Below are 45880 nucleotides of genomic sequence, written 5' to 3' on the forward strand. Positions count from 1 at the left end.
CCATGATGTAGACGTCGGGCACGACGTTCTCATGGTCGCAGGCGAAGGTCTTGCCGGTGCGGCCGAGGCCCGACTGGATCTCGTCGGCGATCATCAGCACGTTCTCCGCCGTGCAGATCTCGCGCACCTGGCGCAGGTAGCCGTCCGGCGGCACCAGCACGCCCGCCTCGCCCTGGATGGGCTCGACGAGCACGGCGACGGTGTCGGCGTCGATGGCCTCGCGGATCGCCTCGGCCGAGCCGTACTTCACGATCTTGAAGCCGGGGGTGTACGGGCCGAAGTCGTCGTGCGCGTCCGGGTCGGTGGAGAAGCTGATGATCGTGGTGGTGCGGCCGTGGAAGTTGTCCTCCATCACGATGATGTTGGCCCGGTCGGGGGCGACGCCCTTGACCTGGTAGCCCCACTTGCGGGCGACCTTGATCGCGGTCTCGACGGCCTCGGCGCCGGTGTTCATCGGCAGGATCATGTCCTTGCCGGTCAGGTCGCCGAGTCCGGCGCAGAACTGCGCGAACTGGTCGTGGTAGAAGGCGCGGCTGGTGAGCGTGAGGTTCTGGAGCTGCTTCTGCGCGGCCTCGATGATCTTCTCGTTGCCGTGCCCGAAGTTCAGGCTGGAGTAGCCGGACAGGAAGTCCAGGTAGCGGTTGCCCTCGACGTCGGTGACCCAGGCCCCGTGCGCTTCGTGGATCACCACGGGCAGCGGGTGGTAGTTGTGGGCGCTGCGCCGCTCGCTGATGTCGATCAGCTCTTGTGTCCTGGTCATTTTCTCCCCCTATATGGTTTCATGCCCGAATTTCGAGCGTGCAGCACTTGGGACCACCGCCGGCCTTGCGCAGCTCGGACAGGTCGACCGGGATCACCGTGTAGCCCCGGCGCTTGAGTTCGAGCGACAGTTCGGCCGCCTCGGCGTTGATCACGACGTGCTCGCCGTCGCTGACCGCGTTGAGGCCGAGGACCTCGGCGTCCGCGGCGCTCGCGAGCACGGCGTCGGGGAACAGCCGCCGCAGCACCTCCTGGCTGCCTGCGGAGAAGGCATCCGGATAGTAGGCGACATTTCGCCCGTCGAGTGAGAATAGCGCCGTGTCGAGGTGGTAGAAACGGGGATCTACCAGCGACAACGAGATCACCGGCCGCCCCAGGAACTCCTGCGCCTCCTGGTGCGCCCTGGGGTCGGTGCGGAAGCCGGTGCCCGCGAGGACGACCTCGTCCAGAGTGAGGAAGTCGCCCTCGCCCTCGTTGACGTACTCGGCGGCCTTCACGGGGAAGCCCCGGTCGCTGAACCACCGCAGGTAGGCCGGGCCCTCGGGGCCGCGCTCGGGGAAGGCGAAGCGCGCGCCGAACACCCGGCCGCCCACGACCAGTGCCCCGTTGGCGGCGAACACCATGTCGGGCAGCCCCTCGACCGGGTCGATCAGGCTGACCTCGTGCCCGAGGCCCTCGTAGGCGGCCTTCAGGGCCTCCCACTGCCGGATCGCCACCTCCCGGTCGGCGCCGGCCTCCGGGTCCATCCACGGGTTGATGGCGTACTCGACCGTGAAGTGCTCAGGGCGGCACATCAGGAAGTGCTTGGGCATGCGGATCTCCGTCGGCCGTAGTGAGGGCGTCGCCCAATGGGGGACGGAGACAGCCTAAGAATGTATGTTTATGCAGGCCAAGCCACCGATATTGCGTCTTCGCGCGGTTCTGTTGCGTGTCTTCGCGAGAGCCCGGCGATCCGTTGCGTCAGTCCGGAGTGGCCGCGCCCGGCGGGGTGTCGACCAGCCGCGACAGCACGATCGAACTCTTCGTACGCACCACGAACGGCATCGCCGCGATGTGCTCGATGACCCGCTCGACATGCCGCACGTCCGTCGCCCTGATGTGCAGCAGCGCGTCGGCCTCCCCGGTGATCGTGGCCGCCGACACCACCTCCGGATAGCGCGAGACCGCCAGCGCGATGTCGGACGGCTTGGTCTTGCCCTGGCAGAACAACTCGACGTACGCCTCGGTCGTCCACCCGAGCGCCTGCGGCGCCACCCGGGCGGTGAACCCGGTGATCGTGCCGGTGTCGCGCAACCGGTCCACCCGCCGTTTCACCGCCGAGGCCGACAGGCCCACCTGCTGCCCGATCTCCGCGTACGTCGCCCGCGCGTCCTCCACGAGCGCACCGATGATCTCGCGGTCCAGCCGATCCAGTTCCACGCGACCTGTATACAGCCTCGCGGGCGTCCGTCCCGCACAATGGGGATGTGAGCGAACTGCCGGTGATCGACCTTACGTCCCTGCGCGCGGGCGGCACGGACGCGGCGGCCGAGATCGGCGCCGCCTGCCGCGACAGCGGCTTCTTCTACGTCACCGGGCACGGCGTGCCCGACGCACTGACCACCCGCCTCGACGCGGCGGCCAGGGAGTTCTTCGCGCTGCCGCAGGAGGCGAAGAACGAGATCGCCATGGAGTACGGCGGCCGGGCCTGGCGCGGCTACTTCCCCGTCGGCGGCGAACTCACCTCCGGCCGCCCCGACCTCAAGGAGGGCGTCTACTTCGGCGAGGAGCGGCCACCCGGCGACCTGCCGCTGCACGGGCCCAACCTGTTCCCCGCCCAGGTGCCCGAACTGCGCGAGAGCGTCCTCGCCTACCTGGCGGCCATGAGCGGGCTCGCGCAGACCGTCATGGGCGGCGTCGCGCTCAGCCTCGGCCTGCCCCGCGACTACTTCGCCGCCGGATACACCGCGCGGCCCACGATCCTGTTCCGGATCTTCCACTACCCGCCCGCCCCGCCCGGCGACGACGGCTGGGGCGTCGGCGAGCACACCGACTACGGGCTGCTCACCCTGCTGCTCCAGGATTCCAACGGCGGACTGCAGGTGCACACGCCGCGCGGCTGGGTGGACGCGCCGCCGATACCCGGCACCTTCGTGTGCAACATCGGCGACATGCTCGACAAGCTCACCGGCGGCCACTACCGCTCGACGCCGCACCGGGTGCGCAACCTGAGCGGCAACGAACGGCTCAGCTTCCCGTTCTTCTTCGACCCCGGCTGGGACAGCGAGGTGCCGCCGCTGCCGTACACCGAAGGGGGCCGCGCCCGCTGGGACGGCCAGGACCTGCGCGCCTTCACCGGCACCTACGGCGACTACCTGCTGGGCAAGGTCGCCAAGGTCTTCCCCCGCCTGCGCGACGACGTGCTCGGCGCATAGCGAAGGCCGGGCACCTGCCCCGGTGCCCGGCCTTGCGAATGGCTCTCAGCCCTTGTCGGCCTCGCCGGTCGCGGCCTCCTGGACCTCCTCGGGGGAGGCCTCCAGGTCCTGTTCGGCGTCGGCGCCCGCCTGGGCGGAGGCCTTGTCGAGGCGCACCCACGACGTGACGCTCTCGACCGCGAACAGCACCAGCAGGTACGCCGTCAGCACGCCCAGCACCCACGGGAAGATCCCGAGCGCGGCGCCCGCGCCGAGCACCAGCAGCCGCAGCTCCCAGCCGAGCCCCGCGTAGAAGACCCACGCGGGCGGCCAGATGCTCTGCCGGGTGCGGTAGACGGTGTCGTAGGTGTGGTAGCCGACCACGTACAGCAGCACGAACAGCAGCCACTTGGGCGCGTCGGCGGCCAGGCCGACGAGGATGAGCGTGATGAACTCGGCCGCGCGCAGCAGCGGCGGCGTGAGCCAGTCGAGGCGGCCGAGGTGGTCGCGCGGCGCCGTGGGCAGCACGAGCACCACCACGATCAGCGGCGCCACGAACAGCATCGGGCCGGGCTCGATCAGCCCGGCGACGCCGAGCACGATGACCGCGACCAGCGCGGCCAGCGTCGCCGGCACGGGGGGCAGCCCCTTGCCGAGGCGGCCGGACAGGGCGTGGACCAGGGGACCGTCGTCGCGGTAGGCGAGCAGGCGGGCGGTCTGGATCCGGCGGCGCTCCTCGTCCGGGTCCGGGGCGGGGGTTGCGGGGGCCTGCGGTTGGGTGATCATGCGAGCGACCTCATGAGGCGTCCGGTGAGGGTGTAGGCGGCTGCGACGGAACCCCAGATCACCAGCGTGAGGAAGGTGACACGGGCGTCGAAGAGGGCGGCGGTGATCGCGATGGCCGCGAAACGCTCGCCGATGGGGAAGACGATCATTTTACGCGCCCAATGGACCGCGCGGAACCGACCGGCCCTGGTCCACATCTTCAGCAGGCCCCTGATGCCCTGGCTGCGCTCGGCCCGGCGCTGCTCCAGGTCCCTGCGCAGCGAGCGGTCGTCCGGCGCGTCCAGCGCCAGCGTGGGCAGCTGCCGCGCGGGCTTGCGGCGGTTGGCGATGCCGAAGGAGAAGTCGAGCAGGTGGCGTGTCGACTGCAGGGCGAGCGCGGCCAGCGCGAGCACCCAGATGTCGTCGGAGTTGCCCGACACGACCCAGCCGACCGCGAGGCCGGCGAAGACGACATACTCCTTGAACCGGTCGAACGTCGCGTCGAGCCACGCCCCGAGCACGCCGAACTTGCGCGCGTAGCGGGCGACCTGGCCGTCGACGCAGTCGAAGACGAAGGCGAAGTAGATGAGCACGCCACCGGCCACCATCCACGGCCGCTCGCCGGTGGCGAAGCAGGCCGCGGCGGCCACGCCCAGGGCGATGGAGATCAGCGTCACCTGGTTGGGCGTCAGCCCCCGCCTGGCCGCCCAGCGGGCGATGAAGCGGGAGTAGGTCGAGACGAAGTAGGTGGTGAAGAAGCCGTCGGCGCCCTTGACCGCGTTGTCGAGCCGTGCGCGGTCCTCGTTCATGCCGATGAGCTCGGTGCCCGCCTCGTTGACCTCCCCCTGGGTGGTCACGCGGCGGTAGAACAGGTCGCGGCGTCCGCGCAGACCGACGGAGACGCCCTTGCGCACCAGGCCGAAGACGATGAGCTGGACCAGGTCGTCGTCGGGGCCGAACCGGTCGGTCATCCCGGCCAGCTCGCGGCAGGTGTCCGCGAGCGTCTGCATGTGCGTGGCCTTGAGGTGCAGCGGCCCGAGCAGGATGGCGTTGGGCCTGGTCACCCGGATGCGGGCGGTGCCGACCGAGACGATGCGCGACTTGCCCGCCCGCGCCCGCACCGGCAGGCCCTCCAGCCGGTGCTCGCCGATCTCGGGCTCGGCCTCGTCGATGGGTACGGTGTCCTCCGGCGCCTCCTCGGCCTCCTCGCCGGCGGTCTCTGGCCTCGGCTCCTTGGCGATGAGCGCCAGCGCACCGCGCTTGGCCTTGGTGATCTGGTAGATCAGCTCGTCGTGGACGACCGAGTTGGCGGGGAGGATGAGCAGGTTGTCCGTTGCGGATTCTGCGACGTCGGCAAGGGCACGCAGGGCGGCGGCCACGTCGGTCGGCTCGATCGTGGCCGGCTGCGGATCCAGGGAGAGGATCTGACCGCGCAGCCGCTCGGCCACCGTGGGGGTGCCGGGCAGCGCGGCCAGCCGGAGGCCGGTCGGAGCGGTGTCGGGGCCGGGCGAAGAGCCCAGCAGGACCACGCGGGTCATGACTCCCTTTCGAGGCAGTTGCGGGGGGTTGAACAACGGGTGATGCGGGGACAGGCGTCAAAGTCTAGTGAGCGTTCGGCAAAGGCGGTCCACCTTGGGGCGGCCATAGGATGAGCGGGTGAGTCTCTACCGTGACGAAGGCGTGGTCCTGCGCACGCAGAAACTGGGTGAGGCCGACCGCATCATCACCATCCTCACCAAGCGCACCGGCAAGGTCAGAGCGGTCGCCAAGGGCGTGCGGCGCACGACCTCGCGCTTCGGCGCGCGACTGGAGCCGTTCACCCACGTAGACCTGCAGCTTCACGTCGGCCGCAGCCTCGACGTCGTCACCCAGGCCGAGACCCTCCGCCCCTACGGCGAGTCGCTGGCCGCCGACTACCCCCGCTACACCTCGGGCAGCGCCATGCTGGAGACCGCCGACCGGCTCACCCACGGCGAGAAGGAACCCGCGCTGCGCCAGTTCCTGCTCCTGGTGGGCGGGCTGCGCACACTGGCCGACGGCAGCCACGAGTCCAGGCTCGTCCTCGACGCCTACTTCCTGCGCTCACTGGCCGTCGCGGGGTACGCTCCGGCGTTGGAAGCCTGCGCCAAGTGCCGCGCGCCCGCCATCAGGGCCTTCGCCATCGTCTCCGGCGGCGTGGTCTGCGGCGGCTGCAAACCGGCCGGTTCGGCCGTTCCCGCGATCGAGACGATCGGCCTGATGACGGCGTTGCTGCGGGGCGACTGGACCACCGCCGACGCGTCGCTGCCGCGCCACCGCAGCGAGTGCAGCGGCCTGGTCGCGGCCTATCTGCAGTGGCATCTCGAACACGGCATCCGCTCGCTTCGGCACGTAGAAAGGGAACCGGTTTGAACGTCCGTCCCCCCACGCCCCACCCGTCCGGCGCCACCCCGCCGCGGCTGCCGCGCGAGCTGGTGCCGAGGCACGTGGCGATCGTCATGGACGGCAACGGCCGCTGGGCCAAGCAGCGCGGGCTGCCCCGCACCGAGGGGCACAAGGCGGGTGAGTCCTCCCTGTTCGACGTGATCGAAGGGGCGATCGAGCTCGGCGTCCCCTACCTGTCGGCCTACGCCTTCTCCACCGAGAACTGGAAGCGCTCGCCCGACGAGGTCCGGTTTCTCATGGGCTTCAACCGCGATGTCATCCGCCGCCGCCGCGACGAGCTCAACGCGATGGGGGTGCGGGTGCGTTGGGCGGGCAAGCCCGGCCGGCTGTGGAAGAGCGTCATCTCCGAGCTGGAGACCGCGCAGGAGATGACGGCGGGCAACCGTACGCTGACGTTGCAGTTCTGCGTCAACTACGGCGGCCAGGCCGAGATCGTGGAGGCGGCGCTGCGGCTGGCCGACGACCTCGCCGCCGGGCGGGTCAGGCGGGGCCGGGTCGACGAGAAGGTCTTCGCCCGCTACCTCGACGAGCCCGACATCCCTGCGGTCGACCTGTTCGTGCGCTCGTCGGGCGAGCAGCGCTTCTCCAACTTCCTGCTGTGGCAGTCCGCCTACGCCGAGATGGTCTTCCTCGACCGGCTGTGGCCCGACTTCGACCGCCGCGACCTGTGGCAGGCGTGCGAGACCTACGCACGGCGCGACCGGCGCTACGGCGGCGCCCTGCCCAACCCCGTCTGATCAGGCGCGGCGGCGGGCCCGGTAGGCCGCCACGTGCATGCGGTTGCCGCAGGTGCGGCTGTCGCAGTAGACGCGCGAGCGGTTGCGCGACTCGTCGACGAACACCCGGTCGCAGTCGGGCGCCGAGCACGTGCGCAGCCGCTCGTACTCGCCGTCGACCAGCAGGTGCGCCAGCGCGACCCCGCAGTCGGCGGCCAGGTGCTCGGCCAGCGTCGCGTCGGAGGCGAAGTAGTGCACGTGCAGCGGGTGGCCGTCGTGCTCGGTGAGCCGCGCGGTGATGCGGGTCTCCGACAGCATGCCGTTGAGCAGCCGCACCGCCGTCGCCTGGTCGGGGGCGGTGAAGACCCGGTGGAGGGACTCGCGCACGATCCGCACCTGCCCGAGGTCGCGGGGGCCGAGCGTGGTGATCCCGCTGACCTGCCGCGAGTCGACGAACACCTGGAGGTCGTCGAGGTCGGCCAGGTCGTCCTCGCCACCGGTGGAGGGGGAGGTGTTGACGAGCTCGACGACCGTGGCCAGCGCGTGCACCGTGTCATGGCCAAACGGCATATTGACTCCTGTCTGGACCCGGTCCTAGCGTGAACGAAGCGTATCTCTCCGACGGGGCGGACGGGGGTGCTCGATGAGTCCACATCGCCGTATCGTGCTCGTCGCGGTGGCCGGAGCGTTGGTGATCTCCACGTCCGCGCCGCTCGTGCGACTGTCAGACGTCTCGCCGGCGACCTCCGCCCTCTTCAGGTGCGCGTACGCCGTGCCCCCCATGATACTTCTGGCCTGGCTCGAACGGCGCAGGCTCGGCCCCGCCCCCCCGCGTACCCGCCGCCTGGCCTGGGCCGCGGGCCTGCTGTTCGCGCTCGACCTGCTGTTATGGCACCACGCCATCGACTACGTCGGCGCCGGTCTCGCCACCGTGCTCGGCAACCTGCAGGTCTTCATCGTGGCCTTCGCCGCGTGGGCGATCTTCCGCGAGCGGCCCTCGGCCTCGCTGATGGCGGCCACGCCGGTGGTGTTCGGCGGCGTCGTGCTCATCTCGGGCGTCCTCGACGGCGCGGACCCGGCGCGCGGCGCGCTGTTCGGGCTCGCGACCTCGCTCGCCTACGCCGCCTACCTGCTGCTCATGAGAGCGGGCTCCGGGCACGCCATGGGGGCACTGGCCCACTCGACGGTGGTCGCGACGGCGGCGATCGCGCTGCTCGGCCCGCTGTTCGGCGGCGCCGACCCGCTGCCCTCCTGGCCCGCCCACGGCTGGCTGCTCCTGCTGGCCCTCGGGCCGCAGGTGCTCGGCTGGGTGCTCATCACCTGAGCGCTGCCCAGGCAGCCCGCGGCCCTGACCGCGCTGCTCCTGCTCGTCCAGCCGATGACCACGGTCGCGATCTCGGCGCTCGCGCTCGGCGAGCGCCCCTCCGCCCTCCAAACTGGCCGGGTGCGCGATCGTGGTCGTCGGTGTGCTGTACGGTTCCCGGCGCGGCGCTCAGCCCGCGCGCACGGCCGACGAGCAGGACGCGCAGGTGCCGAACACCTCGACGGTGTGAGTGACCTCGGTGAAGCCGTGCTCGCCGCCCACGGCCTCCGCCCACCGCTCGACCGCGGGACCGGCCACCTCGACGGTGTGGCCGCACCGGCGGCAGACCAGATGATGGTGGTGGGCGTCGGTCGCGCAGGCCCGGTAGACGGACTCGCCCTCGTCGGTACGGAGCACGTCGACCTGGCCCCCGTCGGCGAGCGCCTGCAGCGCGCGGTAGACGGTGGTCAGGCCGATCTTGGCGCCGTCCTGGCGCATCTCGGCGTACACGTCCTGCGCGCTGCGAAAACCCTCACTGCGGCGCAGGGTGTCGTGCACAGCGTCGCGTCTGGTGGTCATGTGGACTCCCGTGGTCTGGCTCCCCGTACGAATCTACCGATTCCGAGGGCCAGGACGTAGCCGGCGAGGCCGAGAAGCACGATCGAGGCGCCCGGCGGGATCTTCGGGGAGGCGGTGGACACCAGCAACCCGCCCACAGCCGCGAGGACGCCGAGCCCCATGGACAGCACCATCGTACTGCGGAAGCCCCGGGTGAGTTGCTGGCTCGTGGCGACCGGGATGACCATGAGCGCGCTGACGAGCAGCAGGCCGACCACGCGCATCGCGATGACCACGGTCAGCGCGGCGGTGACGGCCAGGACCAGGCTGAGCAGGCGCACCGGCAGCCCGCTGGCCTTGGCCAGGTCCTCGTCCTGGCACAGGACGAACAGTTCCCTGCCGAACACCGCGACGACGCCGATGACGGCCACGGCCAGGCCGCCGATGATCCAGATGTCCTGGGGCTTGACGCTGGCGATGGCGCCGAACAGGTAGGAGGTCAGCTTGCCGTTGGCGCCGCCGGGGGCGACGGCCATGAGCATGACGCCGCCCGCGATGCCGCCGTAGAACAGCAGCGCGAGGGCGACGTCGCCGCTGGTGCGGCCGCGCGCCCTGACGAGTTCGATGGCGACCGCGCCCGCGACCGCGACGATCACGGCGGTCACGACGGGTTCGGTGCTGGTCAGGAAGCCGAGCGCCACGCCGGTGAGCGCCACGTGGCCGATGCCGTCGCCGAGCAGCGACAGCTTGCGCTGCACGACGAAGGTGCCGACGGCGGGCGCGCACAGGCCCACCAGCAGCGCGGCGACGAGGGCGAGCTGGAAGAACTCCAGCCGGAGCAACTCGATCACGGCCGCCCCCGCACGGGGGTGAGTGCCTGGCCGTTCCCGGCGTTTTCGCCAGGTCTGCCGGAGAGTTCGTCGACGATGCCGCCCTCGGCACCTTCGCCGGACCTGCCTATCGCAGCGGCACCGGCGACACCGTCGGCGTCCTCGGCGCGGCCGTCGCGGACGACGACGCGGCGGGTCAGGACCGGTGCGAGCGGGCCGGACTCGTGCAGCACCAGCACCACGGTCCTGCCTTCCTCGGCCAGTGCGGCGAGCGTGCCCGCGAGCAGCCGCTGGCTTTCGGCGTCGACGCCCGCCATGGGCTCGTCCATGACGAACACGTCGGGCTCGCCCGCCAGCGCGCGGGCGATCAGTACCCGCTGCTGCTGGCCGCCGGACAGCGACTGCACCGGGTCGCCGGCCCGGTCGAACAGGTCGACGGCGCGCAGCGCGCGGGCGACGGCCTCACGGTCGGCCGCGCTGGTCCTGCGCAGCCGCCGCTGCCTGGCGACACGCCCGGAGGTCACGATCTCGGAGACGGTCGCGGGCACACCGCCGCCGACGGCCAGGCGCTGCGGCACGTAGCCGACCCGGTGCCACTGGCGGAAGCGGGCGGGCGGGGAACCGTACAGGAGGGTCTGCCCGGCCGTGAGCGGGACCAGGCCGAGCAGGGCGCGCACCAGCGTGGACTTGCCCGAGCCGTTGGCGCCCGTCACGGCGACGACCTCGCCGGGAGTCACGGCGAGGTCGGTGCCGCGCAGGACCGCGCGGCCGTCGAGCACGACCTGCGCGCCCGTCATCTCGAAGACGTTCACGTGCACCCCAGAGCGGTACGGAGGGTCGCGAGGTTGGCCCGCATGGCGGACAGGTAGTCGCCGGAGGCGGGCTTGCTCTCCAGCGGGTCGAGCGCGGCGGTCTTGGCGCCCACCTCGCTCGCGAGCACCTCGGCGACCTTGGGGCTGGCGAGGGACTCGGTGAAGACGGTGCTCACCTTCTCCGCCCTGGCGATCTTCGCGACCTCGGCGATGCGGGCGGGCGACGGCTCGGACTCGGGGTCGAGCGTGATGCCGACCTGCTTGAGCCGGTAGCGGTCGGCGAGGTAGCCGAACGCCTCGTGGCTGGTGACCAGGCTCTTCCCGGCGCACTGGGCGAGGCCGTCGGCCATCTCCTCGTCGAGGGCGGTGAGGGCGGCCGAGGTCGCGGCGGCGCGGTCCTTGAAGCCCTGGGCCTGCTCGGGCGCGGCGGCGGCCAGCCGGTCGCCGAGTTGCGTGGCGACGCGGGCGAGGCGGCTCGGGTCGAGCCAGATGTGGGGGTCGGTCGGGGCCTCGTGCCCGTGGCCGTCGTCCTCGTGGTGCTCGCCTTCGAGCACCTGTACGGCGGAGGCCGCGTCGAAGCCCTTGGCCTCGCCTGCGACGGCGTCGTCGACGGCGGGCTGCAGGCCCTTGATGTAGACGGTCAGGACGGAGGACTGCAGGTCGGCCATCTGCTGGGGGCCGAGTTCGGCGTCGTGGGGCTCGACGCCGGGCGAGGTGAGCCCGCTGACCTTGACGTCGGAACCGCCGACCTGCTCGCTCAGCCACTGGAGGGGGTAGACGGCGGCGACCACGGCAGGCGTGTCACCGCTCGTGCCCGGCGCCGTTCCGGCGCCGCAGGCGGTGGCGAGCAGCGCGGTACCGACGAGGAGCGCGGCGCCGCGAAAGCGGACATGTCCTGACATCATGGAGGTAAGTATGCGACAAAATGAAAACGGTTGTCAAAGTCGCGAAATATCCCGTCAAAGGGGTATCGCGCCAAATCGGGTCAGAACCACCAGTGTCAGGAACGTCAGCAGCACCACCCGCAGCAACTTGCCGCCGGTGGCCAGCGACGGCCACGACAGATAGGCCATCCACAGCACGAACGCGATCACCGGCAGCACCGCGAGCCCGCCCGCCCAGCCGGTGACGGCCAGGCCGGTGAGCAGCAGCACCACCATGGCGACGGGCACCGCCCAGCGCGGCACCTGGGTGAACAGGAACACGGCGGGCGCCGCGCTGCGCCGCTCGACCGCCTTGCGCAGCCCGGTGGCACCCGGGGTGAAGAACTGCTCACCCGGAGGGAGCGGACGTCCTTTTCTCGTACCCACAGAGTGAGCGTAACCGTCCCCTCCGTGGTGACGCCATGTCCTCCGCACCGGGAAGACGGCACCTGTCGTGTGGGCGTTTTCACCACAAGAGTGGACCGGCCTGGCGATCCGGGCGGCGCGCGGGCCCATGGAGCGGAGATCGTCTGACATTCTGTGTCTGTGCTCGCCGTAATCCGTTACACCGTTCCCGAAGCCCAGTCCCAGGACTTCGTCAAACAGGGCCACTCCATCCTCGACGTCCTCGCCGAGCAGCCCGGCTACCTGCGCGGCAGGCTGGCCCGCTCGGTGGACGAGCCCAATCTCTGGGCGCTGGTCAGCGAATGGGAGGGGGCGGGCTTCTACCGCAGAGCCCTGTCGGCCGCCCGAATGGCGATGTATCCGCTCATGATCCTCATGGTCAACGAGCCCACCGCCTTCGAGGACGTGTACGTGACCGGACAAGAGCATTAGTCGCGCGCGAGGGCGGCCCGACGTCCCCTAAGCTGGGAGCTCATCCGTTCCCTCGCCGACCTCCAGCCGGAAAGAGACCCATCCTCATGGCACGCCGTACAGACGTCATGGACACCATCGTCAGCCTCGCCAAGCGCAGAGGGCTCGTCTACCCGTCGAGCGAGATCTACGGCGGACTCCGTGCGTCCTGGGACTACGGCCCGCTGGGCGTCGAGCTGAAGAACAACGTCAAGCGGCAGTGGTGGCAGGCCATGGTCCAGGCCCGCGAGGACGTCGTGGGCATCGACTCCTGCGTCATCCTCGCCCGCGAGGTGTGGCAGGCCTCCGGTCACGTCGAGACCTTCACCGACCCGCTCACCGAGTGCCAGTCCTGCCACAAGCGCTTCCGCGCCGACCACCTCATCGAGGCGTACGAGGAGAAGAACAGCAAGCTGCCCGAGCAGGGCCTGGCCGACATCACCTGCCCCAACTGCGGCAACAGGGGCGCCTTCACCGAGCCGCGCCAGTTCAGCGGCCTGCTCAAGACCTACCTCGGCCCGGTCGAGGACGAGTCCGGCCTGGCCTACCTGCGCCCGGAGACCGCCCAGGGCATCTTCATCAACTACCTCAACGTGCAGCAGTCGGCCCGCCGCAAGATCCCCTTCGGCATCGGCCAGATCGGCAAGTCGTTCCGCAACGAGATCACCCCGGGCAACTTCATCTTCCGCACCCGCGAGTTCGAGCAGATGGAGATGGAGTTCTTCGTCAAGCCCGGCACCGACGAGGAATGGCACCAGTACTGGATCGACGAGCGTTTCCGCTGGTACTCCGACCTCGGCATCAACAAGGACAACCTGCGCCTCTACGAGCACCCGAAGGACAAGCTGTCCCACTACGCCAAGCGCACCGTCGACGTCGAGTACCGCTTCAACTTCGCCGGGTCCGAGTGGGGCGAGCTCGAAGGCGTCGCCAACCGCACCGACTTCGACCTCACCGCCCACGGCAAGGCCAGCGGCGTCGATCTGTCGTTCTTCGAGCAGGACACCGGTGAGCGCTACGTCCCCTACGTCATCGAGCCCGCGGCCGGTGTCGACCGCGCGACCCTCACCTTCCTGCTCGACGCCTACACCGAGGACGAGGCGCCCAACGCCAAGGGCGTCATGGAGAAGCGCACGGTCATGCGCCTCGACCACCGGCTCGCGCCGGTCAAGGCCGCGGTGCTGCCGCTGTCGCGCAACGCCGACCTGTCGCCCAAGGCCCGCGACCTCGCCGCGCAGCTGCGCCGCCGCTGGAACGTCGAGTTCGACGACGCGGGCGCGATCGGGCGCCGCTACCGCCGCCAGGACGAGATCGGCACGCCGTTCTGCATCACCGTCGACTTCGACACCCTTGAGGACCACGCGGTGACGGTCCGCGAGCGCGACTCGATGCGCCAGGAGCGCATCGCGCTCGACGGCGTCGACGCCTACCTCCGCCAGCACCTCAACGACTAGCCGTACACACTGCCGGTCGTAAGCCCTGCGCAGGGCCTCGGGAGTGATTCCGAGGCCCCGCGGCGTTCCCGTCCGGTCGGCCCGATCCGAGCACCGGACGCTGCCCGCCTCGGCTCACGGACCGGCGGGCCGCAATCGGCCCGGCCCGGCGTCCGGGCGTGCTCACCGCCCCGGCTAGGCGGCGGTGCCCGTCTCAGTGGGCGGGGGTGCCTTCGGGTGTGCGGCGCCGGGAGCGGGCGACGACGAAGACGGCCGCCGGCAGCACCAGAGCGGCGATCCGCAGGATCGTCAGCAGGACCGGGTAGAAGCCGGCCGCGACGGGCAGCGGAGTCGTGGCCGACAGGTCGGTGGTGAACCACGTCGCCGACCAGGCCACCGCGAAGAAGGTGAGCACCGCCCAGCCGAGCGCGACCCGATCCAGGGAACGTTCCATCAGAGGGAAGCAGAACAGGATCGCGAAGAAGGCGCCGAGCAGTAGCGGCGGCAGCAGTACCCCGACGCTGAGCGTGCCCCCCGCGACCGTCGTCTCCCAGGCCGGCGCGAGCCGCATCAGCCCCTCGGGCACCCCGTAGTACCAGAACGGCTGCGCCGACGGCGGCGGGGCGCCGGGGCGGTAGGGGCCGTGCTCCCACACCGGGTTGACGGTGACGAACGCGGCGAGGGCGGCGAGCACGGCGACCGTCCAGAGCGCGGTGACCGCCCCGCCCCGGCGTGGGGGGAGCACGGGCACCCCCCCGCCTCGGTGCCGGGCCGGCACGGGTACGGTCACCGCCTTGCCTCGGTGCCGGGCCGGAATGGGCGTGGTGACGGCCCCGCTCCGGTGCCGGGCCGGCGCGGGAGTGGTGCTCGCCCCGCTTCGGCGCAGGGCCAGCACGGGTGCGGCCATCAGCGCGGCGAGCACCACGTGGGCGGTGAACGCGCGTGGCACGACCGCCCCGGGGAACTCGCCCCCGGCCAGCAGGTACGCCAGCCGGGCGCCCACCACCGGGATCGCCGTGATCGTCCCGTGCGCCTCGCGCGCCCCCGACAGGCCGAGCCGGTCGCCGGGCAGCGCCATGCCGAGGAACGACGCGGCCAGCGCCGCCGCGAGCACCGCCACACCCGCCGTCCAGGCGGCCAGGTACGGCCTGCGGTAGGCGGCGGCGAAGAACGCCCAGCCGAGCCGGGCCGCGAGCGCCAGCACGAAGAGCGCGGCCGACCAGTGATGCAGCTGACGCACCAGCAGGCCGCCGCGCACCTCCAGGCTGAGCCGTACGACCGAGGGGTAGGGCGCGGCCGGATCGTAGAACACGGCGAGGAAGGCCCCGGTGGCGAGCAGCGCCGCGAAGGAGTATCCGGCGATCTCGCCCAGCAGGAGCGGCCAGTGCGGGGGACGTGCCGTGCGCATCGGCAGCTCCTGATCAGAGGGTCAACCCGATTGTGCACGCGCCCCGTGGGTTTCTCAAGAATTGGTGTAAACCAATTGGTATAAACCAATCCGCGTCGCCGGATTTTAAAGTGGATTAGACCGGTTGATGGTGCCTGACCTGGAGAAATAATGACTTAAGAGGTGAGTGCAGTTTCGTCGGCTTTTGCGCCTGTAGAGTCCGCTTCAGAGGCGTTGATTGGAGCTGTGGTGGCGAAGTACGTTTACGATTTCACCGAGGGCAACAAGGATCTCAAGGATCTGCTCGGCGGCAAGGGCGCCAACCTCGCCGAGATGACCAACCTCGGGCTGCCCGTCCCTCCCGGGTTCACGATCACCTCGGCGGCCTGCCGCCACTACCTCGCCGAAGGCGCCCCGCCCGACGGTCTGGAGCGAGAGATCGGCGAGCACCTGAGCGCGCTCGAAGCCGCGATGGGCAAGCGGCTCGGGCAGGCCGACGACCCGCTGCTCGTCAGCGTGCGGTCGGGGGCGAAGTTCTCCATGCCGGGGATGATGGAGACCGTCCTCAACATCGGGCTCAACGACGAGTCCGTACGGGGCCTGGCCAAGCAGGCGGGCAACGAGCGCTTCGCCTGGGACTCCTACCGCAGGCTCATCCAGATGTTCGGCAGGACCGTCCAGAACATCGACGGCGAACTGTTCGAGCACGCACTCGACGCGATCAAGGGCGAGCGCCAGGACACCGACCTGCGGGCCGACGAGCTCCAGCGGCTGGTCGAGACCTTCAAGGGCATCGTGCGCGAGCAGACCGGCAGCGACTTCCCCGCCGATCCCCGCGAGCAGATGCGCCTGGCGATCACCGCCGTCTTCGACTCGTGGAACGCGCCCCGCGCGGTGCTGTACCGGCGCCAGGAGCGCATCCCGGCGGACCTCGGCACCGCCGTCAACATCTGCTCCATGGTCTTCGGCAACCTCGGCGACGACTCGGGCACCGGCGTCGCCTTCACCCGCGACCCCGGCACCGGCAGACAGGGCGTCTACGGCGACTACCTGCAGAACGCCCAGGGCGAGGACGTCGTCGCCGGGATCCGCAACACGGTCCCGCTCCAGGAGCTCGAAGGCATCGACAAGGGCTCCTACGACGAGCTGCTGTCGATCATGGAGACGCTGGAGAACCACTACCGAGACCTGTGCGACATCGAGTTCACGATCGAGCGCGGCCGCCTCTGGATGCTCCAGACCCGCGTCGGCAAGCGCACCGCCGCCGCCGCGTTCCGTATCGCCACCCAGCTCGTCGACCAGGGGCTCATCACCCTCGACGAGGCCGTCACCCGCGTCAGCGGCGACCAGCTCGCCCAGCTCATGTTCCCCCGTTTCGGCAAGGAGGGCGGGCGGCACCGGATCGCCAAGGGCATGAACGCCTCGCCCGGCGCCGCCGTCGGCAAGGCCGTCTTCACCTCCGAGCGCGCCGTCGAACTGGCCGGGCAGGGCGAGGCGGTCATCCTGGTACGCCGCGAGACGAACCCGGACGACCTGTCCGGGATGATCGCCGCGCAGGGCGTGCTCACCAGCCGGGGCGGCAAGACCTCCCACGCCGCCGTCGTGGCCAGGGGCATGGGCAAGACCTGCGTCTGCGGTGCGGAGGAACTCGACGTCTCGATCTCCGGCCGCCGATTCACCGCCCCCGGCGGCATCGAGGTCGAGGAGGGCGAGGTCATCTCCATCGACGGCAGCACCGGCGAGGTCTTCCTCGGGGAGGTGCCGGTCGTCGACTCGGCGGTGGTCGAGTACTTCGAGGGCGCCGAACCCGACGACGAGCTGGTGCGCGCGGTGGACCGGATCATGGCGCACGCCGACGCGGTACGGCGGCTGCGGGTGCGGGCCAACGCCGACAACCCCGAGGACGCGGCCAGGGCGCGCAGGTTCGGGGCGGAGGGGATCGGGCTGTGCCGTACCGAGCACATGTTCCTCGGCGAGCGGCGGCAACTGGTCGAGGACCTGGTGCTGGCGGCCTCGCCGCAGGACCGGCAGGCGGCGCTGGACGCGCTGGAACCCCTGCAGCGTACCGACTTCATCGGCATCTTCCGCGCCATGGAGGGGCGGCCGGTGACGATCCGGCTCATCGACCCGCCCCTGCACGAGTTCCTGCCCGACCTCGTCGGCCTGTCGGTCAAGGCCGCCACCGGGCAGGCCACCGACAAGGACCGCGTGCTGCTCGCCGCCGTCCGGCGCCTGCACGAGCAGAACCCGATGCTCGGCCTGCGCGGCGTACGGCTCGGCCTGGTCATCCCCGGCCTGTTCGCCATGCAGGTGCGCGCCATCGCCGAGGCGGCCCGCGAGGTGCCCGGCGCCCAGCCGGAGATCATGATCCCGCTCGTCGCGGCCGTGCAGGAACTGGAGGCCGTCCGGGAGGAGGCCGCCCGCATCCTCGCGGAGGTCGGCGTCGAGGCCCTGATCGGCACCATGATCGAGACGCCGCGCGCCGCGCTCACGGCCGGCCAGGTCGCGGAGGCCGCGCAGTTCTTCTCCTTCGGCACCAACGACCTCACCCAGATGACCTGGGGATTCTCCCGCGACGACGTCGAGGCCGCGTTCTTCTCCCGCTACCTCGAACTCGGCATCTTCGGCGTCTCACCGTTCGAGACGCTCGACAGGGACGGCGTCGGCCGCCTGCTCCGCCTGGCGGCGGAGGAGGGCCGGGCCACCCGGCCCGGCCTCAAGCTCGGCATCTGCGGCGAGCACGGCGGCGACCCCGACTCGGTGCACTTCTGCCACGACAGCGGGCTCGACTACGTCTCCTGCTCGCCGTTCCGCATTCCGGTCGCCCGCCTCGAAGCCGGTAGGGCCGCGCTGGCGGGCGGCGGCAGCGACACCCGCTGACACACCCGCCGGGACCTGGTCCGGGATGCGGCCACCACCGCGTCCCGGGTCTGACCGACCGGCGCGTAGCACCACGAGCAGGGGAGTGCCGGTAGTAGAATCACCGGACTTATGTCCCGCTACGACCAGCATGACCTGGAACGCTGGGTACCGGAACCTCCCGGCAACCCGGAACGCAGCGCGTTCGAACGCGACCGGGCCCGGGTCCTCCACAGCGCCGCGCTGCGCAGGCTCGCCGCCAAGACCCAGGTCGTCGGCCCGGCCGAGCACCTCGGCGCCGGAGCCCACATCCCACGTACCCGGCTCACCCACTCGCTGGAGTGCGGCCAGGTCGGCAGGGAGATGGGCGCGACCCTCGGCGTCGACCCCGACCTGGTCGAGACCGCCTGCCTCGCCCACGACCTGGGGCACCCGCCGTTCGGGCACAACGGGGAGGTCGCGCTCAACGGGCTCGCCGGGCACTGCGGCGGGTTCGAGGGCAACGCGCAGAGCCTGCGCCTGCTGACCCGCCTGGAGGCGAAGGTCCTCACCGACGACGGCGGCAGCGCCGGGCTCAACCTCACGCGCGCCGCCCTCGACGCCTCCATCAAGTACCCGTGGACCTACGGGACCTCGCCCAAGTTCGGCGTGTACGACGACGACCTGCCGGTCTTCGCCTGGATCAGGGACGGCGCCCCCGAGGGCCGGGTCAGCTTCGAGGCGCAGATCATGGACTGGGCGGACGACGTCGCCTACTCCGTCCACGACCTCGAAGACGCCCTGCACGCCGGGCACGTCACCCCCGAGGCGCTGCGCTCGCCGCAGGAGCGCAGGCAGGTCTGCGAGCTCACCCGCGCCTGGTACGCCACGGACGCCGACCCGAACCGGCTCGAAGAGGTCTTCACCCGGCTCATCGCCGACCCGCTGTGGCCGCGCCGCTTCCACGCCACCCTCGCCGACCTGGCCGGGCTCAAAGCCCTCACCAGCGGGCTCATCGGACGCTTCTGCCGTTCGGCCCAGACCGCCACCATCGACGCCTACGGCTCCCGCCACCGCGCCGACCTCGTCGTACCCGACGACACCCGCCTGGAGTGCGCCCTGCTCAAGGGCGTCACCGCCCACTACGTGATGACCCGCGACGACCACCACGCCAACCAGGCCAGGCAGCGCGAGCTCATCACGGAACTCGCCGCGCTCATCACCCTGCGCGCCCCGGACACGCTCGAACCCGCCTTCCGGCCCGCCTACCTGAAGGCCGCCGACGACGCCGCCCGGGTGCGGGTCGTCATCGACCAGATCGCCTCCCTCACCGACACGTCGGCAGTCGCCTGGCACCGGCGGCTTTCCTGAGGGGCGCCGGGGGGCGGATACTGGCCCCCATGGCCACCTATGTGATCGTCGGTGCCGGCTTGGCGGGGGCCAAGGCGGCGCAGACCCTACGCGACGAGGGATTCGACGGGGAGATCATCCTCATCGGCGCGGAATCCGAACGACCCTATGAGCGTCCGCCCCTGTCCAAGTCCTACCTTCAGGGCAAGAGCGAACGAGAGAAGATCTTCGTCCATCCCCCCGAGTGGTACGCCGACAACGGCGTCACGCTGCGGCTCGGCGTCCGCGTCACCGGTCTCGACCGTGCCGGGCGCACGCTCACGCTGTCGGACGGCGGGTCGCAGACGTACGACAAACTGCTCATCGCGACCGGAGCGAACCCTCGGCGCCTGCCCGGCACCGCTCACTACCTGCGGACCGTGCAGGACAGCGAGGCGCTGCGGGCCGGGTTCCGCGAGGGCGCCCGCGTCGTCGTGGTCGGCGCCGGCTGGATCGGCCTGGAGAGCGCCGCCGCCGCCGTCAAGGCCGGATGCGCGGTCACCGTCGTCGAACCCGAGCCCGTGCCGCTCCACAAGGCACTCGGGCGCGAACTCGGCGACGTCTTCGCGAGCCTCCACCGCCGCAACGGCGTGGACCTGCGGCTTGGCACCGGCGTCGAGGAGATCGCCGAGGACGGCGTCCGCCTCACCACCGGCGAGCACCTGCCCGCCGACCTCGTCCTCGTCGGCATCGGCGCCGCGCCCGACCTCGCCCTCGCCGCCGACGCAGGGCTGGAGGTGCGCGAGGGCATCGTCACGGACGCCTCGCTGCGCACCTCCGACCCCGACGTGTACGCCGCAGGGGACGTCGCCGAGATCTACAACCCGCTCTACGGCAGGCACCTGCGCGTCGAGCACTGGGCCAACGCCCTCAACAGCGGCCCCGCCGCCGCCCGCGCGATGCTCGGCCAGGACGTCGTCTACGACCGGGTGCCGTACTTCTACACCGACCAGTTCGAGCTCGGCATGGAGTTCTCCGGCGACGTCGCGGGCTACGACGAGGTCGTCTACAAGGGCGACGTCGAAGGGCTCGAGTTCGTCGCCTACTGGCTCAAGGACGGCCGCGTCGTCGCCGGGATGAACGTCAACGTCTGGGACGTCGTCGGCGAGATCCAGGAGCTCATCCGCTCCCGTGTCACGGTCGAGTCGAAGGAACTACCGTCGGGTCCACGGTGAGCACCGGGCCGGGCTCGCTGCGCTTGCCCGGCCGCTTGCCCGGGTCCTTGGTGCCCTGCGGGGGCTTGCGCGAGGCGCACTGGACGGCGCAGGGCGGCGTCTCGCCGAGTTTGCGGCGCAGCTTGCGGGTCGCATCGCGCGGCGAGAGCGTCTTGTTGCCCGTGGACCAGGCATCCAGGTAGTCCCAGGGCCTGACCATGCCCCGCCTGACCCACCAGTGGGCGGGGCCGGTCTTCCACGAGATGGCGAAGTACAGGTTGGGCGCTGTGTTGCGAGCGTTGCCCGAATTGCCCACCCGGCCGAGCTCCTGGCCCGCCTTGACCCGTGTGCCGGGGGCCAGTCCCTCGGTGACCGAGTCGAGGTGGCCGCCCAGGTAGCGGACGCCGTCTTCGCCGACGATCGTGACGAACCTGCCCTCCCGGTCGGCGCCCCTGTCCGTGGACGGGCGCCACCGGTTGCGGGTGTTGACCTCGTCCACGACGCCGTCGATCGGGGCGACGAAGGCGCAGCCCTTGGCGGCCCAGATCGTCGTCTTCGGCAGCACCAGGAGCTTGCGCTGGTAGGTGGTGCGGCAGTCCTTCACCGGGAAGACGTAGGTGTACTTGGACACCTTGGGCGGCGGCACCTTGACCGGGTCGTCGCCCTTCGGGCGCTGCTCCTGCTGCGGGATCGCACCCTCACCGGACGGGGCGGCCGAGGTGGGAGAGGTGTTCGCCCGGGTCGTCTCGCCGCTCTGCGCACAGCCTGCGGCCAACGTCACAGCGGCGGCCGCCGCAGCCCATCGCCCCAAAAGCCCCGATCGCATGTGCTCCACCCGTATCCAGTGACAATTGCTCCCTTTGTAGCCGACTGGGGCACCCAGTACGACAGATTTCCCCGTAATGAGATCGGACTTCCCGGAGCGTACACGAAGCACTACAGATCCGGATATTTCGGACATGTCGGGATGGGGTGGTCGGCCGCCCGCATCCCTCGCTCCCCGGGACCGGAGGAATCTGTCGGAGGGCGGGAATAGACTCGGCCACGTGGCAGGCCGGATTCGAGATGTCGATATCGCGCTCGTACGCGAGCGTTCCCCCATCGCCGACGTGATCGGCGAGCACATCCAGTTGCGCAACGCCGGCGGCGGCAACCTCAAGGGCCTGTGCCCCTTCCACGATGAGAAGTCCCCCTCCTTCAACGTCACCCCCGAGCGCGGCATGTACTTCTGCTTCGGCTGCGGCGAGGGCGGCGACGTGATCACCTTCGTCGAGAAGATCGAGCATCTGCCGTTCGGCGAGGCCGTCGAACGGCTGGCCGGCCGAGCGGGCATCACCCTGCAGTACGAGCAGGGCGGCTACGTACCCAAGCGCGACCACGGCGAGCGCGCCCGGCTGGTCGAGGCGCACCGGGCGGCGGCCGAGTTCTACCGCGACAGGCTCCTGGCGCCGGAGGCGGCCATCGGCCGCAGGTTCCTGTCGGAACGCGGCTTCGAACGGGCCGACGCGGAGGTTTTCGGCGTCGGCTACGCGCCCAACGAGTGGGAGGTGCTCACCCGGCACCTGCTGGGGCGCGGGTTCACGGCGGCCGAACTCGTCAAGGGCGGGCTCGCCAAGGAGGGGCGGCGTGGCCCGATCGACCGGTTCAGGGGCCGCCTCATCTGGCCGATCCGCGACGCCACCGGCGATGTGATCGGCTTCGGCGCGCGCAAACTGATCGAGGCCGACGACGGCCCCAAATACCTCAACACCCCCGAATCGCCGCTCTACAAGAAGTCCCAGGTGCTCTACGGCATCGACCTGGCCAAGAAGGAGATCTCCAAACGCTCGCAGGCGGTCATCGTCGAGGGCTACACCGACGTGATGGCCTGTCACCTGGCGGGGGTGCCCACCGCCGTGGCCACCTGCGGCACGTCGTTCGGTGAGGAGCACATCAAGGTCCTGCGGCGTTTCCTGCTCGACCAGTCGGCCGCGACCGGTGAGGTGATCTTCACCTTCGACGGCGACGCGGCGGGGCAGAAGGCGGCGCTGCGCGCGTTCGCCGACGAGCAGAAGTTCGTCACCCAGACGTACGTCGCGATCCAGCCCGACGGGCTCGACCCCTGCGACCTGCGGATCAAGCAGGGCGACGCGGCCGTGCGCGACCTGGTCGCCAGCCGTGAGCCGCTGTTCCAGTTCGCCATCCGCTCCACGATCGCCCGCTACGACCTGCGCAGCAACGAGGGCAAGATCGCCGCACTCGACGCGGCCGCGCCGATCGTGGCCGGAATCAAGGACGTCGGGCTGCGCAAGCGCTACGCCATCGACCTCGACCGGTGGCTCGGCTTCATGGACGAGCGGTTCGTCATGCAGCGTATCGCCGAGGTCGGCGGCTCCCAGCAGCAGCGTCCGCAGCGCCAGCGGCGGGCCGCGCCGATCGACCCCAACGTGCGCGTCGAGGGCGAACTCCTCAAGCTCGCCGTCCAGCGGCCCGCGCTGCTCGGCCCGCGCTTCGACGCTCTCGACCCCCAGGCGTTCGCCTCGCCCGACCACCTCGTGCTCCACAGCGTGATCGTGGCGGCGGGCGGCGTGGCCGCCGCCGGTCACGGCGGGCGCGAGTGGGTCGACCGGCTGCTCGAACACGCGCCGGACGACGCCGCCCGTGGGCTGCTCACCCGCTTCGCCGTGGAGGCCATCCAGGCCGACTCGCACGTCGAGGAGCGGTACGGCGCCGCCATGCTGGCCGCCATCGAGGCGGTCTCCGTCGACCGGGCGATCGCCCAGGTCAAGTCGCGCATCCAGCGGCTCAACCCGGTGGAGGAGCAGCAGGAGTACAACAAGCTGTTCGGCGAACTGGTGGCGCTCGAACAACAGCGCCGGGTACTCCGCGAACGCGCCGCAGGCAGCTGACCGGCCCCTGTCCGGGAGTCGGCGACCTACCGGGTCGGCTGATCGCGCCCTGAGGAACGGGCCGGTCCCGCGTGGTGGCGATCGTGCCCCGGGGCGTGTCATCTTCCGGGGCTGTCTCCGAGGTCGCAGGGCCCCTCTGGCGGTTGGGGGCCGGGGTGTGGAGCGTCTGGTAAGGGGTTGTATGTCGGGATTTCGGATGGCGGTGCGGGCGTATGCGAGCGGGGTGTGTCATGGCAGGGGTGGGCGGGTGAATACCCGCTTTTCCCGATGAAGAATGCGGATCCCACGATGGATTGCGAGGTGTGTCATTCACCGTCGCGCCCATCAAATCAGGCAAGATCGTAATATCGCGACACCGTGCCCGCTAAGCACGCCGGCGAGCGTCTCGTGCGTGGCCGCCCGATCTCCGGAATCGACGTTACTCAAGGGAGAATCGCCGTACGGGCAGCTCTCACGCGACGCCCGGCGATGTCCACCGCCAGGCGCGCCGAACCGGGTCGCGTAATTGAGTTTACTTTCCTGATCAAACTCCGGCCAAACCTTATACCGATCTCAATTTGGTAAGGGTGCCCGCCTTACCTTCTGTGCCAAAAATGGGTCTGCCATTTTAAGCGACCAATACTGCAGACTGTGTCCCGTGGGTGCATCGGTGCTGCCAAGCAGACCGCCATCGGTAGATCAGGTGGCGGACCTCGTCGCGAAAGGAAGGGAGCGCGGAAGCGTAACCGTCGATGACGTTGCCGCCGCGCTCGACCGATCCGAGCTGCCGTCCGACGCGCTGGAACGCGTCGTGCGCATGCTCGCAGAGAACGGCGTGGAGGTCCTCGAGCCGCAGAGCGACGACGAGACCACTCGCGCCGACGAAGAGGACGTAGGCAAGCGCGCCCCTACCAGCGATCTTGTCCGCATCTACCTGCGCGAGATCGGCCGGGTGCCGCTGCTGACCGCCGAAGAGGAGGTGGAGCTCGCCAAGTCCATCGAAGCCGGCCTGTTCGCGGAGGACAAGCTGGGCAACGGAGTCTCCCGCCTGGCCTTCCCCGAGCTGCGCGAGCTCGTCTGGCAGGGCACTCGGGCCAAGCAGCGCCTGATCGAGGCCAACCTGCGGCTCGTGGTGTCGATCGCCAAGCGGTACGTGGGCAGGGGCATGCTCTTCCTGGACCTCATCCAGGAGGGCAACCTGGGCCTGATCAGGGCGGTCGAGAAGTTCGACTACACCAAGGGCTACAAGTTCTCGACGTACGCCACCTGGTGGATCCGCCAGGCGATCACGCGGGCGATAGCCGACCAGGCGCGCACGATCCGCATCCCGGTGCACATGGTGGAGACGATCAACAAACTGGTGCGTGTGCAGCGCCAGCTCCACCAGGACCTCGGCCGCGAGCCCGCGCCGGAGGAGATCGCCAAGGAGATGGACCTGCCGGTCGACCGCGTGGTGGAGATCCAGCGCATCGCGCAGGAGCCGGTCTCGCTCCAGTCGCCGATCGGCGAGGAGGACTCCGACCTCGGCGACTTCATCGAGGACGCCGACGCGGTCGTGCCGATGGAGGCGGCCGCGTTCATCATGTTGCAGGACCAGCTCGACGACATCCTCGCCACGCTGTCCGACCGTGAGCAGCGCATCATCCAGCTCCGGTTCGGGCTGTCCGACGGGCATCCGCGCACGCTGGAGGAGGTCGGCCGCGAGTTCGGCGTGACCCGCGAGCGCATCAGGCAGATCGAGTCGAAGACGCTGGCCAAGCTGCGCCACCCGACCCGGGCGCAGATGCTGCGCGACTACCTGGACTGACGGCTCCGCGCCCGGGACCGACCCCTCCCGGGCGCACCCGCCGCCTCAGGAACAGCCTTCGAACTGCGGGACCGACACCGTCGAGATGGGCAGGTCGGTCTTGCCGAACCACTTCTTCAGCAGCTTCTTGGCCGTGCCGTCCTGGTACATGCCGGTGATCGCCCGGTTGACGGCCTCGCAGCCCTCCACGTCCCCGAGCCGCATCCCGACGCCCGTGCGCTGCTCGTTGAACTGCGCGTTCACCAGCCGCAGCCCGGAACTCTCCGCAGCGAGCCCGGCGAGGATGACGTCGTTGGTGGTGACCGCGTCCACCTCGCCCGACAGCAGCCGCTCCATGCACGGCCCGTAGCTGTCGAACGGCACCAGCCGCGCCGCCACCTTGCGCTCCTCGACGACCCGCTGCCCGGCGTTGGAGCCCTTCACCTCGCAGATGCTGCGCCCGGCCAGGTCGCGCACGTTCTTGATCCGGGTCTCCCCCCGGCGTACCAGGATGTCCTGATACGATAGCTGGTACGGCCCGGCGAACAGCACCCGCTCCTTGCGGTCCTGCGTGATCGAGAACGTGGCCAGCACCATGTCGGCCCGCCCCGAGGTGAGGACCTTCTCGCGGTCGGCCGCGGTGACCGGCACGAAGACCGCCTTCTTGCCGAGCTTGCCGACGAGGTAGCGGGCCACGTCCACGTCGAAGCCCTCGACGGCGCCGGAGGGCCCGCGCGCGCCGATGCCGGGCAGGTCCACCCGGACCGCGACCCGGACGGTGTCGGCGGACAAGACGCCGTCGCCCGTGGCACCGCATCCCGCCAGCAGCCCGAGCAGGGCCAGCAGGGTGAGCGGGGTCAGCGCCGCGATCGGCAGCCGTCTCATCGGTACTCCCTCAGCCGTGGCCAGACTCCGATGACGACCAGGGCCACGATCGCCGCCATCCCGAAGGGCGCCAGCCGCCACAGCCCGGCCATGGCCTCGTCGCCCGAGGCCACCGCCCGGTCGAAGGTCGCCCGGTGGGCGGTGCCACGCTGGGCGAGGACGGTGTCGAGGGCGGCGTAGTCCTCGGCCAGCGGCCCGAGCTTGGTGGCGACGGCGGCCGCGCGGCGACCGGAGGTGTGCTCGGCGCGCATCCGCCCGTCGGTGGCGTGCAGTCGCCGGTAGCTCTTCATGATCTCGGCCCGGCCGCGCAGCATGCCGAGCCGGACGGGACCCTTGGCCCGCGCGAGCGTGGCGTGGTACGCCTCGACGTTGCCGCCCTCGGTGTAGACGAGGGACTGCGACTTGTCCAGGAAGGCGTGCTCGTAGGTGTCGGCCCGGTCCGGGTCGAGGAGGTATCTGGCCTGGTCGGCGTGCAGGCTGCCGGCGACGGCCCGCGCCCGCGACAGGGTGAGCATGGCGTCGAACCCGCCCTGCTTGGCCTCGTCCATGGCGGCCGAGTGGCCGGCCAGCGCCGACACCCCGGCGATCAGGAGGGCGAGCGTGAGGGCGGTGGCGGTCAGCAGCGGCGGCGACAGCGTCCTGCGGAAGCGCCGGGACAGCGTCACCTGGAGCGCCGCGAGCACGACGAGCGCGAGCCCGCCCGCGGCGAGCACCCCGTCGCGCAGCAGCCGTACGGTGAACCCGGTCTCGTCGTGGGTGCGGCGCACGATGGTGCCGCTCTCCAGCGTCAGGTTGTACGCCTTCGGCATCAGCTCCAGCCGCATCAGGTCGGTGGCCTGCCGGTAGACCTTGAGCACCGTCTCCGGAGGCGGCCCCGCCGCGTGCGCGGCCTGGGTGTCGAGCAGCATGGCCCGGCCCGCCAGCCACTCGTAGCGGCCGAGGCCGTCGAGCACGGACTGGATGGTCACCCGCTCCGCCGGGTCGTCCCCGGTGAGCTCGAACGCCTTCAGCAGTGCCTGGTTGGCCTCGGCGCGGCGCTGCTCGTAACGGGCCAGCGCGGCGGCGCGGCGGTCGCCGTACTCCCTGCCCATGAGCAGGACGTCGGCGACCTGGGCGTCCATGTCGCTGAGCCCGTGGTAGAGGCCGGCGGTCGCGAGGACCTGGGGGCCGGCGTCGCGGCCGACGACGCGCATGCCGTCGCCCGCGACCAGCCCGGCGGCGCCGACGAGCCCGAACAGCACGAGCAGCGACGCCAGCGTGAGGCCGGTCATGCGGGTGAGGCGCCGGGGCACGTTCACCCGCGTGGGGGAAGCGGCGGGGTGCTGCTGGACCACGGTCATGGCAGGCTCTCCCGGAGGGTGATCACGGTCCAGGCGCCGACGTGGATCCGGTCCCCTGCCCGTACGGCCACCGGCACGTTGACCTTGACCACCCGGTCGTTGACGAGGGTGCCGTTGGCCGAGCCCGGATCGACGAGATTCCAGCCGCCGTCGGCCCGCGCCAGGAGCACCGCGTGCAGGTGGGAGACCCCCGGATCCTGCGGCGGTCCGCTCAGGTCGATCTCGGGGGCGCTGTCGCGTGTACGGCTGTGCCTGCCGATGCGCACCTGGTCGCCGGACAGCGCGAACGAGCGCTCGGGACAGTACGGCGGGAACACCAGCCCGGCCGCGTCCGGCCCGCCTTCGGCGACGACCCGGTCGAAGTGGGCGCGGTCGGCGCCCGCCACGGCCTCCCAGCGGGCGGGGACGAGCCCGGCTGGCGGGAGCGGCGCGCTGCCTGAGTAGTCGTGCCCGCAGTCCTCGCAGAACTGCCCCGCCCGGGGCGCCTGGCAGATCGGACACGACTCGGCGGGCCCAGAAACAGAACCAGCAACGGGCGCGGGGCCCGGTTGCGGGCTCGCGGGGGTGGCGACGGCGGCGCCGATGGGCAGGCCGCAGGTGTCGCAGTACTCGTCGTCGGTCGACGGATGCCCGTCAGGGCAGGTCGCCATCAGCCCTCCTCGCTTCCGCGCAGCCTGCTGGTGCGCACGGAACCGGTGTCGAGTTCGATCTCGTCGGCCTTGTCGACGCCGCGCCGCAGTCGCGCGGTGCCGCCGGAGTCGATCTCGACGACCTTGTCGAGCAGCCGGGCGGTGTCCTCGCGCCCGGACTCGACGGCGATCTCCATGGCCTTGGCCAGGCGGGCGGTGGCGGTCGCGTCGTCCCCCGCCGCCCGCGCGCCGAGCCCCTCCTGGATGAGCTCGTGCAGTTCGGCCTGGCCGGTGTAGTGGGCGACCTTCTGGTTCAGCCGGGTGGACATCGCCAGGTCGTCGGTCCACTGGGCCAGCACGTTGCCGGTGGCGAAGACCTCCTGGGTGTCGGGCCGTACCAGCTTCACCCATCCGGCGCGGATCTCCTGCCCGACCTGGCCGGGCCGGTCGAGTTCGACGCACACGTGGTACTCGCGCTCCTCGGTGCCCCACGAGCCGGTCGGGTAGTCGCCGGTCAGCGGGTTGACGTCGGTCCGCTTGCCGGTGAGGTCCATGAGGACGGGGGAGACCTGCTTGACGAAGCGCACCCGCCCGCTCTGCGGCGCCCACACCCGCAGCGACAACTCGGCGACGGTCTTGCCCATGGACTGCTGGGTCAGGTCGCGGAAGTAGGCGGACAGGTCGGCCTGGTCCCGCACGAAGTCGAAGGTGCCGAGCAGCGCCTCCGCCACCTTGCGGAGCTGGGCCGGCACCCAGTCGTCGCCGACGCCGAGGCTGTCGCAGACGAACGCGCCCTCGCACGCCTTCAGCGCCCTGTCGAAGGCGCGGTCGGTCTCGTTGTTCTGCCCGTCGGTCATGAGGATGGCGTGCTTGATGGCCTCCGGCCGCTGCCGGAAGACCTTCTCGGCCAGGCCCAGCCAGACGCCCATGTTGGTGCCGCCGCCCGCCGACAGCCGCTTGACGGCCTCCTTCGCCTCCTTCCTGGTGCGGGGGTCGGACGTGGCCAGCCGCTCGCCCCTGGGGTAGACGACGACGGCGTCCTGGTTCCCGGCGATGACCGCGAAGTGCGCGCCGTCCCGCAGGGCGTCCACGGCGGCCGAGGCGGCCGCTCGCGCCTCGCGGATCTTGCTCCCGCCCATCGAGCCGGACACGTCCACGATGATGATCTCGGCGGCCTCCGCGCGGGCCGCCTCGGCGGTGACCGTGCCGGTCGAGGACACCGTGAGGACGGCGTGCACCTCGCGGCCGTCGGTCGAGAGGTACTTGTTCTGGTCGATGTGCACTATGAAGTCAGCCATGGGGGTCTCCTTGCGGGCTCACGGGGATCAGGACGAGCGTCACGTTGTCCCGGCCACCCGCGTCGAGGGCGTGCCTGAGCAGGTCGCGGGCCAGCTCGCGCGGCTGCCCGCCGTCCGGCACATGGCCCGCGAGGTAGCGGTAGAGGCCGTCTGTGCACACGCACAGCAGGCCGGGCGCGCTGGGGGCGAAGGAGCGCACGTGCGGCTCGACGGTTCCCGCGTCGGCGCCGAGCCAGGCGGTGAGCTGACCGGTGGGCACGGCGTCGTCCTCGGTCAGCCGCACCCAGCCGGGCAGCCAGTACGCCCTGCTGTCACCGGCCCAGGCGAGGGTGACGCGCCCGCCGCCGACGACGGCCGAGACGTACGTGCAGGCGGGCGCGTCCGAGGGGTCGGCGGTCAGCCCGGCGACGGCCGCCTGCGCCAGCTTGACGGCCTCCTGCGAGGAGCGTCCTCCGGCGAGGGCGGCGGCGGCCGTCCGCACCGCGGCCTCGGCCGCCTCGTCGGCGCGGGGCGAGGAGGCGACGCCGTCGCACACCACGGCGACGGTGGTGCCGCCGGTCTCCAGTAGCGCCATGGCGTCCTCGTTGCGGGCCCGCCGCAGCCCTCTGTCGCTCACGCCGGCCGCGCCGCCGTCCAGGTGGATCTCCTGGTGGTCGCGGTGGGTGGGCTGGCGCAGGCCGCAGCGCTCGCAGTAGCCTTCGGCGTCCACGGCCGGCGCGTCGCAGGAAGTGCAGGCGGGCGAGCCGAGCGGGTGCCCGCACGCCTCGCAGAAGGCGTCCTCGGGCAGGACCGGGGTCTCGCACAGAGGGCAGCGGCTCAAATCCAGCTCCTCGGGCGTACGGCGTTGGCCAGATCGACCAGTTCGTGGCGTTCCTCACGGGTGCCGGCGGAGGCGGCCAGGCGCCGGTAGAGGGCTTCGAGGGCGGTGCGCAGGCCCGGCTCGGTGAAGTCGGCCCCGGCCAGCGTGCTGCCCGCGAGCGGCGCGACGCGCTCCAGGCAGGTGAGCCCGGCGCGCATCACCTCGGCGGTCATGCGGTCGTGGCGGCGGCGGTCGAGTTCGGTCAGCTCGACGAGCCGGTCGGCCGCCCCCAGCAGCTCGTCCGGGCCGGAATCGAGGCGCCTGGCCCGGATCGCCACGCAGGCGAGCTGGGCCGCGTCGCGGTGGCTCGAACTGCGCGGCACCTGGTCGAGCACGTCGATCGCGCCCTGCGGGTCGTCGCGCCCGAGCAGCGTCCTGGCCAGGCCGAAGGCGGCGCCGACGTGGGAGCGGTCGGTCCGCCACACGAGCCGATACCAGGGCGAGGGGTCCTCACCCGAGGCTTCTAGGGCGAAGGCCAGAGCCAGCTTGGGCGCGGACTCACCGGGCAGCAGCGACACACAGGCGTCGAACGCCTTCACGGCCGCCCGCGCGTTTCCCGCCGCCAGATTGTTGACGCCGTCGTACCAGGTCAGCCGCCAGTCGCCGGGCTGGGTCGCGGCGGCCTGGGTGAGTTCGGCGGAGGCGGCCGCGAAGGAGTCGCCGCCCTGCTCGGCCAGCAGCCTGATCTTGGCGAGGGCCGTCTCCGGCGTCCTCGGCATCGCCTCCACGTTCGCGACGAGCGCGGCGGGATCCCTGCCGACCAGGCTGGCCAGCGCGCCCGCCGCCGGGTCGTCGGCGCGCACCAGCGGCACCGGTACGGCGCGGGCCGTACGCAGGGGGTCGAGGCCGGGCAGGACGCCCTGGCCCTCCGGCGCGAGGGCGGCGCCGGCCGCCAGCCGTTCGGGCCCGAACAGCCCGGACTGCGCCGGATAGGGGACGTTCTCCTCGGCGGCGGTGATCTCCCGCAGCACCCCGACGAGCTGCTCCTCCATCTCCCAGGCGCTCTGGAAGCGCTCGCCGGGCTCGCGGGCGGTGGCCCGGCGCAGCAGCCGGGCGAACGACTCGTGCCCGCAGTCGTCGGGCAGCGGGTTCTCCTTGCCGCTCCTGGCCGGGCTGAATCCGGGCACCGCCAGCACCGCGAGCGTGCGCGCCACCGTGTACAGGTCGGAGGTGACGGAGGAGGGCAGCCGGTCCAGCTCGGGCGCGTGGTAGCCGACCGTCACCCAGCTCGTCCCCGGCGGCGAGCCCAGCCGCTGGACCGCCCCCAGGTCGATGATCTTGAGTCGTCTGCCCACCCGGATCACGTTGGCGGGCTTCAGGTCGCAGTAGACGAGCCCCTGCTCGTGCAGGTAGCCGAACGCGCGCAGGATCTCCCTGCCGTACTGCAGCGCCTCGCGCAGCGGCAGCGTGCCCTGGCGGCGCAACTGGAGCAGCGACTGGCCGCCGACGTACTCCATGACGATGTAGCCGTGCCCGTCGTGCCGCTGGAAGGTGTGGATGTCCACGATGTTGGGGTGGTCGACGGAGGTCAGGAAGCGCCGCTCGGCCTCCGCCGCCGCCAGCGCCTCCGGGTCGGAGGTGTTGAGCAGGCCCTTGAGCACCACGATGCGGCCGTCGAGGTTCTCGTCCCCGGCCAGGTAGATCCAGCCGAGGCCGCCGTGCGCGATCGCCCCCCGTACCCGGTACTGCCCGGCGACCAGGTCGCCGGGCCGGAGCTTCGGGCTGAAGGAGAAGGCGGTACGGCAGTGCGGGCAGAACCCGTCCGTACGCCCCGGGCGGCCGTCCCGGCTGCGCCCCACCGGCTTGCCGCAGCCGGTGCAGAAGCGCTTGTCCTCGGGCACCTGGGGATCCGAGAGGATCACGTCGTCCGGTTCGACGTAGGGGGCGGGCGGCAGGTTCTCCAGCGAGTCGGCCAGCCGCCCGCCGGTCGGCCTGCTCAGGGGCCCGCTGACGGGTCCGCTGAGCGGTCCGCTCACGGGCCCGCTGAGCGGACCGCTCAGCGGGGCGCTCATCGCGGACGTCTGCGGCTGGGCCGCGACGGGGTCCGCCGCGTGCCCGCACAGGTCGCAGTAGCCCTCGTCGATCGTGCCCGTGCAGCCGGGCTGCGCGCAGGCGGTCATCGGCCCCCTCCGGTGATGGCGTGCTGGTACCGCTCAACGGCCGCCGCCGCCTCGCGCAGGTCGCAGGGCGCGCTCCACAGCAGCGCCCGCGCCCGCTCGTGCAGGGCGCAGGCGCGCTCGTCCTCGGCGCGGCCGGTGCGCTCGGCCTTGGCCTGTACGGCCAGCAGCCGCCCCCGTAACTCGTCGCGGCGGGCCACCAGGCCGAGCAGCGCCGTGGCGGCGGCCCTTGCCTGCTCGGCGGCCCGAGTGCTGTCGCCTTCGAGCGCGGCCAGCGTCCGCTGCCTGGACAGCCAGCCCTCGCCGGAGGCGTCGAGGCCGCTCAGCCGGGCGGCCAGTTCCGCGCTCCGCTCACGCGGCGCCGCCGACGGCGGCAGGGCGATCTTCACGACCACCCGGCCGTAGGCCAGCCGGGCCTGCGCCTCCGCGTGCCTGACGTCCTCGATGGCGGCCAGCAGCCGCTCGCGCCGCTCCGGGTAGCCCCGCCGGGCGGCCAGCGCCCGTTCCAGGTCGGCGCGGGCGGCCGCGACCAGTTCGCCCACCCGGTCGAGTTCGGCCGTGTGCGGCGCGGTGCCGATCGGGTCCTCGACGACGTTGGCCCGCAGGCGTGCGAGATCGCCCTCGACGGCGCCCGGCCGCAGGCTCTCGCCGAGTTCGCGTTGCAGCTCGGCCACGGCCCGCAGATCGCCCTCCGCCTGCCGCAACCTCGGGAGTACCGGGTTCCAGATCGAGTCGACCGCCTGCATCGCCGCCGTGACCACCCCGAACGCGATGTCCATGCGCGCCACGGCCTGGTCCAGCGTCAGCGTCTCGGCCTCGTCCGCCTCACCCAGGGCGCGCTGCTCCAGCGGCCGGCGCGCGCTCTCCAGCACCACGCTCGGCCCGCCCAGCAGCCGGGTCAGCTCGCTCAGCTCGGCCATGCCCGGCGTCCTGCGGCGCGCCCTGACCGCCTCGGCCTCGTCCAGCACCGCGGCGTACCGGTCGAACAGCGCCCACATCCGGGCCGCCGCCTGCCGCGCGTCGTTCCACGCGCGCTCGGTCGCGCCGCGCAGCGACGCGCCCTTGAGCAGTTGGAACGTGGTGTGCGTGTCCAGGTCGAGCAGGTCGGCCGAGATCCGGTCGCGCTCCTGGCGGCGGGCGGCCAGTTCGTGCTCGGCGCCCTCGGTGCTCATGGGTGGGCCCAGACTCATCACGCTTCCGTTCGGACCAGGTAGGGGGGGGACCCTGACTTGTCCCTGATTCAACCCTGTGGCGCCTGCATTTGGCTTGAATCTGCTCGTAACGTCTTGGGCATGGGACGAATTCTGCTGGTCATCGCCGCGATCATCGCGGCCTTCATCCTGCTGGGCCCGCTCGTCGGGCTGATCTTCACACTGATCAAGTGGGCGCTCGTCGCGGGGCTCGTGGTTCTCGGCGTCGTCGTCGTCAAGCGGGTGCTCGACGGCACGCGGCACGGGTAGCGCCGGTCGGGCGCAACGGCCGCGTCGTCGCGGTGCCCCGCCCGCGCGCCCGTGGGGCGGCGCCCCTCAGCAGGGGTGCGCGGGGCGGGGTGGGCGGGGCCTTGCCGTGATGAGGGCCGTAATGGGGTCTGTCCTAGCGCTCCGAAGGAGCGCATAGTGGGTTGATGGAAGCGCGGCCCGCGGTCGACGACGCCGCGCTCGGGCGTGAGGCCATGGCCGTGCTCGACGCGAACTGGACGGGGACCGCCACCGTGCCCGCCCCCGGCCTGTACCCCCACCAGTGGAGCTGGGACTCCGCCTTCGTCTCCATCGGCCTGGCCCGCCACCGCCCCGACCGCGCGCAGGCCGAGCTCGCCGCGCTCCTCAGCGGCCAGTGGGCCACCGGCATGGTGCCCCACATCGTCTTCCGCACCCCCGAGGCGTACTTTCCCGGCCCCGCCGTCTGGTGCTCGCACGACCACCCCGCCGCCCCCGCCTCGGTGCTCACCTCCGGGCTCACCACCCCGCCGCTGCACGCGCTCGCCGTGTGGTGGCTGTGGCGGCACACCGGCGACGCCGCCGTCGTCCGACGCCTCTACCCGGCCCTGGCCGCCCAGCACGCCTACCTCGCCACCGCCCGCGACCTCGGCGGTTCCGGGCTCGCCGCGATCGTGCACCCGTGGGAGTCCGGCATGGACGACAGCCCCGCCTGGGACGCCGCGCTCGCCGCCCTGCCCGAGATCGGGTACGGCCACCGAGGCCCGCGCCTCGCCGAGCGACGCCTCGACAGCGACCAGGACCGCTACGTCTGGCTGGCGCTGCGCTACCGCGACGCCGGCTACCGCGCCGGCTACCTTCGCGACGAGCACCCGTTCGCCGTCGAGGACCCGCTGTTCAACGGCGTGTGGCTGGCCTCCTGCGAGGCCCTGGCCGAACTCGCGCCGGTCGCGGGCGCCGACGCCGCACCCCACGCCGAGCAGGCGGCCCGCATCAGGAGCGCGCTCGTCGAACGCCTGTGGGACGGCTGCTTCTACCCCCGCGACCTGCGTTCCGGCCGGCTGGTGCGGGTCTGCACCGTCGGCGCGTTCGGGCCCATGCTCGACCCCGGCCTGCCCGCCGCACAACTGCGCGGCCTGCTGGAGGTCCTGGAGTCGGCCCGGTTCATGGGCGCGACCGGCTACCCGGTGCCGAGCTGTGAGATCCGCGCCGCCCAGTTCGACCGCACGAGGTACTGGCGCGGCCCCTCCTGGGTCAACACCAACTGGCTGCTGCGCCGGGCCGCCGCCGTCCACTCCCTCGACCACTTGGGCCGCCAGCTCTCGGCGGGCACCCTGCGACTGGTCAGGCAGGCCGGATTCCGCGAGTGCTTCGACCCGTTCGACGGCAGCGGCCGAGGGTGCCGGGACTTCTCCTGGAGTGCGGCGCTCACCCTGGACCTGCTCGCCGATAGCGTGGAGGGATGAACATCCTGCGCCGCCTGCCCGCCGACGTCCGCAAGGCCCTGGCCACCGAGCCGGGCGAACGGGTGCTCGCCTTCGCCTCCTCCGGCGAGGGCTACCTGGTGGCCACGAACCTCGCGCTGTACCTGCCCGACGGGGTGCGGGTGCCGTACGAGGAGGTCGACCGGGCCTCCTGGGACGAGAGCGGGCTGAAAGTGGCGCTGATCGCCGGCGCCGAGCACCGCGTGCCCGTCACGGAGCCGCGCCGGGTGCCGGAGACGCTGCGCGAGCGCGTCAACGCGACCATCGTCGTCAACAAGCACGTCATGCTGCCCGGCCGAGGGGGAGTACGGCTGGTCGCCCGCCGCCGCCCCGGCGGCGAGGTCAAGGAATGGACCCTCGTCTTCGACGAGGGTCTCGACCCCGACGACCCCGGTGTACGGGCCCAGGCCGAGCAGGCGCTGGAGGGGCTGCGGCGGAGCATGGGCGTCTAGCGTCAGTACGGCAGGCCGCTCTCCTCGGGTTTGCGTTCCTCCTCCGGCCAGCCGGTGCCGGTGCCGTCGCGCGACGCCAGGAACGGCACCCGTTCGCGCACCTTGTCCTTGGCGACGTCGGCCGCCTTCGTGACCTGCGCGCCCACCAGCCCGGCCGCCCCCTGGACCGTCGGGTTGTCGGCCACCCGCCGGGCGGCTCGCTTGATCTGTTCGTAGCGTTCGCGCCCCGCACGGCTGCCCAGCACGTAGCCGACGGCCAGCCCGGCGACGAACGTCATCCGGTACCGCATCTTCCACCTCCGCAGTCGGGCCTACCCGCTAAGGATGCGACACGCACTCCGGGAGTGCGCTAATCTATTCATGCGCCGAACGGACAGGCCAAAGCCTCGAAGACCCGGCGCCGAGATCGATCCCGTGTAGCTCAACCGGCAGAGCAGCCGGCTGTTAACCGGCAGGTTATAGGTTCGAGTCCTATCGCGGGAGCGTCACGACAAAGGGCCCCTCAGTCGAGGGGCCCTTTTCGCATGCGCCGACAGGGCCACCGCGGCCACCCGGGCCGAGCGTCGTCAGCGCCGGTTCTTCTCAGGTCTTCCGGCAAGCCCCCTCGGTCACCCTTTGTGGCTGCAAGGTCACTGTGTTTTCGATTTTGCGGGACAAATCCGTGTTCGACGGTGAAAGATGGGCGCGGAAAGTGCCGCGGAGCGAAGGCGGTGCGGAGAGGGCGCCGCCGCCAGGACGTGTCACCGGCCCGGAAACCGGAGACGCGATCCGTGTCGTGGAATGCGTTGGTTGCCGAGTGCGAACCTGGATCAGCTCCCGTCCCGTCGATACCGCCTGCCCGGACACCCCTGTCGTCCTGCGCGAGGCGGAGCGTTTCCTCAGACAGTTCCACGCCGAGAACCCCGCCGCAGACCCCGGGGACCGCCTGCGGCAGGTGGCGGCGGAGGTGGCCCGTCGCGGCACCTACACCCACACCCCGGCCGAACTCGCCTACGGCGCCCGCGTCGCCTGGCGCAACAGCAGCCGATGCATCGGCCGCCTGTACTGGCGCTCGCTGAAGGTCCGTGACCGGCGCGAGGTCACGGCGCCGCAGGAGGTGGCGGCCGAGTGCGCGGAGCACCTGCGCGAGGCCACCTGTGGCGGACGGATCCGCCCGGTCATCACGGTCTTCGCGCCGGAGGCCCCGGGCCGCCCGGCGCCGAGGATCCTGAACGATCAGCTCATCAGGTACGCCGGGCACCGCCGGGCCGACGGCTCGCTCGTCGGGGACCCGGCCCAGGCCGCGCTCACCGCCCTGGCCCGCGAACTCGGCTGGAGGGGCGGGGCCGGGCCTTTCGACGTGCTGCCCCTGGTGATCAGGCCCGGGTACGGCGAGCCCCGGCTGTTCCCCCTGCCCGGGGACGCGGTGCTGGAGGTGCCGCTGGCCCATCCCGCGCACCCGTGGTTCGCGGAACTCGGGCTGCGCTGGCACGCCGTACCGGCGATCTCCGGCATGTGCCTGGAGATCGGCGGCGTGTGCTATCCGTGCGCGCCCTTCAACGGCTGGTACATGGGGGCCGAGATCGGCGCGCGCAACCTGGCCGACGCCGACAGGTACGACCTGCTGCCCGAGGTCGCCGTACGGCTCGGCCTCGACACCTCCACCGAGCGCTCGCTCTGGCGCGACCGGGCGCTCGTCGAGCTGAACGTGGCCGTCCTGTACTCCTTCGAGCGCGCCGGGGTGACGATGACCGACCACCACACCGAGTCGCGCCGGTTCCTCACCCACCTGGAACGTGAGGAGCAGGCCGGTCGGGTCTGCCCTGCCGACTGGTCGTGGATCGTGCCGCCGATCTCGGGCGGCGCCACCCCGGTCTTCCACCGCTACTACGACGAGGCCGCGCTGACCCCCGCCTTCGTGCCCCGGCACTGAGGTTCTTGCGCCCCTTGGCCAGAAGATGATTCTGTTGACGGTATGTCCGAGCTCGTACTGTCAGAGATCGACCAGGGCGTGCTGACGCTGACGTTCAACCGGCCCGAGCGGCTCAACGCGTGGACGGACGCCCTGGGACGGCGGTACTTCGACCTGCTGGCGGAGGCCGAACGGAACCCGGACGTCCGGGCCGTCGTGGTGACCGGCGCGGGCCGGGGCTTCTGCTCGGGCGCCGACTTCGAGACGCTCGGCGCGCTCCGGGACGGCACCTACGACCACACCCCGGACCCGAGGCCCGCCACGTACCCGACGACGATCGGCAAGCCGGTCATCGCCGCCGTCAACGGGGCCTGCGCCGGGCTCGGCATGGTCCACGCGCTCGTCTGCGACCTGGTCTTCACCGCGGAGGACGCCAAGTGGACGACCGCGTTCGCCCGGCGCGGACTGATCGCGGAGTACGGCCTGGCCTGGATCCTGCCCCGGTTGATCGGCCAGCAGCGCGCGCTGGACATCCTGCTGTCCGGCCGGGTGTTCACCGGTGCGGAGGCTCGCGAGCTGGGGCTGGCCGTCCGGGCGGTGCCGGGGGACCGGCTCCTGGACGAGACCTGGGCCTACGCGCGCGAGCTGGCCGTCCACAGCTCGCCCGCCTCGATGGCGGTCATCAAGCGGCAGGCGTGGCGGGACTGGGACGTGACGCTGGCGGAGTCGGAGAAGGCCGCCGTCGCGGAGATGCTGGCCTCGTTCGGCCGCCCGGACTTCGCCGAGGGGGTGTCCGCCTTCCTGGAACGCCGCCCGCCGCGCTTCCCGCCGCTCGGATAGCGCTCGGGTGGGCGCGGGGGCTCAGGTCGTGCGCAGTGGTGCGGCGGGGCGGGAGATCGCCCCCTCGGGTGAGAAGAAGCGCTGGTCGATCCGGTCGAGGGCGAAACCGGCCGCGCCCAGGACCACGCACTCGTCGCCGAGCGTCGAGGACCTGACCTGGGGCACGCGCAGGCAGTGCGGCTCCAGCGCCCGCCGCAGCGGACCGAGCAGGACGTCGGCCGAGCGGGAGAAGCCGCCGCCGAGCACCACCAGCTCGGGATCCAGAGTGAGCACCATCGCCGCCGTGCCCAGCGCCAGGTCCTCGGCGTAGGCGCGGACGGCCGCCTTCGCCGCCGCGTCGCCCCGGCGGGCCGCCCCGAAGACCAGCGCGGCGGCGTCCTCCGGCGGCGCCCCCTCGGCCACGGGGCACTCCTCCAGATGCCGGGCCATGTCCGGCCAGCCGGTGACGCGCAGCAGCCCGACCTCACCGGTGCCGCCGCCGTACCCGTGGTACAGGCGGCCGTCGAGGATGAGCGCCGCGCCCGGACGGCGGCCCGCGTGCAGGTAGACCAGGTCGCGCACGCCCGCTGCGACGCCGAACCGCTGCTCCGCCAGGGCGGCCAGCTTGCTGTCGTTCTCGACGGCGATCGGGCAGGGCAGCAGCTCGGCGAGGTGGCCGAGCAGGTCCGCGCCCTGCCAGTCGGGCAGCGCCTCGACCCGGGTGATCTCGCCCTGCCGGTTGACCACGCCCACGGTGCCCGCGGCCACGCCCCACATGTCCGCGGGGGTCAGCCCGGCGGCGACCATCGCGGCCTCGACGGCCCGGCTCACGGCGTCGAGCCGGGCGGCCCGGCCGGCGCCGGCGTCCACCGAGATCCGGCCGCTGGCGATCATGTGGCCGCTCAGGTCGGTGACGGCGGCCAGGATCTTGTGCACCCCTATGTCGATGCCGAGCGCGTGGCCCGCGTCCGCGCGGAACCGGTAGCGGCGGGCCGGTCTGCCCATGCTGCCGGGGGCGGGCTCGACCTCGGCGATCCACCCTCGTTCGCGCAGGTCGCCCGCCACGTCCACGATGGATCCCCTGGACAGGCCGGTGATCGCGGCCAGCTCAGTGAGCGTCAGCGGACGGCGCGCGGCGCGCAGGGCGCGGATGCTGCTGAGCGAATTGAGCTGGCGCAGCCGCTGGAGGTCTCCGCCGCTCACCTGCGCCCGATCGTCCCTCACTAATGATGCACTCCTCAATATGTACGGCCGCCACACGACGGATCATTCTGATTCTAGGACTTGATCACGGCGTGTAGGGCAGAGTATTTATGGAGTCCTGAATAAGTCGGGAGAGAGTTCGTCCATGACACCCACCATCGCGATCGTCGGAGCTGGAGCCCGCGGCCTCATCTACGCCAGAGCGGCGGCGGCCGACGGCCGGGGCCGCGTCGTAGCGGTCGCCGAACCGGATCCGGCCAGGCGCGCCGTCCTCGCCGCCGAGCACGGCCTGCCCGACACGGCCTGCTACGCCGGATGGGCGGAGCTGGCCGCAGTGCCCAAGCTGGCCGACGCCGTCGTCATCGCCACGCAGGATCACATGCACACCGAGCCCGCCGTGGCCTTCGCCCGGCTGGGTTACGACATCCTGCTGGAGAAACCCATGGCTCCCACCGAGCCGGAGGCGCGCGCCATCACCGAGGCGGTCGAGCGCGCCGGGGTGATCTTCGCCGTCGGCCATGTCCTGCGCTACACCCCCTACACCAGGGCGCTGAAGGAGATCGTCTCCAGCGGCAGACTGGGCTCCGTCTCCAGTGTGCAGCATCTGGAACCGGTCGGCTGGTGGCACCAGGCGCACTCGTTCGTGCGCGGCGCCTGGCGCGAGAGCGCCGGGTCGGGGCCGATGCTGCTGACCAAGTCCTGCCACGACATCGACTGGCTGCTGCACGTCCTGGAGGATCAGCCGGTCAGCGTCGCCTCCTTCGGCTCGCTCACGCACTTCCGCCCGGAGAACCGGCCGGAGGGCGCGGGCGCCCGGTGCGTGAGCTGCGCCGTCGAGTCCGGCTGCCCGTACTCGGCCAAACGGCTCTACCTCGGCTGCCTGGGCGACCCGAAGTCGGAGTTCTGGCCGCTCGGCCCGGTGACCCCCGACGCCACCCCGGCCGGGGTCATGTCCGCCCTGGAGACCGGCCCGTACGGCAGGTGCGTCTACGCCTGCGACAACGACGTGGTCGACCAGCAGGTGGTGATCATGGAGTTCGCCGGAGGCGCCACCGTGTCGTTCACGATGACCGCCTTCACCCCGCTCGAACACCGCAAGACCCGGATCTTCGGCTCCCACGGTTACGCCGAGGGCGACGGCAGGACGATCAGGGTCGTCGACTTCACGACCGGAGCGGAGGAGGTCGTCGACTCCCAGAACGGAGTGGGCGCGTCCCTGGCCGACGGGCACGGGGGCGGTGACGCCGGGCTCACCCGGGTCTTCCTGGAGGCCGTCGCCACCCGCGACCAGGCGCGGCTCGGCGCCGACGCCGAGGCGGCGCTGGCCGGGCACCGGGTCGTCTGGGCGGCCGAGCGCGCCCGCCGGACGAGGACGGTGCAGGCCCTCTGACCCTGCCGCCCGCGTAAGACCCGCCGAGCTGAGGCCCACGAGAGCGCCGCCCTACCGCAGCTCTCCCCAGCCGGCATCGAACCACCCCCTTGGAGAAGCACGTGCGTACTCGCCGTCCCGCAATCGCGTTACTGGCCCTCGCCCTCATGGCCGCCGGATGCGGCTCGTCCACCCAGTCCGCCGGATCCGAAAACGCCACGATCAGCTACGCGATCTGGGACAAGAACGACCAGGCGAGCGCGGAGAAGATCATCGCCGCCTTCCAGCAGGCCAACCCGAAGGTCACGGTCAAGCTGGAGATCACCCCCTGGGCCCAGTACTGGACCAAGCTCCAGACCGCGGCCTCCGGCGGCACCGCCCCCGACGTCTTCTGGATGAACAGCCTCAACGTCCGCATGTACGCCAAAGGCGGCGTGATCGCCCCCCTCGACGAGAGCAAGGCGGACGGGCTCCCCACCGCGGTCGTCGACGGCTACCGCTACGACGGCAAGCTGTACGGCCTGCCGCACAACGTGAACGTCCCCGCCCTCTGGTACGACAAGAAGGTCTTCGACTCCGCCGGAGTCAAATACCCCACCGCCGACTGGACCTGGGCCGACGTCCAGTCAGCCGCCAAGAAGCTGACCGATCCGGCCAAGGGCCAGTACGGCATCATGGCCCCGATGTGGGACCAGGCCGCCTTCTACAACACCATGCTCCAGGCCGGCGGCCGGGTGCTCTCGCCGGACGGCAAGAAGAGCGGCTTCGACGAACCCGGCTCCATCCAGGGCCTGGAGTTCTGGACCAACCTGATCAAGGAGAAGTCCGCCCCCGCCGCCGAGGTCTACAACGACACCGACCCGATCCAGCTCTTCCAGTCGGGGAAGTACGGCATGCAGTACGGCGGCTCCTGGCTGGCCTCCACCTACTGGAACAACCCGGAGATCCGCGAGCGGGTCGACGTCGTCCCGCTGCCCAAGGGCCCGCAGGGCAGAGGCGTGGTCGTGATCGGGACGGCCAACGCCGTCTCGGCCAAGAGCGAGCACCCGGAGGCGAGCAAGGCCTTCGCCGAGTTCGTCGTCTCCCAGCAGGCGCAGCAGATCCTCAGCGACTCCGGCGGCGGTGCCGTGTCGGGCCGCGAGGGCACCCAGGAGAGCTGGTTCAAGGCGTTCCCGACCTTCCACCTGAAGGAGGTCTTCGACGTCGCCGCCTCCGACGGCGTGCCGTACCCGGTGAGCCTGAACACCGCGCAGTGGCAGGACGCGCAGCAAAAGCTCCTCGCCGAGGCGTGGGCGGGCAGAAGGCCCACCGCCGACGTCGCGAAGGAGATCGCGGCGCGGATGAACGAGATCCTGGCCAAGGAATAGGCGATGAGCACGGCACAACGCGCCAGACGCGAGTGGATCTGGGGCTACGCGCTGGTCGCGCCCATGGCGATCGGGCTGGCCGTCTTCTACCTGTGGCCGGTCGTCCAGACGCTCTACCTCAGCCTGACCGAGTCCGGCGTCTTCGGCGGCCACACCTGGGTCGGCCTGGCCAACTTCGCCGAACTGTTCGGCGACGCCGAACTGCTGGGCGCGCTCGGCAACACGCTGACGTACGCGCTGCTGGTGCTGGCGGGCGTCCCGGTGTCCATCGTGATCGCGGTCCTGCTGAACGTACGGGGGCTGCGCGGGCTGTCGGTCTACCGGACGCTGTACTTCCTGCCGGTCGTCACCATGCCCGCCGCCGTCGGCCTGACCTGGCGCTACCTCTACAACGGCGACTTCGGGCTGATCAACTACCTGCTGGCGAAGGTGGGGATCGACGGGCCGTACTGGATGGGCGACCCGAAGTACGCGATCTACGCCATCGCGGTGGTCGGGATCTGGAGCTCGATCGGCTACAACGCGGTGCTGTTCCTGGCCGGGCTGCAGAGCATCCCGCGACCCTTCTACGAGGCGGCGTCGATCGACGGGGCCGGGCGGATGCGGCAGTTCTTCCGCATCACCCTGCCGCTCCTGACGCCCACCACGTTCTTCGTCATGGTGATCACGGTGATCAGCGCGCTGCAGGTCTTCGACCTGGTCTATCTCATGATCGACCTGAACAGCCCGGCGCTGGCGGGCAGCCGCACGATCGTCTACCTCTTCTACGAGAAGGGCTTCGTGCAGAACCAGCGCGGCATGGCGGCGGCGATCGCGGTCCTGCTGCTCGGGCTGATCCTCGTGCTCACCGCGATCCAGTTCCGGCTGCAGAAGAAGTGGGTGCACTATGAGTAGCACCAGGACGTGGCCCGTCCACCTGGCCCTCGGTGCGGGCGCGCTGGTGATGCTGGCGCCGTTCGCCTGGCAGCTCATCGTCTCGCTGCAGTCGCTGCCGGAGTCGCTGCGCGTGCCGCCGGCCTTCGTGCCCTCGTGGCAGTGGTCGAACTTCGCGGAGGTCTTCCGCACGGTGCCGCTGGCCAGGCAGATGTTCAACACGGTCGTGGTCACGGCGGCGGTCACGGCGGGGCAGTTGCTGCTGTGCTCGCTCGCGGCCTTCGCCTTCGCGCGGCTGCGCTTCCCCGGCAGGGGCCTGCTGTTCGGGCTCTTCCTGGCCGTGCTCATGGTGCCGGCGGAGCTGTTCCTGATCCCGCGCTACGAGATCATGCAGGGACTCGGCTGGCTGAACACGCTCCAGGCGCTGATCGCGCCCGGCGTGTTCGGCGCCTTCGGCACCTTCCTGCTCCGCCAGTTCTTCCGCACGCTGCCCAGGGAACTCGACGAGGCCGCGCGCCTCGACGGGGCCAATCCGCTGCAGATCTACTGGTGGATCATGCTGCCGCTGGTACGGCCGGGCCTGCTGGCGCTCGGCCTGCTGACGGTCATGTGGTCGTGGAGCAGCCTGCTGTGGCCCCTCGTGGTCAACACCGACCCGGAGCTGATGACGCTCTCCGCCGGGCTCGCGTCGCTGCGCGGTCAGTACCTGACCGACTTCCCGATCCTGTTCGCCGGATCGATCGTCGCGTCGCTGCCGATGATCGTCCTCTTCGTGGTCATGCAGCGGCAGCTCATCGCCGGTATCGCCTTCACCGGCTCTAAAGGCTGATTTATCCCCATATATCCCTATCAAAAGGTTATGAAGGAGTTGATGTGCGTTCCTACCGCAGCAGGATCGTCATCGCCGCAGGCATCCTCCTGGGCAGCGGCCTGGCCGCGCCGCCGCCCGCGGCGGCAGCCCAGGAGGCGCCCGTGGACGTCCAATTACTTTCCATCACCGACTTCCACGGCTACCTCAGCCCGGCGACCGACGCGGCGAACGGCACCATCAAGAACTCCCGGGGCGAGACCCTCACCGTGGGCGGCGCGCAGTACCTCTCCACCCACCTGAAGCGGCTTCGGGAAGGGCGCCAGAACACGGTCACCTTCACCACCGGAGACGACTTCAGCGGCTGGCCCACGTACGTCTCCCAGCACGCGGACGAGCCCACGATCGAGGTGCTCAACCGCCTCGGCGTGGAGTTCACCGCAGTCGGCAACCACGAACTCGACCGGTCGCTGGAGTTCCTGCGCGACCACATGGCCAACGGCACGTGCTTCGGCAGGATCGGCCTCGACAGCTGCTTCACCGACTCCTCCGGGCAGCGGTTCAAGGGCGCGAACTTCGAGTTCTCGACCGCCAACATCACCGAGAAGGGCTCGGCCCAGCCGGTGCTGGCGCCGTACGTCGTCAAGTGGTTCACGGCGGGTGAGCGCCGCTTCCCGGTCGGCTTCATCAACCTGACCACGCCCACCACCGTGACGGGCTCCACCTCCTACCAGCCGACCCTGGACAACCTGCCGCTGGTCGAGACCGCTGACAAGTACGCGGCCGAACTCAAGCAGCAGGGCGTGAACGCGATCGTCGCCAACGTGCACGAGGGCGGCACGACGACCGAGAACCTGTACGACCGCTGTACCAACCCCACGGGTCCGGTGATCGACTTCGCCCGGCAGGCCTCGCCCGACATCGACGCGATCGTCACCGGTCACTGGCACTCGGCGTTCAACTGCTCGATCCCCGACCCGGCGGGCAACCCGCGCCCGGTCGTGGAGGCCTCCTTCCACGGCAAACTGGTCAACGAGATCAACCTGAAGCTCGACCCGGCCGACGGGGAGGTCATCAGGGCGCAGACCACCGCGACCAACCACCCGGTCACCAGGGACGTCCCCGCCGACGCCGACATGGCGGCAACCGTGGACTACTGGGTGGCCAAGCAGCCCACGACCGCCGCCACGCCGGTCGGCAAGATCACCGCGAGCCTGACCAGGGCCCGTGACGCGGACGGGGAGAGCACGCTCGGCAATCTCGTCGCCGACGTGATGGCCCGCAAGCCGTCCTGGCCCTACCGTGCGACGGCCGACCTGGCGATGGTGGCCGTGGCTCCGGTGAAGGGCTCCAACTCCTTGCGCGCCGACCTGATCCGCTCCGGCGACGGCACCGTCACCTTCGGGCAGGCATGGAACGCCTGGGGCTATGCCAACCCGGTGCTGACGGTCTCCGTGAAGGGCAGCCAGATCGAGCAGGCGCTGGAGCAGCAGTGGCAGACCCAGCCGGATGGCACGGTCAAGTTCGCGCCGCTGGCCGTGTCTGGCAATGTCCGCTTCAAGTACGACCTGTCCAAGCCGGTCGGCAGCAGGGTGCTCCCGGCCAACGTGCTGATCGACGGCAGGCCCCTCGTCCCGGCCAGGACCTACCGCCTGGCCGCGCTCGCCTACACCCTGATCGGCGCCGACGGTTACACCGCCTTCGCCGGGTTCACCGACCCGGTCAGAGGCGAGCGTGACTACGAGGCCCTCCGCGCCTACCTGGGCGGACGTCCGTCCGTCTCCCCACCCGCGTTGAACCGGGCCTCCCCGGTGTGACCTGACCACGACCCGGCTTCGGCGGCGCCGCCGTTCCACCG

General features: G+C 71.3%; 43 protein-coding genes and 1 tRNA gene (1 of these 44 cut by a window edge). 22 read left to right on the forward strand and 22 right to left on the reverse strand.

Going from position 1 to position 45880, the window contains the following annotated elements; genetic code table 11:
- The 3 genes from rocD to ABD120_RS16570 form a co-directional block, all read right to left on the reverse strand.
- Positions 1–760, reverse strand: the 5' portion of a protein-coding gene (gene rocD / locus ABD120_RS16560; RefSeq protein ID WP_343950783.1) for an ornithine--oxo-acid transaminase. It extends 449 nt beyond the left edge of the window; the window shows 760 of its 1209 coding nt (coding positions 1–760); it begins with the start codon at positions 758–760; its stop codon lies beyond the left edge, outside the window.
- A gap of 19 nt (positions 761–779) precedes the next feature.
- On the reverse strand, positions 780–1571 hold the full coding sequence (gene ddaH, locus ABD120_RS16565; protein WP_343950784.1) for a dimethylargininase: 792 nt from the start codon (positions 1569–1571) through the stop codon (positions 780–782).
- A 148-nt stretch (positions 1572–1719) separates the two neighbouring features.
- Positions 1720–2178 carry an Lrp/AsnC family transcriptional regulator gene (locus ABD120_RS16570; RefSeq protein ID WP_343950785.1) on the reverse strand — a complete coding sequence of 153 codons (459 nt, stop codon included), beginning with the start codon at positions 2176–2178 and terminating at the stop codon, positions 1720–1722.
- A gap of 47 nt (positions 2179–2225) precedes the next feature.
- Between ABD120_RS16570 and ABD120_RS16575 the strand changes: the two genes are divergently transcribed.
- Entirely contained in the window at positions 2226–3173 is a 948-nt protein-coding gene (locus ABD120_RS16575; protein WP_343950786.1) for an isopenicillin N synthase family dioxygenase, read from the forward strand.
- A 45-nt stretch (positions 3174–3218) separates the two neighbouring features.
- On the opposite strand, the gene ABD120_RS16580 is transcribed toward ABD120_RS16575, so the two are convergent.
- Both ABD120_RS16580 and ABD120_RS16585 read right to left on the reverse strand, forming a co-directional pair.
- Positions 3219–3938: a DUF5941 domain-containing protein gene (locus ABD120_RS16580; RefSeq protein ID WP_343950787.1), complete on the reverse strand. Its 720-nt coding sequence runs from the start codon at positions 3936–3938 to the stop codon at positions 3219–3221.
- Complete coding sequence (locus tag ABD120_RS16585; RefSeq protein WP_343950788.1) at positions 3935–5455, reverse strand: CDP-alcohol phosphatidyltransferase family protein; 1521 nt, start codon at positions 5453–5455, stop codon at positions 3935–3937. The genes ABD120_RS16580 and ABD120_RS16585 overlap by 4 nt, the downstream gene beginning before the upstream one ends.
- Positions 5456–5573: 118 nt before the next feature.
- Here ABD120_RS16585 and recO point away from each other — a divergent pair, with 118 nt between their 5' ends.
- Complete coding sequence (gene recO, locus ABD120_RS16590) at positions 5574–6308, forward strand: DNA repair protein RecO (protein ID WP_343950789.1); 735 nt, start codon at positions 5574–5576, stop codon at positions 6306–6308.
- Entirely contained in the window at positions 6305–7078 is a 774-nt protein-coding gene (locus tag ABD120_RS16595) for an isoprenyl transferase (RefSeq protein ID WP_343950790.1), read from the forward strand. The genes recO and ABD120_RS16595 overlap by 4 nt, the downstream gene beginning before the upstream one ends.
- Here the strand turns inward: ABD120_RS16595 and ABD120_RS16600 are convergent, their stop codons facing one another.
- Positions 7079–7627: a CGNR zinc finger domain-containing protein gene (locus ABD120_RS16600; protein ID WP_343950791.1), complete on the reverse strand. Its 549-nt coding sequence runs from the start codon at positions 7625–7627 to the stop codon at positions 7079–7081.
- Between the two features lie 73 nt (positions 7628–7700).
- On the opposite strand from ABD120_RS16600, the gene ABD120_RS16605 reads away from it, so the two are divergent.
- Positions 7701–8381, forward strand: coding sequence for a DMT family transporter (locus tag ABD120_RS16605; protein ID WP_343950792.1), 681 nt, complete (start codon positions 7701–7703; stop codon positions 8379–8381).
- A gap of 168 nt (positions 8382–8549) precedes the next feature.
- On the opposite strand, the gene ABD120_RS16610 is transcribed toward ABD120_RS16605, so the two are convergent.
- From ABD120_RS16610 to ABD120_RS16630, 5 genes are read right to left on the reverse strand one after another with little or no spacing between them, the layout of a single operon-like run.
- A complete protein-coding gene (locus ABD120_RS16610) occupies positions 8550–8939 on the reverse strand; it encodes a Fur family transcriptional regulator (protein WP_343950793.1) in 390 nt (129 codons plus the stop codon).
- Entirely contained in the window at positions 8936–9769 is an 834-nt protein-coding gene (locus ABD120_RS16615) for a metal ABC transporter permease (RefSeq protein WP_343950794.1), read from the reverse strand. The genes ABD120_RS16610 and ABD120_RS16615 overlap by 4 nt, the downstream gene beginning before the upstream one ends.
- The gene (locus ABD120_RS16620) at positions 9766–10545 is read right to left on the reverse strand and encodes a metal ABC transporter ATP-binding protein (protein WP_343950904.1); all 780 of its coding nucleotides are present in this window, start codon (positions 10543–10545) and stop codon (positions 9766–9768) included. The genes ABD120_RS16615 and ABD120_RS16620 overlap by 4 nt, the downstream gene beginning before the upstream one ends.
- Positions 10546–10556: 11 nt before the next feature.
- The gene (locus ABD120_RS16625; RefSeq protein ID WP_343950795.1) at positions 10557–11465 is read right to left on the reverse strand and encodes a metal ABC transporter substrate-binding protein; all 909 of its coding nucleotides are present in this window, start codon (positions 11463–11465) and stop codon (positions 10557–10559) included.
- 54 nt (positions 11466–11519) lie between these two features.
- Positions 11520–11870, reverse strand: a complete 351-nt coding sequence (locus ABD120_RS16630; RefSeq protein WP_343950796.1) for a DUF6703 family protein — start codon at positions 11868–11870, stop codon at positions 11520–11522.
- 159 nt (positions 11871–12029) lie between these two features.
- Between ABD120_RS16630 and ABD120_RS16635 the strand changes: the two genes are divergently transcribed.
- Complete coding sequence (locus ABD120_RS16635) at positions 12030–12320, forward strand: antibiotic biosynthesis monooxygenase family protein (RefSeq protein WP_343950797.1); 291 nt, start codon at positions 12030–12032, stop codon at positions 12318–12320.
- Positions 12321–12406: 86 nt separating this feature from the next.
- On the forward strand, positions 12407–13792 hold the full coding sequence (locus ABD120_RS16640; protein ID WP_343950798.1) for a glycine--tRNA ligase: 1386 nt from the start codon (positions 12407–12409) through the stop codon (positions 13790–13792).
- 193 nt (positions 13793–13985) lie between these two features.
- On the opposite strand, the gene ABD120_RS16645 is transcribed toward ABD120_RS16640, so the two are convergent.
- Positions 13986–15179: a cytochrome b N-terminal domain-containing protein gene (locus tag ABD120_RS16645; RefSeq protein ID WP_343950799.1), complete on the reverse strand. Its 1194-nt coding sequence runs from the start codon at positions 15177–15179 to the stop codon at positions 13986–13988.
- 228 nt (positions 15180–15407) lie between these two features.
- On the opposite strand from ABD120_RS16645, the gene ppdK reads away from it, so the two are divergent.
- From ppdK to ABD120_RS16660, 3 genes are all read left to right on the forward strand, one after another.
- Entirely contained in the window at positions 15408–18038 is a 2631-nt protein-coding gene (gene ppdK / locus ABD120_RS16650) for a pyruvate, phosphate dikinase (RefSeq protein WP_343950800.1), read from the forward strand.
- A gap of 111 nt (positions 18039–18149) precedes the next feature.
- The gene (locus ABD120_RS16655) at positions 18150–19367 is read left to right on the forward strand and encodes a deoxyguanosinetriphosphate triphosphohydrolase (protein WP_343950801.1); all 1218 of its coding nucleotides are present in this window, start codon (positions 18150–18152) and stop codon (positions 19365–19367) included.
- Between the two features lie 29 nt (positions 19368–19396).
- A complete protein-coding gene (locus ABD120_RS16660; protein ID WP_343950802.1) occupies positions 19397–20560 on the forward strand; it encodes an NAD(P)/FAD-dependent oxidoreductase in 1164 nt (387 codons plus the stop codon).
- On the opposite strand, the gene ABD120_RS16665 is transcribed toward ABD120_RS16660, so the two are convergent.
- Complete coding sequence (locus tag ABD120_RS16665; RefSeq protein ID WP_343950803.1) at positions 20520–21365, reverse strand: M23 family metallopeptidase; 846 nt, start codon at positions 21363–21365, stop codon at positions 20520–20522. The genes ABD120_RS16660 and ABD120_RS16665 overlap by 41 nt on opposite strands.
- Positions 21366–21585: 220 nt before the next feature.
- On the opposite strand from ABD120_RS16665, the gene dnaG reads away from it, so the two are divergent.
- Together dnaG and rpoD are read left to right on the forward strand one after the other, a co-directional pair.
- Positions 21586–23427, forward strand: coding sequence for a DNA primase (gene dnaG / locus ABD120_RS16670; protein WP_343950804.1), 1842 nt, complete (start codon positions 21586–21588; stop codon positions 23425–23427).
- 682 nt (positions 23428–24109) lie between these two features.
- A complete protein-coding gene (gene rpoD, locus ABD120_RS16675) occupies positions 24110–25213 on the forward strand; it encodes an RNA polymerase sigma factor RpoD (protein WP_425563980.1) in 1104 nt (367 codons plus the stop codon).
- Positions 25214–25258: 45 nt separating this feature from the next.
- Here rpoD and ABD120_RS16680 read toward each other — a convergent pair whose 3' ends face one another.
- Genes ABD120_RS16680 through ABD120_RS16710 form a run of 7 tightly spaced genes read right to left on the reverse strand, consistent with a single transcriptional unit; the run spans position 25259 to position 33492 of the window.
- A complete protein-coding gene (locus tag ABD120_RS16680; protein ID WP_343950805.1) occupies positions 25259–26077 on the reverse strand; it encodes a transporter substrate-binding domain-containing protein in 819 nt (272 codons plus the stop codon).
- Entirely contained in the window at positions 26074–27417 is a 1344-nt protein-coding gene (locus ABD120_RS16685; RefSeq protein WP_343950806.1) for a hypothetical protein, read from the reverse strand. Before ABD120_RS16685 ends, ABD120_RS16680 begins: the two co-directional genes overlap by 4 nt.
- Positions 27414–28067 (reverse strand): FHA domain-containing protein, encoded by a 654-nt coding sequence (locus ABD120_RS16690; RefSeq protein ID WP_343950807.1) that lies wholly within the window; start codon positions 28065–28067, stop codon positions 27414–27416. The genes ABD120_RS16685 and ABD120_RS16690 overlap by 4 nt, the downstream gene beginning before the upstream one ends.
- Positions 28067–29344 carry a VWA domain-containing protein gene (locus tag ABD120_RS16695; RefSeq protein ID WP_343950808.1) on the reverse strand — a complete coding sequence of 426 codons (1278 nt, stop codon included), beginning with the start codon at positions 29342–29344 and terminating at the stop codon, positions 28067–28069. Before ABD120_RS16695 ends, ABD120_RS16690 begins: the two co-directional genes overlap by 1 nt.
- Entirely contained in the window at positions 29337–30164 is an 828-nt protein-coding gene (locus ABD120_RS16700) for a PP2C family protein-serine/threonine phosphatase (protein ID WP_343950809.1), read from the reverse strand. The genes ABD120_RS16695 and ABD120_RS16700 overlap by 8 nt, the downstream gene beginning before the upstream one ends.
- Positions 30161–32323, reverse strand: coding sequence for a tetratricopeptide repeat protein (locus ABD120_RS16705; RefSeq protein ID WP_343950810.1), 2163 nt, complete (start codon positions 32321–32323; stop codon positions 30161–30163). The genes ABD120_RS16700 and ABD120_RS16705 overlap by 4 nt, the downstream gene beginning before the upstream one ends.
- Positions 32320–33492, reverse strand: coding sequence for a hypothetical protein (locus ABD120_RS16710; protein WP_343950811.1), 1173 nt, complete (start codon positions 33490–33492; stop codon positions 32320–32322). Before ABD120_RS16710 ends, ABD120_RS16705 begins: the two co-directional genes overlap by 4 nt.
- 120 nt (positions 33493–33612) lie before the next feature.
- Between ABD120_RS16710 and ABD120_RS16715 the strand changes: the two genes are divergently transcribed.
- From ABD120_RS16715 to ABD120_RS16725, 3 genes are all read left to right on the forward strand, one after another.
- A complete protein-coding gene (locus tag ABD120_RS16715) occupies positions 33613–33780 on the forward strand; it encodes a hypothetical protein (RefSeq protein WP_343950812.1) in 168 nt (55 codons plus the stop codon).
- A 164-nt stretch (positions 33781–33944) separates the two neighbouring features.
- Positions 33945–35222, forward strand: a complete 1278-nt coding sequence (locus ABD120_RS16720) for an amylo-alpha-1,6-glucosidase (protein ID WP_343950813.1) — start codon at positions 33945–33947, stop codon at positions 35220–35222.
- Positions 35219–35692: a hypothetical protein gene (locus tag ABD120_RS16725; protein WP_343950814.1), complete on the forward strand. Its 474-nt coding sequence runs from the start codon at positions 35219–35221 to the stop codon at positions 35690–35692. The genes ABD120_RS16720 and ABD120_RS16725 overlap by 4 nt, the downstream gene beginning before the upstream one ends.
- Before the next feature lie 2 nt (positions 35693–35694).
- Here the strand turns inward: ABD120_RS16725 and ABD120_RS16730 are convergent, their stop codons facing one another.
- Positions 35695–35982: a YtxH domain-containing protein gene (locus ABD120_RS16730; RefSeq protein WP_343950815.1), complete on the reverse strand. Its 288-nt coding sequence runs from the start codon at positions 35980–35982 to the stop codon at positions 35695–35697.
- Between the two features lie 120 nt (positions 35983–36102).
- On the opposite strand from ABD120_RS16730, the gene ABD120_RS16735 reads away from it, so the two are divergent.
- The 3 genes from ABD120_RS16735 (at position 36103) to ABD120_RS16745 (ending at position 38423) form a co-directional block, all read left to right on the forward strand.
- Positions 36103–36175 (forward strand) — tRNA-Asn (locus ABD120_RS16735).
- A gap of 313 nt (positions 36176–36488) precedes the next feature.
- On the forward strand, positions 36489–37604 hold the full coding sequence (locus tag ABD120_RS16740; RefSeq protein ID WP_343950816.1) for a nitric oxide synthase oxygenase: 1116 nt from the start codon (positions 36489–36491) through the stop codon (positions 37602–37604).
- A gap of 42 nt (positions 37605–37646) precedes the next feature.
- On the forward strand, positions 37647–38423 hold the full coding sequence (locus ABD120_RS16745; protein ID WP_343950817.1) for an enoyl-CoA hydratase-related protein: 777 nt from the start codon (positions 37647–37649) through the stop codon (positions 38421–38423).
- Positions 38424–38444: 21 nt separating this feature from the next.
- Here ABD120_RS16745 and ABD120_RS16750 read toward each other — a convergent pair whose 3' ends face one another.
- Positions 38445–39626, reverse strand: a complete 1182-nt coding sequence (locus ABD120_RS16750) for an ROK family protein (RefSeq protein WP_343950818.1) — start codon at positions 39624–39626, stop codon at positions 38445–38447.
- Between the two features lie 124 nt (positions 39627–39750).
- Here ABD120_RS16750 and ABD120_RS16755 point away from each other — a divergent pair, with 124 nt between their 5' ends.
- The 5 genes from ABD120_RS16755 (at position 39751) to ABD120_RS16775 (ending at position 45839) form a co-directional block, all read left to right on the forward strand.
- The gene (locus ABD120_RS16755; RefSeq protein ID WP_343950819.1) at positions 39751–40995 is read left to right on the forward strand and encodes a Gfo/Idh/MocA family protein; all 1245 of its coding nucleotides are present in this window, start codon (positions 39751–39753) and stop codon (positions 40993–40995) included.
- A 101-nt stretch (positions 40996–41096) separates the two neighbouring features.
- Positions 41097–42341 (forward strand): ABC transporter substrate-binding protein, encoded by a 1245-nt coding sequence (locus ABD120_RS16760; RefSeq protein ID WP_343950820.1) that lies wholly within the window; start codon positions 41097–41099, stop codon positions 42339–42341.
- 3 nt (positions 42342–42344) lie between these two features.
- Positions 42345–43235 carry a carbohydrate ABC transporter permease gene (locus ABD120_RS16765; protein WP_343950821.1) on the forward strand — a complete coding sequence of 297 codons (891 nt, stop codon included), beginning with the start codon at positions 42345–42347 and terminating at the stop codon, positions 43233–43235.
- The gene (locus ABD120_RS16770) at positions 43228–44043 is read left to right on the forward strand and encodes a carbohydrate ABC transporter permease (RefSeq protein WP_343950822.1); all 816 of its coding nucleotides are present in this window, start codon (positions 43228–43230) and stop codon (positions 44041–44043) included. The genes ABD120_RS16765 and ABD120_RS16770 overlap by 8 nt, the downstream gene beginning before the upstream one ends.
- A 44-nt stretch (positions 44044–44087) precedes the next feature.
- The gene (locus tag ABD120_RS16775) at positions 44088–45839 is read left to right on the forward strand and encodes a bifunctional metallophosphatase/5'-nucleotidase (protein ID WP_343950823.1); all 1752 of its coding nucleotides are present in this window, start codon (positions 44088–44090) and stop codon (positions 45837–45839) included.
- Positions 45840–45880 lie beyond the last annotated feature (41 nt).

The sequence above is a fragment of the Nonomuraea longicatena genome (assembly GCF_039525605.1).
Classification (GTDB): Bacteria; Actinomycetota; Actinomycetes; order Streptosporangiales; family Streptosporangiaceae; genus Nonomuraea; species Nonomuraea longicatena.

Bases quoted from the DNA above. Each gene is read 5' to 3' on its own strand.
- ABD120_RS16600 (WP_343950791.1), bottom strand. From the start codon at position 7,627: ATGCCGTTTGGCCATGACACGGTGCACGCGCTGGCCACGGTCGTCGAG.
- ABD120_RS16770 (WP_343950822.1), top strand. From the start codon at position 43,228: ATGAGTAGCACCAGGACGTGGCCCGTCCACCTGGCCCTCGGTGCGGGC.
- ABD120_RS16710 (WP_343950811.1), bottom strand. From the start codon at position 33,492: ATGAGCACCGAGGGCGCCGAGCACGAACTGGCCGCCCGCCGCCAGGAG.
- ABD120_RS16680 (WP_343950805.1), bottom strand. From the start codon at position 26,077: ATGAGACGGCTGCCGATCGCGGCGCTGACCCCGCTCACCCTGCTGGCC.
- ABD120_RS16660 (WP_343950802.1), top strand. From the start codon at position 19,397: ATGGCCACCTATGTGATCGTCGGTGCCGGCTTGGCGGGGGCCAAGGCG.
- ABD120_RS16585 (WP_343950788.1), bottom strand. From the start codon at position 5,455: ATGACCCGCGTGGTCCTGCTGGGCTCTTCGCCCGGCCCCGACACCGCT.
- ABD120_RS16725 (WP_343950814.1), top strand. From the start codon at position 35,219: ATGAACATCCTGCGCCGCCTGCCCGCCGACGTCCGCAAGGCCCTGGCC.
- ABD120_RS16705 (WP_343950810.1), bottom strand. From the start codon at position 32,323: ATGACCGCCTGCGCGCAGCCCGGCTGCACGGGCACGATCGACGAGGGC.
- ABD120_RS16745 (WP_343950817.1), top strand. From the start codon at position 37,647: ATGTCCGAGCTCGTACTGTCAGAGATCGACCAGGGCGTGCTGACGCTG.
- ABD120_RS16625 (WP_343950795.1), bottom strand. From the start codon at position 11,465: ATGATGTCAGGACATGTCCGCTTTCGCGGCGCCGCGCTCCTCGTCGGT.
- ABD120_RS16640 (WP_343950798.1), top strand. From the start codon at position 12,407: ATGGCACGCCGTACAGACGTCATGGACACCATCGTCAGCCTCGCCAAG.
- ABD120_RS16645 (WP_343950799.1), bottom strand. From the start codon at position 15,179: ATGCGCACGGCACGTCCCCCGCACTGGCCGCTCCTGCTGGGCGAGATC.
- ABD120_RS16620 (WP_343950904.1), bottom strand. From the start codon at position 10,545: ATGACGGGCGCGCAGGTCGTGCTCGACGGCCGCGCGGTCCTGCGCGGC.
- ABD120_RS16605 (WP_343950792.1), top strand. From the start codon at position 7,701: ATGAGTCCACATCGCCGTATCGTGCTCGTCGCGGTGGCCGGAGCGTTG.
- ABD120_RS16685 (WP_343950806.1), bottom strand. From the start codon at position 27,417: ATGACCGTGGTCCAGCAGCACCCCGCCGCTTCCCCCACGCGGGTGAAC.
- ABD120_RS16730 (WP_343950815.1), bottom strand. From the start codon at position 35,982: ATGCGGTACCGGATGACGTTCGTCGCCGGGCTGGCCGTCGGCTACGTG.
- ABD120_RS16755 (WP_343950819.1), top strand. From the start codon at position 39,751: ATGACACCCACCATCGCGATCGTCGGAGCTGGAGCCCGCGGCCTCATC.
- ABD120_RS16715 (WP_343950812.1), top strand. From the start codon at position 33,613: ATGGGACGAATTCTGCTGGTCATCGCCGCGATCATCGCGGCCTTCATC.
- ABD120_RS16655 (WP_343950801.1), top strand. From the start codon at position 18,150: ATGTCCCGCTACGACCAGCATGACCTGGAACGCTGGGTACCGGAACCT.
- ddaH (WP_343950784.1), bottom strand. From the start codon at position 1,571: ATGCCCAAGCACTTCCTGATGTGCCGCCCTGAGCACTTCACGGTCGAG.
- ABD120_RS16580 (WP_343950787.1), bottom strand. From the start codon at position 3,938: ATGATCACCCAACCGCAGGCCCCCGCAACCCCCGCCCCGGACCCGGAC.
- ABD120_RS16720 (WP_343950813.1), top strand. From the start codon at position 33,945: ATGGAAGCGCGGCCCGCGGTCGACGACGCCGCGCTCGGGCGTGAGGCC.
- ABD120_RS16665 (WP_343950803.1), bottom strand. From the start codon at position 21,365: ATGCGATCGGGGCTTTTGGGGCGATGGGCTGCGGCGGCCGCCGCTGTG.
- ABD120_RS16765 (WP_343950821.1), top strand. From the start codon at position 42,345: ATGAGCACGGCACAACGCGCCAGACGCGAGTGGATCTGGGGCTACGCG.
- ABD120_RS16695 (WP_343950808.1), bottom strand. From the start codon at position 29,344: ATGGCTGACTTCATAGTGCACATCGACCAGAACAAGTACCTCTCGACC.
- ABD120_RS16690 (WP_343950807.1), bottom strand. From the start codon at position 28,067: ATGGCGACCTGCCCTGACGGGCATCCGTCGACCGACGACGAGTACTGC.
- ABD120_RS16610 (WP_343950793.1), bottom strand. From the start codon at position 8,939: ATGACCACCAGACGCGACGCTGTGCACGACACCCTGCGCCGCAGTGAG.